The organism is Kitasatospora sp. MAA19, from assembly GCF_029894125.1.
Classification (GTDB): domain Bacteria; phylum Actinomycetota; class Actinomycetes; order Streptomycetales; family Streptomycetaceae; genus Kitasatospora.
In genome coordinates this window covers 226,223-282,829 of record NZ_JARXYZ010000007.1, presented here as the reverse complement: position 1 = coordinate 282,829, position 56,607 = coordinate 226,223, and the positions used below count along the sequence as shown (strand labels likewise).

52 protein-coding genes (2 of these 52 only partly in view) are annotated in these 56,607 nt (G+C 73.1%); 20 read left to right on the top strand and 32 right to left on the bottom strand.

The genetic code is table 11. The features are described from left to right. A protein-coding gene (locus tag P3T27_RS14650) for an FHA domain-containing protein (protein ID WP_280678289.1) crosses the window boundary here: on the bottom strand, positions 1-2,444 show its 5' portion. 136 nt of this gene lie to the left of the window's left edge; only the first 2,444 of its 2,580 coding nucleotides appear in the window; the start codon lies at positions 2,442-2,444; its stop codon lies off the left edge, out of view. 214 nt (positions 2,445-2,658) lie between these two features. Here P3T27_RS14650 and serB point away from each other — a divergent pair, with 214 nt between their 5' ends. Continuing rightward, the gene (serB, locus tag P3T27_RS14645; RefSeq protein ID WP_280678287.1) at positions 2,659-3,915 is read left to right on the top strand and encodes a phosphoserine phosphatase SerB; all 1,257 of its coding nucleotides are present in this window, start codon (positions 2,659-2,661) and stop codon (positions 3,913-3,915) included. A 71-nt stretch (positions 3,916-3,986) separates the two neighbouring features. On the opposite strand, the gene P3T27_RS14640 is transcribed toward serB, so the two are convergent. The 3 genes from P3T27_RS14640 to P3T27_RS14630 form a co-directional block, all read right to left on the bottom strand. Continuing rightward, positions 3,987-4,514, bottom strand: a complete 528-nt coding sequence (locus P3T27_RS14640; RefSeq protein ID WP_280678285.1) for a histidine phosphatase family protein — start codon at positions 4,512-4,514, stop codon at positions 3,987-3,989. Between the two features lie 139 nt (positions 4,515-4,653). Then, complete coding sequence (locus tag P3T27_RS14635) at positions 4,654-4,776, bottom strand: SGM_5486 family transporter-associated protein (RefSeq protein WP_279634939.1); 123 nt, start codon at positions 4,774-4,776, stop codon at positions 4,654-4,656. Positions 4,777-4,843: 67 nt separating this feature from the next. Then, positions 4,844-6,130, bottom strand: a complete 1,287-nt coding sequence (locus P3T27_RS14630; protein WP_280678282.1) for an MFS transporter — start codon at positions 6,128-6,130, stop codon at positions 4,844-4,846. 128 nt (positions 6,131-6,258) lie between these two features. Here P3T27_RS14630 and P3T27_RS14625 point away from each other — a divergent pair, with 128 nt between their 5' ends. Next, the gene (locus P3T27_RS14625) at positions 6,259-6,933 is read left to right on the top strand and encodes a FadR/GntR family transcriptional regulator (protein ID WP_280678280.1); all 675 of its coding nucleotides are present in this window, start codon (positions 6,259-6,261) and stop codon (positions 6,931-6,933) included. A 67-nt stretch (positions 6,934-7,000) separates the two neighbouring features. Here the strand turns inward: P3T27_RS14625 and fabI are convergent, their stop codons facing one another. Beyond that, positions 7,001-7,768 (bottom strand): enoyl-ACP reductase FabI, encoded by a 768-nt coding sequence (gene fabI, locus P3T27_RS14620; RefSeq protein WP_280678278.1) that lies wholly within the window; start codon positions 7,766-7,768, stop codon positions 7,001-7,003. A 2-nt stretch (positions 7,769-7,770) separates the two neighbouring features. Then, entirely contained in the window at positions 7,771-8,490 is a 720-nt protein-coding gene (gene fabG, locus P3T27_RS14615; RefSeq protein ID WP_280678276.1) for a 3-oxoacyl-[acyl-carrier-protein] reductase, read from the bottom strand. A gap of 348 nt (positions 8,491-8,838) precedes the next feature. Between fabG and P3T27_RS14610 the strand changes: the two genes are divergently transcribed. From P3T27_RS14610 to P3T27_RS14585, 6 genes are all read left to right on the top strand, one after another. Next, positions 8,839-9,984 (top strand): MBL fold metallo-hydrolase, encoded by a 1,146-nt coding sequence (locus P3T27_RS14610; protein ID WP_280678275.1) that lies wholly within the window; start codon positions 8,839-8,841, stop codon positions 9,982-9,984. A 186-nt stretch (positions 9,985-10,170) separates the two neighbouring features. Beyond that, a complete protein-coding gene (locus tag P3T27_RS14605) occupies positions 10,171-11,673 on the top strand; it encodes a TldD/PmbA family protein (protein ID WP_280678348.1) in 1,503 nt (500 codons plus the stop codon). Next, positions 11,673-13,088: a metallopeptidase TldD-related protein gene (locus tag P3T27_RS14600; protein WP_280678273.1), complete on the top strand. Its 1,416-nt coding sequence runs from the start codon at positions 11,673-11,675 to the stop codon at positions 13,086-13,088. The genes P3T27_RS14605 and P3T27_RS14600 overlap by 1 nt, the downstream gene beginning before the upstream one ends. A 32-nt stretch (positions 13,089-13,120) precedes the next feature. Next, positions 13,121-13,669, top strand: a complete 549-nt coding sequence (locus P3T27_RS14595) for an RNA 2'-phosphotransferase (protein ID WP_280678346.1) — start codon at positions 13,121-13,123, stop codon at positions 13,667-13,669. Between the two features lie 157 nt (positions 13,670-13,826). Continuing rightward, a complete protein-coding gene (locus P3T27_RS14590) occupies positions 13,827-14,210 on the top strand; it encodes a DUF3099 domain-containing protein (protein ID WP_280678271.1) in 384 nt (127 codons plus the stop codon). A gap of 277 nt (positions 14,211-14,487) precedes the next feature. Beyond that, complete coding sequence (locus tag P3T27_RS14585; protein ID WP_280678269.1) at positions 14,488-14,715, top strand: hypothetical protein; 228 nt, start codon at positions 14,488-14,490, stop codon at positions 14,713-14,715. A gap of 81 nt (positions 14,716-14,796) precedes the next feature. Here P3T27_RS14585 and moaA read toward each other — a convergent pair whose 3' ends face one another. From moaA to P3T27_RS14565, 4 genes are all read right to left on the bottom strand, one after another. Beyond that, positions 14,797-15,786, bottom strand: a complete 990-nt coding sequence (gene moaA, locus P3T27_RS14580; protein WP_280678344.1) for a GTP 3',8-cyclase MoaA — start codon at positions 15,784-15,786, stop codon at positions 14,797-14,799. 76 nt (positions 15,787-15,862) lie between these two features. Then, positions 15,863-17,473 (bottom strand): cation acetate symporter, encoded by a 1,611-nt coding sequence (locus tag P3T27_RS14575; RefSeq protein WP_280678267.1) that lies wholly within the window; start codon positions 17,471-17,473, stop codon positions 15,863-15,865. Then, positions 17,470-17,826 carry a DUF485 domain-containing protein gene (locus tag P3T27_RS14570; protein WP_280678265.1) on the bottom strand — a complete coding sequence of 119 codons (357 nt, stop codon included), beginning with the start codon at positions 17,824-17,826 and terminating at the stop codon, positions 17,470-17,472. Before P3T27_RS14570 ends, P3T27_RS14575 begins: the two co-directional genes overlap by 4 nt. A gap of 261 nt (positions 17,827-18,087) precedes the next feature. After that, positions 18,088-19,131 carry a zinc-dependent alcohol dehydrogenase family protein gene (locus tag P3T27_RS14565; RefSeq protein WP_280678264.1) on the bottom strand — a complete coding sequence of 348 codons (1,044 nt, stop codon included), beginning with the start codon at positions 19,129-19,131 and terminating at the stop codon, positions 18,088-18,090. Between the two features lie 157 nt (positions 19,132-19,288). On the opposite strand from P3T27_RS14565, the gene P3T27_RS14560 reads away from it, so the two are divergent. Both P3T27_RS14560 and P3T27_RS14555 read left to right on the top strand, forming a co-directional pair. Beyond that, on the top strand, positions 19,289-20,284 hold the full coding sequence (locus P3T27_RS14560) for a DEDDh family exonuclease (protein WP_280678262.1): 996 nt from the start codon (positions 19,289-19,291) through the stop codon (positions 20,282-20,284). A 31-nt stretch (positions 20,285-20,315) separates the two neighbouring features. Beyond that, positions 20,316-21,116 (top strand): SURF1 family protein, encoded by an 801-nt coding sequence (locus tag P3T27_RS14555; RefSeq protein WP_280678260.1) that lies wholly within the window; start codon positions 20,316-20,318, stop codon positions 21,114-21,116. Positions 21,117-21,138: 22 nt separating this feature from the next. Here the strand turns inward: P3T27_RS14555 and trxA are convergent, their stop codons facing one another. After that, entirely contained in the window at positions 21,139-21,471 is a 333-nt protein-coding gene (gene trxA / locus P3T27_RS14550) for a thioredoxin (protein WP_280678258.1), read from the bottom strand. A 3-nt stretch (positions 21,472-21,474) separates the two neighbouring features. Beyond that, positions 21,475-21,900 (bottom strand): MerR family transcriptional regulator, encoded by a 426-nt coding sequence (locus P3T27_RS14545; protein ID WP_280678257.1) that lies wholly within the window; start codon positions 21,898-21,900, stop codon positions 21,475-21,477. Between the two features lie 129 nt (positions 21,901-22,029). Here P3T27_RS14545 and P3T27_RS14540 point away from each other — a divergent pair, with 129 nt between their 5' ends. Further along, entirely contained in the window at positions 22,030-22,800 is a 771-nt protein-coding gene (locus tag P3T27_RS14540) for an SDR family oxidoreductase (protein WP_280678255.1), read from the top strand. Between the two features lie 53 nt (positions 22,801-22,853). Here P3T27_RS14540 and P3T27_RS14535 read toward each other — a convergent pair whose 3' ends face one another. From P3T27_RS14535 to P3T27_RS14495, 9 genes are all read right to left on the bottom strand, one after another. Next, positions 22,854-23,498 (bottom strand): alkaline shock response membrane anchor protein AmaP, encoded by a 645-nt coding sequence (locus P3T27_RS14535; RefSeq protein WP_280678253.1) that lies wholly within the window; start codon positions 23,496-23,498, stop codon positions 22,854-22,856. After that, on the bottom strand, positions 23,495-24,151 hold the full coding sequence (locus P3T27_RS14530; RefSeq protein WP_280678251.1) for a DUF6286 domain-containing protein: 657 nt from the start codon (positions 24,149-24,151) through the stop codon (positions 23,495-23,497). Before P3T27_RS14530 ends, P3T27_RS14535 begins: the two co-directional genes overlap by 4 nt. Continuing rightward, the gene (locus P3T27_RS14525; RefSeq protein WP_280678249.1) at positions 24,148-24,492 is read right to left on the bottom strand and encodes an Asp23/Gls24 family envelope stress response protein; all 345 of its coding nucleotides are present in this window, start codon (positions 24,490-24,492) and stop codon (positions 24,148-24,150) included. The genes P3T27_RS14530 and P3T27_RS14525 overlap by 4 nt, the downstream gene beginning before the upstream one ends. Beyond that, a complete protein-coding gene (locus tag P3T27_RS14520) occupies positions 24,492-24,683 on the bottom strand; it encodes a hypothetical protein (RefSeq protein ID WP_196951007.1) in 192 nt (63 codons plus the stop codon). Before P3T27_RS14520 ends, P3T27_RS14525 begins: the two co-directional genes overlap by 1 nt. Positions 24,684-24,740: 57 nt before the next feature. Next, positions 24,741-25,283, bottom strand: coding sequence for an Asp23/Gls24 family envelope stress response protein (locus P3T27_RS14515; RefSeq protein ID WP_280678245.1), 543 nt, complete (start codon positions 25,281-25,283; stop codon positions 24,741-24,743). A 180-nt stretch (positions 25,284-25,463) separates the two neighbouring features. Beyond that, positions 25,464-26,270 (bottom strand): enoyl-CoA hydratase/isomerase family protein, encoded by an 807-nt coding sequence (locus P3T27_RS14510; protein WP_280678243.1) that lies wholly within the window; start codon positions 26,268-26,270, stop codon positions 25,464-25,466. Between the two features lie 231 nt (positions 26,271-26,501). Beyond that, entirely contained in the window at positions 26,502-26,735 is a 234-nt protein-coding gene (locus P3T27_RS14505) for a helix-turn-helix domain-containing protein (RefSeq protein WP_030059940.1), read from the bottom strand. Between the two features lie 327 nt (positions 26,736-27,062). Beyond that, a complete protein-coding gene (locus P3T27_RS14500) occupies positions 27,063-28,661 on the bottom strand; it encodes an ABC-F family ATP-binding cassette domain-containing protein (protein ID WP_280678239.1) in 1,599 nt (532 codons plus the stop codon). 205 nt (positions 28,662-28,866) lie between these two features. Next, positions 28,867-29,874 (bottom strand): hypothetical protein, encoded by a 1,008-nt coding sequence (locus P3T27_RS14495; RefSeq protein ID WP_280678237.1) that lies wholly within the window; start codon positions 29,872-29,874, stop codon positions 28,867-28,869. Between the two features lie 360 nt (positions 29,875-30,234). Here P3T27_RS14495 and P3T27_RS14490 point away from each other — a divergent pair, with 360 nt between their 5' ends. Then, complete coding sequence (locus tag P3T27_RS14490; RefSeq protein WP_280678235.1) at positions 30,235-31,443, top strand: glycosyl hydrolase; 1,209 nt, start codon at positions 30,235-30,237, stop codon at positions 31,441-31,443. A 17-nt stretch (positions 31,444-31,460) separates the two neighbouring features. Here P3T27_RS14490 and P3T27_RS14485 read toward each other — a convergent pair whose 3' ends face one another. The 9 genes from P3T27_RS14485 to P3T27_RS14445 form a co-directional block, all read right to left on the bottom strand. Next, positions 31,461-32,621 carry a GNAT family N-acetyltransferase gene (locus P3T27_RS14485; protein WP_280678233.1) on the bottom strand — a complete coding sequence of 387 codons (1,161 nt, stop codon included), beginning with the start codon at positions 32,619-32,621 and terminating at the stop codon, positions 31,461-31,463. Next, a complete protein-coding gene (locus P3T27_RS14480; protein ID WP_280678231.1) occupies positions 32,618-33,412 on the bottom strand; it encodes a Wzz/FepE/Etk N-terminal domain-containing protein in 795 nt (264 codons plus the stop codon). Before P3T27_RS14480 ends, P3T27_RS14485 begins: the two co-directional genes overlap by 4 nt. A gap of 49 nt (positions 33,413-33,461) precedes the next feature. Beyond that, positions 33,462-34,577, bottom strand: a complete 1,116-nt coding sequence (locus tag P3T27_RS14475; RefSeq protein ID WP_280678229.1) for a glycosyltransferase — start codon at positions 34,575-34,577, stop codon at positions 33,462-33,464. Next, positions 34,574-35,488: a polysaccharide deacetylase family protein gene (locus tag P3T27_RS14470; protein ID WP_280678227.1), complete on the bottom strand. Its 915-nt coding sequence runs from the start codon at positions 35,486-35,488 to the stop codon at positions 34,574-34,576. Before P3T27_RS14470 ends, P3T27_RS14475 begins: the two co-directional genes overlap by 4 nt. Beyond that, positions 35,478-37,199 carry a lipid II flippase MurJ gene (locus tag P3T27_RS14465; RefSeq protein ID WP_280678225.1) on the bottom strand — a complete coding sequence of 574 codons (1,722 nt, stop codon included), beginning with the start codon at positions 37,197-37,199 and terminating at the stop codon, positions 35,478-35,480. Before P3T27_RS14465 ends, P3T27_RS14470 begins: the two co-directional genes overlap by 11 nt. Continuing rightward, positions 37,196-38,509 (bottom strand): O-antigen ligase family protein, encoded by a 1,314-nt coding sequence (locus tag P3T27_RS14460; RefSeq protein ID WP_280678223.1) that lies wholly within the window; start codon positions 38,507-38,509, stop codon positions 37,196-37,198. Before P3T27_RS14460 ends, P3T27_RS14465 begins: the two co-directional genes overlap by 4 nt. A 5-nt stretch (positions 38,510-38,514) precedes the next feature. After that, positions 38,515-40,038, bottom strand: coding sequence for an exopolysaccharide biosynthesis polyprenyl glycosylphosphotransferase (locus P3T27_RS14455; protein WP_280678221.1), 1,524 nt, complete (start codon positions 40,036-40,038; stop codon positions 38,515-38,517). 408 nt (positions 40,039-40,446) lie between these two features. Next, entirely contained in the window at positions 40,447-41,601 is a 1,155-nt protein-coding gene (locus P3T27_RS14450) for a glycosyltransferase (protein WP_280678219.1), read from the bottom strand. Between the two features lie 201 nt (positions 41,602-41,802). Continuing rightward, positions 41,803-42,243, bottom strand: coding sequence for an SRPBCC family protein (locus P3T27_RS14445; RefSeq protein ID WP_280678217.1), 441 nt, complete (start codon positions 42,241-42,243; stop codon positions 41,803-41,805). A 138-nt stretch (positions 42,244-42,381) separates the two neighbouring features. Between P3T27_RS14445 and P3T27_RS14440 the strand changes: the two genes are divergently transcribed. Further along, positions 42,382-43,275, top strand: a complete 894-nt coding sequence (locus P3T27_RS14440; protein WP_280678342.1) for a HipA family kinase — start codon at positions 42,382-42,384, stop codon at positions 43,273-43,275. 90 nt (positions 43,276-43,365) lie between these two features. On the opposite strand, the gene P3T27_RS14435 is transcribed toward P3T27_RS14440, so the two are convergent. Continuing rightward, a complete protein-coding gene (locus P3T27_RS14435; protein WP_280678215.1) occupies positions 43,366-44,856 on the bottom strand; it encodes a S8 family serine peptidase in 1,491 nt (496 codons plus the stop codon). Between the two features lie 319 nt (positions 44,857-45,175). Continuing rightward, entirely contained in the window at positions 45,176-46,630 is a 1,455-nt protein-coding gene (locus P3T27_RS14430) for a glutamine synthetase family protein (protein WP_280678213.1), read from the bottom strand. A 525-nt stretch (positions 46,631-47,155) separates the two neighbouring features. Between P3T27_RS14430 and P3T27_RS14425 the strand changes: the two genes are divergently transcribed. The 7 genes from P3T27_RS14425 to P3T27_RS14395 all read left to right on the top strand — a co-directional run. After that, on the top strand, positions 47,156-48,931 hold the full coding sequence (locus P3T27_RS14425; RefSeq protein WP_280678211.1) for a 3-hydroxybutyryl-CoA dehydrogenase: 1,776 nt from the start codon (positions 47,156-47,158) through the stop codon (positions 48,929-48,931). A gap of 191 nt (positions 48,932-49,122) precedes the next feature. After that, entirely contained in the window at positions 49,123-50,043 is a 921-nt protein-coding gene (locus P3T27_RS14420; protein ID WP_280678209.1) for a TetR family transcriptional regulator, read from the top strand. Between the two features lie 362 nt (positions 50,044-50,405). Continuing rightward, on the top strand, positions 50,406-51,743 hold the full coding sequence (gene ccrA, locus P3T27_RS14415; RefSeq protein ID WP_280678207.1) for a crotonyl-CoA carboxylase/reductase: 1,338 nt from the start codon (positions 50,406-50,408) through the stop codon (positions 51,741-51,743). A gap of 10 nt (positions 51,744-51,753) precedes the next feature. After that, entirely contained in the window at positions 51,754-53,802 is a 2,049-nt protein-coding gene (locus P3T27_RS14410; RefSeq protein WP_280678205.1) for a protein meaA, read from the top strand. A gap of 36 nt (positions 53,803-53,838) precedes the next feature. Next, positions 53,839-54,792 (top strand): CoA ester lyase, encoded by a 954-nt coding sequence (locus P3T27_RS14405; RefSeq protein ID WP_280678340.1) that lies wholly within the window; start codon positions 53,839-53,841, stop codon positions 54,790-54,792. 11 nt (positions 54,793-54,803) lie between these two features. Next, positions 54,804-55,307 carry a MaoC family dehydratase gene (locus tag P3T27_RS14400; protein WP_280678203.1) on the top strand — a complete coding sequence of 168 codons (504 nt, stop codon included), beginning with the start codon at positions 54,804-54,806 and terminating at the stop codon, positions 55,305-55,307. A 148-nt stretch (positions 55,308-55,455) separates the two neighbouring features. Then, positions 55,456-56,607 carry the 5' portion of an acyl-CoA dehydrogenase family protein gene (locus tag P3T27_RS14395; protein WP_280678201.1) on the top strand. 51 nt of this gene lie beyond the right edge of the window, so 1,152 of the gene's 1,203 nt are visible here — the first part of the coding sequence; it begins with the start codon at positions 55,456-55,458; its stop codon lies off the right edge, out of view.

Below are 56,607 nucleotides of genomic sequence, written 5' to 3'. Positions count from 1 at the left end.
TACTTGGGGTTCTGGAAGTCCTTGTTCCAGGGGCCCATGAGCTTCGACAGGTCGAGCGTGGTGGCCACGATGCCGGTGCCCCAGCGGGCCGGCATCAGCCAGGCGCCCTGCTCCAGGCCGGGCTTGCTGAAGATCTGGAACAGGCAGCCGGTGAAGACGACCTGGATGATCGCGAACATGACCAGCAGCGGCATGGTCTTCTCGGAGGTCTTCACCAGGGCCGAGATCATCAGGCCGAACATCATCGCGGTGAAGCTGAGCAGGATCATGCCGATGGTCATCTCGATGATCGGCAGGTTCTTGACGATCAGGCCGTGCTCGGGGAGCTTGCGCGGCAGGAAGCCGACGGCGGAGACGATGGCGCCCTGGATCACGCTGAAGAAGCCCAGCACGATGATCTTGGACATCATGTACGCGGAGCGGGAGAGCCCGGTGGCCCGTTCTCGCTCGTAGATCGCCCGCTCCTTGATCAACTCGCGGACCGAGTTGGCCGCCCCGGAGAAGCAGGCGCCGATCGCCAGGATCATGAGGATCGTCGCCGCGCCGCTGTTGAGGTGGAGCTGCGTCTTCGGGTTGGGCGCCAGGCCCGCCTCATTGGGCACCAGCACGCTGACCGCGCCGATGACGGCGGGCAGCAGCACCGACAGGGCCAGGAAGCCGCGGTCCGAGGCGAGCACCGACAGGTAGCGGCGGATCAGCGTCCACAGCTGCGAGCCCCAGCTCTGCGGCTTGGGCGGGCGGACCGCCTCCTGCGCGACCCGGACGTGCTGCACCTCGCCCGCGTCCACGTCGGGGGCGGAGTACTGCTGGTAGTGCACCGAACCGCGGTAGCGGCCGGCCCAGTCGTGGTCCGGGTAGTTCTCGAAGGCCTGGAAGACGTCCGCCCAGGTCTCGTACCCGAAGAAGTGCAGCGCCTCGTCCGGCGGGCCGAAGTAGGCCACCGATCCGCCCGGCGCCATCACCAGCAGCCGGTCGCAGAGCGCGAGTTCGGCCACCGAGTGGGTCACGACCAGGATGGTGCGGCCGTCGTCGGCGAGGCCGCGCAGCATCTGCATGACCTCGCGGTCCATGCCCGGGTCGAGGCCCGAGGTGGGCTCGTCCAGGAAGATCAGCGACGGCTTGGTGAGCAGCTCCAGGGCGACCGAGACGCGCTTCTGCTGGCCGCCGGAGAGCGCGGTGATGCGGTTGTCGGCGCGCTTGTCCAGGCGCAGCTCGTACAGCACCTCGTCGATCCGGGCCTCGCGCTCGCGCGCCTCGGTGTCACCGGGGAAGCGCAGCCGGGCCGCGTACTTGAGCCCGGTGCGGACGGTGAGTTCCTTGTGCAGGATCTCGGACTGCGGCACCAGGCCGATGCGCGAGCGGAGTTCGGCGAACTGCTTGTAGAGGTTGCGGCCGTCGTACAGCACCTCGCCGCGGTCGGCCGGGCGGTAGCCGGTGAGGGCGCGCAGCAGGGTCGACTTGCCGGAGCCGGACGGGCCGATGACGGCGACCAGGGACTTCTCCGGGACACCGAAGCTGACGTCGTTGAGCAGGACCTTCTTGGCACCCTTGTGCTCGACCTCGACGGTCAGGTGGCGGGCCGAGAAGGAGACCGCGCCGGTGTCGACGAACTCCTGCAGCTGGTCGCCGACCAGGACGAAGCTGGAGTGCCCGACGGTCAGCCGGTCCTGCGGGCCCATCAGCTGGCGCTGCACCCGCTCGCCGTTGAGGAAGATCCCGTTGTGGCTGCCGAGGTCGACGATCTCGTAGCGGCCGTCCTGGAGTTGACGCAGTTCGGCGTGGTGGCGGGAGACCTGGAGGTCGGAGACCACGATGTCGTTGTCGAGCGCGCGGCCGATCCGGACGGTGCGCATCGCGGCCGTCAGGTTGCGGATGATCGTCGGCTGCGGGCCGCCGGCGTCCTGGGCGGCGGGCGGGAAGGACTGCTGCTGCGGGAAGCCGCCCTGCTGGGCCGGGAAGGCCTGCTGCTGCGGGAACGGCTGCGGCTGTCCCGCCCAGGCCTGCTCGGGCTGCGGCGGGAAGGGGGCCGGCGGCGGCGCCCAGCCCTGCTGCGGGCCCGGCGGCTGGGGCGTCGGCACGGCGCCGCGGCTGGTGGCGGCCTCGTGCCAGGCCGGAGCCTGGGGGGCGGCGGCGTGCGGGGCGGCGGCGTGGGCGGGCGCGGAGAAGCCGAGCCGGGGGCCGTTCTCGGGGTTGCCGAGGTTGACGACGGCGCCGGGGAACAGCTGGGCCTGCATGGTACGGGCGCCGGCCACGTAGGTGCCGTTGGTGCTGCCGTGGTCGTCCAGCTGCCAGCTGCTACCGGTGAAGCTGATGGTCCCGTGGTGCCAGGAGACCCTGGCATCGTCGAACGGGAAGTCCGACTGCGGGTTACGCCCGATGGTGTAGGACCGCCCGGGCTCAAGAGTCCGCTGCTGTCCGTTGATATCAATGACGAGTTGCGGCACTGCTCGCCTGCCCCGCTCTCTCGGTTCCCCCGAATTGTGGCCCCCGACCAGGGGTGCGATGTTTCTGAAACTGACGGGGGGAATCATTCCAGCCTGCCGACCGCCGATAGAAGTCACCCCGGGTGACTGTGACCAGCCTGCTACCCGGGCACCCGTCCGCGACGTGGGACGGGTGCCCTGGGCCCGCCGGTCGGCGGGTAGCGTGGGAGGCACCATGAACGCATCGCCCCTGGCCGCTGAGCCCCTCCCCGCCGCCCAGCCCCGGACCGCGGACGAGCGCACCCTGCTCGTCAAGGTGTTCGGCAAGGACCGCCCCGGCATCACCGCCGGCCTCTTCGCCACCCTCGCCGGCTTCGCCGTCGACGTGATCGACATCGAGCAGGTCGTGACCCGTGGCCGCATCACGCTCTGCGCACTGGTCACCCCGCCCACCGCCCCCGGCGCCGAGGGCGGCCTGCGGGCCACCGTGCACCGCTGGGCGGAGGAGCAGAAGCTCCAGGCCGAGATCCTCTCCGGCATCGGCGACAACCGGCCGCGCCGCGAGGGCCGTTCGCACGTCACCGTGCTCGGCCACCCGCTGACCTCCGCCGCGGTCTCCGCGCTCACCTCCCGGATCACCGCGGCGGGCGGCAACATCGACCGCGTCTTCCGGCTCGCCAAGTACCCGGTGACGGCGGTCGAGCTGGCCGTGTCCGGTGTGGCCACCGACGAGCTGCGGGCCGAGCTGGCCCAGGAGGCGTCCACCCAGCGGGTGGATGTCGCGGTGGTCGCGGCCGGGCTGGAGCGCCGGGCCAAGCGCCTGGTGGTGATGGACGTCGACTCCACGCTCATCCAGGACGAGGTGATCGAGCTGTTCGCGGCCCACGCGGGCTGCGAGGAGGAGGTCGCCGAGGTGACGGCGGCGGCGATGCGCGGCGAGCTGGACTTCGCCGAGTCGCTGCGGGCCCGGGTGGCACTGCTGGCCGGGCTGGACGCCTCGGTGACCGAGAAGGTGCGCGCGGAGGTCCGCTTCACGCCGGGCGCGCGCACCCTGATCCGCACCCTGCAGCGCCTGGGCTTCCAGGTCGCGGTGGTCTCGGGCGGGTTCACCCAGGTCACCGACCACCTGGTCGAGCAGCTGGGGCTGGACTTCGCGGCCGCCAACACCCTGGAGGTGGTGGACGGCCGGTTCACCGGCCGGGTGATCGGCGAGATCGTGGACCGGGCGGGCAAGGCGCGTTGGCTGGCCAGGTTCGCCGAGCAGGCGAAGGTGCCGCTGGAGCAGACGGTGGCGATCGGCGACGGCGCCAACGACCTGGACATGCTGAACGCGGCCGGGCTGGGGGTGGCGTTCAACGCCAAGCCGGTGGTGCGCGAGGCCGCCGACACCGCGGTCAACGTGCCGTTCCTGGACACCGTGCTGTACCTGCTGGGCATCACCCGCGAGGAGGTCGAGGCGGCCGACGCGCTCGACGGCAGCGTGACCGAGTAGGGGCCTGAGGACGTAGGAGGGGGGCGCGCGGACCTGTCCGCGCGCCCCTCCTCGTCAGGGATCCCGGGGGATCAGTCCTGCGGCGTGTAGTACGACACCAGCTCGGCCATGCCCGGCTCGACGCCCTTCCAGGAGCCGCCGAAACTGAGCACCGCGATCGCCGCCGTCGGGAAGCCCCCGAGCCGCAGCCGCTCCAGCGCGTCCCGGTCGCCCGCGTCCCCGGCCAGCACCTGGGTCAGGCCCAGCACGCCGGGGTTGTGGCCGACCAGTACGACATCCGAGTACTCCTCCGGGGTCTCCTGGAGGACGGCGATGATCTCACCGGGGCTGGCCTCGTAGATCCGGTCCTCGTACACCGTCTTGCTGGCCCGCTTGGGCAGCTCGTGCGCCGCCAGCTTCCAGGTCTCGCGGGCGCGCAGCGCGGTGGAGCAGAGCACGTAGTCGGGGTTGATGCCGGAGTCGACCAGCCAGCGGCCGGCCTCCGGGGCCTGGTGGCGGCCCCGGTCGGCCAGCGGCCGCTCGTGGTCGTCCACGCCGTTGGGCCAGTCGGCCTTGGCGTGGCGGAGAACGATGATCCTGCGGGGCGTGTCGGCGCTCATACCCAGCAAGCTTGGCAGAAAAGCCGCTCCGGGGCGCGACGCTCCCGGCTGCCGCCACCCGCAGGGGTGGCGAGTGCCATCACGCGCCGTTCGCCCGGGCGTCACCGGGGGTACGGCGCCGGCGGGTCACGGGCGGGAGTCAGCCGATGGCGGCGGCGACGGAGGCGATGATCGCCACCAGCACCACGATGCCGGCGATCGCCAGGGCGATCTGGCCGAGCTGCTTGCGGCCGTCGGTCGGGTTGGGATCGAGAACGGGCATGTCCGGGATTCTTCCACCCCGAACACGCCCGTCGGTCACCGACCCCTCGGCGTTGGCCAGCCCTTGGTCAGGCCTTGACCTGCGCTGCGGGGTGGACCGCCTCGTCCTCGATGTGCCGGGCCAGCGCGGCCCGCAGGCCGAACAGCATCTGGGGCACCAGCAGCAGTGCCAGGAAGCCCAGCGGCCCGTACCACTCGCCGGTCATCTGGTAGATCCGGCCGATCAGGATCGGGCCGGGGATGGAGATCAGGTAGCCGACGCCCTGGGCGAAGGCGGAGAGCTGGGCGACCCCGCCTGCGGTCCGGGCGCGCAGCCCGATCATCGTCAGCACCAGCGGGAAGGCGCAGTTGGACAGGCCCACCAGGACCGACCAGACCCAGGGCGCACCGGCCGGGGCCAGCGCCAGCCCGGCGTACCCGGCGATGCCGCAGGCGGCGAGCACGACGACGAACAGCCGCTGGTCGCCGCGGCGGGCGGCCAGGTTGGGCAGCACGAAGGAGACCGGCACACCGATCACCATGGTCACCGCGAGCAGCACCCCGGAGGTGCCCTTGTCGACGCCGGCGTCCTGGAAGATCTTCGGCAGCCAGCCCATCACCACGTAGGCACCGGTGGCCTGGAGGCCGAAGAAGCAGGCCATCGCCCAGGCCGTCCGGCTGCGGGTGATCGGCAGCTTGGCGGGGACCGAGCCGTCGGCGCGGTCGCCCCGCTCGCGCTTGGTCAGCAGCACCGGCAGCCAGAGCAGCAGGGCCAGCGCGCCGAGGCCGGCCCAGACGCCCAGGCCGTAGCGCCAGTCGCCGCCGAGCGCACTGGTCAGCGGCACGGTGACGGCGGCGGCCAGCGCGGTGCCGGCCGACAGCGACATCGAGTAGAGGCCGATCATCGGACCGACCTTGTCCGGGAAGTAGCGCTTGATCACCACCGGGATCAGCACGTTGGAGACCGCCACGCCGCCCAGCGCGAGCGCCGTCAGCAGCAGGAACACCGCGGTGCCGCCGGCGAAGGAGCGGGCCAGCACGCCCGCGGTGATCGCGCCCAGGCCGGCGGTGATCACCGCGATCGGGCCGATCCGCCGGGCCATCGAGGGCGCGGCGAAGCCGAACAGCCCGAAGCAGAGCGACGGGACGGCGGTGAGCAGCCCGGCGAGCGTCGGGTTCATCCCGAGGTCGGTGCGGACCTGGTCGAGCAGCGGCCCGAGGCTGGTGACCACGGGGCGCAGGTTGAAGGCGGCGGCGGCGATCGCGACGGCGAACAGCCAGCCGAGGTACTTGGCGGAGGGGGTGGTGGAGGGCCGCTCGGTCTGCGGCCGGGCCTCGGTTCGTCGGGAGGCGGTGGTGTCTGCTGCGGGAGGCATGGACGCCATCATAGAATGATGGGATGAATTGATGCACCTTCGAATTGGCATGATGTGCCGACCCGCTCCCCACCGGGGCCTTCCACCCACTGGCCCCGTCCACCCACCCGTAGTCGCAAGGAGTCCCCGTGGCGCTGTCCTCGCCGAGGCGCACCCCGCTGTCCGACCAGGTGATCGCGCAGCTGCGCGCCCAGATCACCTCCGGGGAGTGGCCCGTCGGCTCGCGCATCCCCACCGAGGCCGCACTCGTCGAACAGCTCGGCGTCGCCCGCAACACCGTCCGCGAGGCCGTCCGCGCCCTCGCCCACAACGGGCTGCTCGACATCCGCCAGGGCTCCGGCACCTACGTGCTGGCCACCAGCGAACTGGCCGGGGTGATGCACCGCCGCTTCGCCGACGCCGACCAGGCGCAGGTCGCCGAGCTGCGGGCCGCCCTGGAGACCTGCGCGGCCGGGCTCGCCGCCGTCCGCCGCACCGACCGCGACCTCGGCCTGCTGGACGCCGCGATCAGCCGCCGCGAGGCCGCCTGGCACTCCGGCGACGCCGAGGACTTCGTCCAGGCCGACGCCTCGTTCCACCAGGCCGTCGTCGCCGCCGCCCACAACGACGTGCTCGCCGCCGTCTACGCCGACCTCGGCGAGGTCACCCGCGCCCACCTGCGGCACGACGTCGGTCCCGAGCTGATCGCCGAGCGCTACATCGGCCACGACACCATCCTCGACGCCATCCGGGCCGGCGACGCCCAGCGCGCGTCCGTCGAGGCCGGCCGCGCCATCGGTGCCTGCGCCCCCGCCGACGCCTGAGACCTCGTGGAACGCCGCTGCCCGGCACCCCCACGAGGGTGCCGGGCAGCGGTGTACGGCGAAGCTGTCAGGCGCCGATGGCGTGCAGGCCGCCGTCGACGTGGATGATCTCGCCGGTGGTCTTCGGGAACCAGTCCGACAGCAGCGCGACGATGCCGCGGCCGGCCGGCTCCGGGTCGTTCAGGTCCCACTTGAGCGGGGAGCGGTGGTTCCAGGTGTCGGCCAGGTCGCCGAAGCCCGGGATGGACTTGGCGGCCATCGAGCCGAGCGGGCCGGCCGAGATCAGGTTGCAGCGGATGTCCCGCTCGCCCAGGTAGCGGGCCATGTACCGGTTGGTGGCCTCCAGGGCGGCCTTGGCCGGGCCCATCCAGTCGTACTGCGGCCAGGCGAGCTGCGCGTCGAAGGTCAGGCCGACCACCGAGCCGCCGTCCTGCATCAGCGGCATCAGCGCCATGGTGAGCGACTTCAGCGAGAACGCCGAGACGTGCATGGCGGTCGCCACGGACTCCCACGGGGTGTCCAGGAAGTTGCCGCCCAGGGCGTCCTGCGGGGCGAAGCCGATCGAGTGGACGATGCCGTCCAGGGTCGGCAGGTGCTCGCGGACCTGGTCGGCGATACCCGCCAGGTCCTCCTCGCTGGAGACGTCCAGCGACAGCACGGTGACCGGCTTCGGCAGCTTCTTGGCGATCCGCTCGGTCAGGCTCGGGCGCGGGAACGCGGTGAGGATGATCTCCGCGCCCTGCTCCTGGGCGAGCTTGGCGGCGTGGAAGGCGATGGAGGACTCCATCAGCACGCCGGTGATCAGGATCCGCTTGCCCTCAAGGATTCCACTCATGCTCAGTGACCCATGCCCAATCCGCCGTCAACGGGAATGACGGCTCCGGTGATGTACGCGGCCTCGTCCGAACCGAGGAACCGCACGGTGGAGGCGACCTCGGCGGGCGACGCGTAGCGGCCCAGCGGCACGCCCGAGACGATCTCCGCGCGGCGCTCGTCGCTGAGCACGGCGGTCATGTCGGTGTCCACGAAGCCGGGGGCGACCACGTTGACGGTGATGTTGCGCGGGCCCAGCTCGCGCGCCAGCGACCGGGCGAAGCCGACCAGGCCCGCCTTGGACGCGGCGTAGTTCGCCTGGCCCGGCGAACCGGAGAGGCCCACCACGGACGAGATCAGCACCACGCGGCCCTTGCGGGCGCGCATCATCAGCTTGGAGGCGCGCTTGACCACCCGGAAGGCACCGGTCAGGTTGGTGTCCAGGACGGAGGTGAAGTCCTCCTCGGACATGCGCAGCAGGAGGGTGTCCTTGGTGATGCCCGCGTTGGCGACCAGCACCTCGACCGCGCCGTGCTTCTCCTCGATCTCGGAGAAGGCGGCGTCGACCTGCGCGGCGTCCGTGATGTCACAGCGCACCGCGAGGACGTCGTACTTCTCCAGGGCCTCGGGCACCTCACCCGAACGGCTGGTGATGGCGACCTTGTCGCCAGCCTCGGCGAAGGCCTGGGCGATCGCGAGGCCGATGCCCCGGTTTCCTCCGGTGACGAGAACCGAGCGGCTCAACGATCCACCTCTCTCCGTGTGTGAGCACGTACGTCGGAACGCGTACGCAGTGTGACGCTATCGGGCGGTCGGCGGTGGCGGCGCATCGGGCTCCCACAGCGCCGCACCAGCGGAACTGTCGCAATCCGACAATCCGTACCCGCAGCGCCCCGTGCCTGCTCACCTGCCCTGATCGGACCGCGTCCGGAGCGGCGCCCGGGCCGGGCCGGGGTCGATTCCGGGCCGAGCCGAGGCCACGGTACGGGAACAACACGGCCCGGCACACCCGTTGCCCCCGTGGTGTGGGCCGACCCGGGACCGGCCGTACCGATCCCCCAAGGATCCCGGCGAGGAACGAAGGCAGGGCGCATGACCAAGGCACGGCCCCGGAGCACCCACCGACGCGGACGACTGCTGGCCCTGACCGCCCTGGCGGCCGGACTGGGAGCGGCCGCCTGGTCGCTGCGCGACCTGCCGGCGGCGTTCGGGCGACGGCCGGACGGCGAGCACGAGGAGCGGGTGCGCGACTCGCCGCAGTACCGCGACGGCGTCTTCCACAACGCCCCCTCCACCCTGGCCCGGGCCACCACCGCACCGGACATCGACCGCGGCACCATCCGCCGGATGCTGTTCGAGCGCGAGGGCCGCGTCCCCGCCCACCCCGTGCCGACCGTCCGCCCGGCCCCCGGACCGGGCCCGGCCGCCGAGGGCGTCACGATCACCTGGTACGGGCACGCCTCCGCGCTGGTGGAGATCGAGGGCTCCCGGGTGCTGCTCGACCCGATCTGGAGCGAGCGCTGCTCCCCCGCCGCGCACGTCGGCCCCAAGCGGCTGCACCCGGTGCCGGTGGAGCTGGAGGAGCTGCCGCAGGTCGACGCCGTACTGATCTCGCACGACCACTACGACCACCTGGACATGGCCACGGTCAAGCGCCTGGTGCGCAGCCAGTCCGCGCCGTTCGCGGTGCCCCTGGGCATCGGCGGCCACCTGCGCCGCTGGGGCGTCCCGGAGCACCGCATCATCGAGCTGGACTGGGACGAGACCTGCACCCTCGGCGAACTGGTGCTCACCCTCACCTCGGCGCACCACTTCTCCGGCCGCGGCCTGACCCGCAACACCACCCTGTGGGGCTCCTGGGTGATCGCCGGCCCGAACCGCAAGGTCTTCTACACCGGCGACTCCGGCTACTTCGAGGGCTACGCCCGGATCGGCGAGCAGCACGGCCCCTTCGACGCCGCGCTGGTGCAGATCGGCGCCTACGACGCGGCCTGGGCGGACATCCACATGACCCCCGAGGACGCCGTGCTCGCCCACCGCGACCTCCGGGCCGGCCTGCTGGTGCCGGTGCACTGGTGCACCTTCAACCTGGGCCTGCACCCGTGGGCCGAGCCCGTCGAGCGACTGCTGGCCGAGGCCAAGACGCAGGCCGTCCCGCTGGCCGTGCCGCGCCCCGGTGAGCGGGTCGACGTGGACAACCCCCCGGAGCTCGACGGCTGGTGGGAAACCGTCGGCTGAGGACCGACCAGAACGGCGGCGCACCGGCCGGAATGCGCTGGCCGAAACCCCGTGGACGGGAAATGATGCGGTGCGGGCGCCCCTGTGCGGCGCCGCACCGCCACCCTCCGCGACCAGGGAGCCCGCTTGCCTCCGATCCCTCCGGCCGACAGCGCCGGCGCCCCGCACGGGCGCGCCGTCGACCCGCTGTTCCTCGCCTTCCCGCTGCGCACCCTCGCCGACGCCGCCCTCAGCCGGGCCCGTGAACTCGGCGCCTCCCACGCCGACTTCCGTCTGGAGCGGGTCCGCAGCGCCGCCTGGCGGCTGCGCGACGCCCGCCCGGCCGGCACCTCCGACAGCGTGCAGCTCGGCTTCGCCGTCCGGGTGCTGCTGGACGGCGCCTGGGGCTTCGCCGCCGGGGTGGACCTCACCACCGACGCCGCGGCGCGGGTCGCCGAGCAGGCCGTCGCGGTGGCGCGGCTCTCCGGCGGGATCAGCCGGGCCGCCGGCTCCGCCGAGCGGGTCGAGCTGGCCGACGAGCCGGTGTACCGGGACGCCACCTGGGTCTCCTCGTACCAGGTGAACCCCTTCGAGGTGCCGGACGCGGAGAAGACCGCGCTGCTCGCCGAGTGGAGTTCGCGGCTGCTGGCCGCCGAGGGCGTCTCGCACGTCCAGGCGAGCCTGCTGACCGTCCAGGAGAACAAGTTCTACGCGGACACCGCGGGCACCGTCACCACCCAGCAGCGGATCCGGGTGCACCCGGCTCTGGAGGCCACCTCGGTGGACGAGCGCACCGGGGCCTTCGACTCGATGTGCACGCTGGCCCCGCCGGTCGGGCGCGGTTACGAGTACCTGCGGGGAACGGGCTGGGACTGGGACGCCGAACTCGCCGAACTGCCCGCCCTGCTGGCCGAGAAGATGAAGGCGCCGAGCGTCCGGGCCGGCCGCTACGACCTGGTCATCGACCCGTCCAACCTCTGGCTGACCATCCACGAGTCGATCGGCCACGCCACCGAGCTGGACCGCGCGCTCGGCTACGAGGCCGCCTACGCCGGCACCTCCTTCGCCACCTTCGACCAGCTCGGCTCGCTCAGGTACGGCTCCGAGCTGATGCACGTGACCGGCGACCGCACCGCCGAGCACGGCCTGTCCACCATCGGCTACGACGACGAGGGCGTCGCCACCCAGTCCTGGGACCTGGTTCGGGACGGCACCCTGGTCGGATACCAACTCGACCGCAGCATGGCCCGGTTGAAGGGCTTCGAGCGCTCCAACGGCTGCGCCTTCGCGGACTCCCCCGCGCACGTGCCGGTGCAGCGGATGGCCAACGTCTCGCTCCAGCCCGCCGCCGACGGCCCGGACACCGAGGGCCTGTTCGCCGGGGTGGAGAACGGCCTGTACATCGTCGGCGACCGCTCCTGGTCGATCGACATGCAGCGCTACAACTTCCAGTTCACCGGCCAGCGCGCCTACGCCATCAAGAACGGCGAACTCGCCGGCCAGGTCAAGGACTTCGCCTACCAGGCGACCACCACCGACTTCTGGGGCTCGATGGCGGCGGTCGGCGGCCCGCAGACCTACGTCCTCGGCGGCGCCTTCAACTGCGGCAAGGCGCAGCCCGGCCAGACCGCGGCGGTCAGCCACGGCTGCCCGTCGGCGCTGTTCCGCAACGTCAACGTGCTCAACACCCAGCAGGAGGCGGGTCACTGATGGCCGCGATGCAGCCCCACGAAATCGTCGAGCTGGCACTCGGCCTCTCCCGCGCCGACGGCTGCGTGGTGATCGCCGACGAGGAGTCCACCGCCAACCTGCGCTGGGCCGCCCCTGGGAACAAACCGGGGGGCTCGCTCACCACCAACGGCGTCACCCGGGGCCGCCGGCTCACCGTGATCGCCACGGTCGACGGCGCCGAGGGCACCGCCTCCGGCGTGGTCTCCCGCGAGGCCGTCGTCCCGGCAGAGGTGGAGGACCTGGTCCGCGCCGCCGAGGCGGCCGCCCGCGCGGCCGGCCCGGCCGAGGACGCCCAGCCGCTGGTGGCCGAGCGGCCGTCCTCGCCGGACTTCACCGAGGCGCCCGCCGAGACCTCGATCACCGTGTTCGACGCCTTCGGCGAGGCCCTCGGCGAGGCCTTCGCCCGGGCCGCCGCACAGGGTGAGCTGCTGTACGGCTTCGCCCGGCACGAGATCGTCTCCAGCTACCTGGGCACCTCCGCCGGCCTGCGGCTGCGCCACGACCAGCCGACCGGCATGGTCGAGATCAACGCCAAGACCGCCGACCTGTCCGGCTCGGCCTGGGTCGGCGCGCCCACCCGGGACTTCTCCGACGTGGACGTCACCGCCCTGCACGCCGAGCTGACCAAGCGCCTCGGCTGGGGCACCCGCACGGTGGACCTGCCGGCCGGCCGCTACGAGACGCTGCTGCCGCCCTCGGCCGTCGCCGACCTGATGGTCTACCTCAACTGGTCCGCCGGCGGCCGCGACGCCCACGAGGGCCGGACGGTCTTCTCCACGCCCGGCGGCGGCACCCGGGTCGGCGACAAGCTCAGCGCCCTGCCGCTGACACTGCGCTCCGACCCGCGCGAACCCGGCCTGGAGGCCGCGCCGTTCGTCCTCGCGCACTCGACCTACGGGAACGTCTCGGTCTTCGACAACGGCCTGCCGATCACCGCCACCGAGTGGATCCGCGAGGGCGTGCTGGCCGACCTGGTCACCAGCCGCCACTCCGCCGACCTGACCGGCCTGCCGCTGCGCCCGGCCGTCGACAACCTGGTGCTGGAGACGGCCGACCAGGACAGCGCGCCGACCCTGGACGAGATGATCGCCCGCACCGGGCGCGGCCTGCTGCTCACCTGCCTCTGGTACATCCGCGAGGTGGACCCGGCGACGCTGCTGCTCACCGGCCTGACCCGGGACGGCGTCTACCTGATCGAGAACGGCGAAGTCGTCGGCGCGGTCAACAACTTCCGGTTCAACGAGTCCCCGGTGGACCTGCTCGGCCGGATCACCGAGGCGGGCCGCACCGAGCGCTGCCTGCCCCGCGAGTGGAGCGACGACTTCACCCGCGCCGCGATGCCACCCGTGCGTATCGCGGACTTCAACATGAGTTCGGTCAGCCCGGCCTCATAGCCACTGACCAACGGGGGGATACGAGAGACATGATGGACGAGAAGCGGCTGGTCAAGACGAGCAAGATGCTGTCGCGCATCCTGCGGCACGAGCCGGAGCGGGTGGGCGTCACGCTGGACGAGGCCGGCTGGGTCCGGGTCGACGTACTCCTCGCCGCCCTCGCGGCGAAGGGGAACGGGCTGACCAGGGCCGATCTGGACCACGTGGTGGCGGCCAACAACAAGCGCCGCTTCGGCTACTCCGCGGACGGTCTCTCGATCCGTGCCAACCAGGGCCACACGGTGGTGGTCGACCTCGGTCTGGCCGCCACCGTGCCACCGCCGGTGCTCTACCACGGCACCGCCGACCGCCACCTGGCCTCGATCTTCCGGGAGGGCCTGCGCCCGATGGCCCGGCAGGACGTCCACCTGTCCGCGGACACCGAGACCGCGGTCCGGGTCGGCGCCCGGCACGGCCGCCCGGTGGTGCTCACCGTGAACGCGGCCGCGATGGCGGCGGCCGGGCACGAGTTCCGGATCAGCGACAACGGCGTCTGGCTCACCGACGCCGTCCCCCCGCAGTACCTCTCCCGGCGGTCCTGACGCCGCCACCGGCCTGCCCGGGATACGCCGGACAGGCCAGTGGCGCCCCCGACCGGGTGGCCCCGGCCCACCCGGTCTCGTCGCCGCCGCCGACCGGGCGTACCGTGAGGAGGCCGCGCGGCGAGGCGCGCGGGCGCGCGGACGAGGGCGGTAGGACATGGGCAAGAGCGCCGAGGGCGGGCAGGTCTTCCGGATCACGGGGGCGCGGAGCAGCCTCACCGACGACGTCCGCGGACGCCAGCGCCGCTACGTGGTCTCGATGCTGCTCCGGACGGTCTGCGTGCTGCTCGCGGTGGTGCTGTGGGACGTCCAGCGGTGGCTGGCGTTCGCGGCGCTGGCGGGCGGCGTGCTGCTGCCGTACTTCGCCGTCCTGATCGCCAACGCGGGCCGGGAGCGGGCGCCGGGCCTGCCGAGCACCTTCGACATCCCGCTCGACACCCCGCTGATGCTGGGCCCCGGCGGGACGGGTGGGGCGGGTGCGGCCACTGGTGCAGGTGGGGCAAAGGCAGCTGCCACCGATCATTCACAGGGCCCGAGCTGACCGTCCGTTTCACGGTGTTTCGAGTGAATTCGACTCGAAGAAAGCTCAGAAGAAGCTCAGATTAATCATGCAAGACCTCCCCATCCGAGGCCCTTGGCGTGACATACTGCGTACGCGCTCCGCATCCCCCGTCGGAGCGACGGACCGACGCCGGGCGGCTCCCCCCGTGGCTGCCCGGCGTCGCCATGTCCGGATCCGGACGGGCCCGCTCCGGGCCGTGCGGGACGCGTGAAACACTGGCGGTGCAGACCACCCGCCTATCGCTGAGGACGGCCCGATGGACACCCCGCAGACGCCGACCTGCTCCGCCAAGGGCTGCCGGGCGGACGCCCGTTGGGTGCTGGTGTGGAACAACCCCAAGCTGCACACCCCGGACCGCCGCAAGACCTGGCTCGCCTGCGACGAGCACCGCGAGCACCTGTCCCAGTTCCTCGGCGTGCGCGGCTTCCTCAAGGAGGTCGTCGCCTTCGCCGACTGGACCCCCGAATCGGCCGAGACCGCCTGACCGGCGCCCGACCGCCCCGACCGCCCGACCGGCGCCCGACCGCCCCGACCGCCCGACCGGCGCCCGACCGCCCCGACCGCCTTACCCGCCGATCGCCGACATCGGCCGCTCGGGCTGGTGGAACTCCGGGTCGTCGATCCCGGCCCCGGCCTTCTTGCCCCACATCGCCGCCCGCCACAGCGCGCCGAGCTCGACGTCGTCCGCACCCGAGCGCAGGGCGGTGCGCAGGTCCGTCTCCCCGGTCGCGAACAGGCAGTTCCGCACCTGCCCGTCGGCGGTCAGCCGGGTCCGGTCGCAGGCCCGGCAGAACGGGCGGGTGACGGAGGCGATCACGCCCACCCCGGCCGGGCCGCCGTCCACCAGCCAGCGCTCGGCGGGCGCCGCGCCCCGGCGCGCGGACGGCTCCGGGGTGAGCGTGAAACGCGTGCCGAGCAGGCCCAGGATCTCCTCGGCGGTGACCATCGCGGAGCGGTCCCAGCCGTGCTGGGCGTCCAGCGGCATCTGCTCGATGAAGCGCAGCTCGTAGCCGTGCGCCAGGCACCAGGCGAGCAGGTCGGGCGCCTCGCGGTCGTTGACCCCGCGCATCAGCACCGCGTTCAGCTTGACCGGCGCCAGCCCGGCCGCCTCGGCCGCGGCCAGCCCGTCCAGCACGTCCTGGTGGCGGTGGCGGCGGGTGAGGGAGTGGAACACCTCGGGGTCGAGGGTGTCCAGCGAGACGTTGACGCGGTCGAGCCCGGCCTCGCGCAGCGCCGTCGCGGTCCGGGCCAGCCCGATGCCGTTGGTGGTGAGGGACAGCTCGGGGCGCGGGTCCAGGTCCGAGCAGGCCGCGACGATGGCGACCAGTCCGGGGCGCAGCAGCGGCTCGCCGCCGGTGAAGCGGACCTCCCGCACGCCCAGGTCACGCACCGCGACGGTGATCAGCCGGACGATCTCCTCGTCGGTCAGCAGGTCGGGCTTGGCCAGCCACTGCAGGCCCTCCTCGGGCATGCAGTAGGTGCAGCGCAGATTGCACCGGTCGGTGAGGGAGACCCGCAGGTCGACGGCCTGTCGTCCGAAGGTGTCGAGCAGCACGTGCGTCCCTTCCCGAAATGCGGCCGGCCCGGCCACCGTCACGGCGGGCCGGGCCAGCTTAGTCATCGCAGCGTGATCAGTGGGCGCCCAGCCCGGTCAGTGCGCGGACCTCCAGTTCAGCGTACTTCGCCGGATCGGGTCGGTCCTTGGACAGCAGGGTGGCGATCCACCCGGCCAGGAAGCCGATCGGGATCGAGACCAGGCCGGGGTTCTCCAGCGGGAACCAGTGGAAGTCGGCGTCCGGGAAGAGCGAGGTCTTCGCGCCGGAGACCACCGGGGAGAAGACCACCAGCACCACCGAGCTGATCAGACCGGCGTAGACCGAGCTGACCGCGCCGGAGGTGGTGAAGCGCTTCCAGAACAGCGAGTAGAGCAGGGTGGGCAGGTTCGCCGAGGCGGCCACCGCGAAGGCCAGCGCGACCAGGGCGGCGGTGTTGAGCTTGCCCGCGAAGAGGCTGAGCACGATGGCCACCGCGCCGATCGCCACGGCGGCCCACTTCGCCGAGCGCACCTCCTCCTTCTCGGTGGCCTTGCCCCGCCGGATCACGTTGGCGTACAGGTCGTGTGCGAAGGAGGCGGAGGAGGCCAGGGTGAGGCCGGCGACCACGGCCAGGATGGTCGCGAAGGCGACCGCGGAGATCACCGCGAGCAGGATCGCGCCGCCGGTGGTGCCGGCGCCGCCGCCGAGCACCTCGGCGAGCTGCGGGGCCGCCGTGTTGCCGGCGGCGTTGGCCGCCTTGATCGCCTTGGGGCCGACCAGGGCCGCCGCGCCGAAGCCGAGCGCCAGGGTCATCAGGTAGAAGACGCCGATGATGCCGATCGCCCAGAGCACCGACTTCCGGGCCGCCTTGGCGGTGGGCACGGTGTAGAAGCGGACCAGGATGTGCGGCAGACCGGCGGTGCCGAGCACCAGCGCGATCCCGAGGCTGATGAAGTCGAGTTTGCTGGTGTCGCTGGCCCCGTACTTCAGTCCCGGTTCGAGGAAGGCCGCGCCCTTGCCGCTCGCGCTGGCCGCGGCGCCGAGCAGCTCCGAGGGGTTGAAGTGGTACTTGGCCAGCACCAGGACGGTCATCAGCGCGGTGCCGGCGATCAGCAGCACGGCCTTGACGATCTGCACCCAGGTGGTGCCCTTCATCCCCCCTATCACCACGTAGACGACCATCAGGGCGCCGACCGCGACGATGGTCCAGCGCTTGGCGGCGTCCCCGTTGACCCCCAGCAACAGCGCCACCAGCGTCCCGGCGCCGACCATCTGGGCCAGCAGGTAGAAGATCGACACCACGATGGTGGAGACGCCCGCCGCGGTGCGCACCGGGCGCTGGCGCATCCGGAACGCGAGCACGTCCGCCATCGTGAAGCGGCCGGAGTTGCGCAGTGGTTCGGCGATCAGCAGCAGCGCGACCAGCCAGGCGACCAGGAAGCCGATCGAGTAGAGGAAGCCGTCGTAGCCGGAGAGCGCGATGGCGCCGGCGATGCCGAGGAAGGACGCGGCGGACATGTAGTCGCCGGAGATGGCCAGACCGTTCTGGAAGCCGGTGAAGCCGCGGCCGCCGGCGTAGAAGTCGGCGGCATCCTTGGTCTGCCGCCCGGCCCAGACGGTGATCCCGAGGGTGGCCAGCACGAAGAGCCCGAACAGGGTCATCGTGATGCCGCGGTGCTCCGTGGCGGAGCTGGCGAGCAGGGTCATTCGGCGGACTCCCGGGGAGCGTGGACGACGGCGCCGTGGGCCTCGCGGATCGCGGCGGCGGGCGGGTCGATCCGCCGGTCGGCGTAGCGGGCGTACCAGGCGGCGATGGCGAAGGTGGTCACGAACTGCAGGAGCCCCAGCACCAGGGCCACGTTGATGTGGCCGACGACCTTGGCACCCATCAGGCCGGGGGCGTAGCAGGAGAGCAGCACGTAGAGCAGGTACCAGAGCACGAAGCCGATGGTGACCGGGAAGGCGAAGCTCCGGAACGAGCGCCGCAGGGTACGGAACTCCTCGCTGTCGTCGATGAGTTGGACTTCCGTAGGGGCAGTGGTGATCGGCGGCGAATCCACTCTGTCTCTCCTCACTCCTTCGGCGTAGCGGTCGCACAGGGGGAACGATCGGACGTGAGGGGCGTCACAATCCGTGTGCGCGCCGCGCAATGCTAGGAGCGTCGTGCCCACCCCGAAAGGGGTTGACCGCGATCAGCCAGTCGTTCACCCCCTCGTACTACCCAATTGGCCGAAAACCACCACTCGTGTCACTTCGGAACACCGCCGCCACATACGGAAGGGGCGGCACCGTCCAACGGTGCCGCCCCTTCTGACGATCCGTCAGAAAGTGATCCGGACCTTCAGCGCCGAGCGGTCGTCCATCGCCCGGTAGCCGTCCGGCACGCCGTCCAGGCCCACCGTGCGGTCGAACACCAGACCCGGCTCGATGGCCCCGGAGAGGACGTCGGGCAGCAGCTCGGGGATGTACGCGCGGGCCGGGGCGACGCCGCCGTTGAGCGAAACGTTTCGGCCGAACATCTGACCGATGTCGACGCCCGCACTGCCGCCGTGCGGGACACCGACGTAACCCACCGCGCCACCGTCCCGGGCGATCGAGACGGCCGTGCGCATCGACTCCTCGGTCCCGACCGCCTCCAGGACCGCGTGCGCGCCCTGGCCGTCGGTCAGCTCCTTCACCGCCTCGATCGCGGCCTCGCCACGCTCGGCCACCACGTCCGTCGCGCCGAAGCGGCGAGCCAGGTCGGTGCGGGCGGTGTGGCGGCCCAGCGCGATGATGCGGCCGGCGCCCAGCCGGCGCGCGGCCAGCACGCCGCACAGGCCCACCGCGCCGTCGCCGACCACCGCGACCGTCACGCCCGGGCGCACCCCGGCCGACACGGCCGCGTGGTGCCCGGTGGCCATCACGTCGGACAGCGCCAGCAGGCCCGGCAGCAGCTTCTCGTCGCCCGCGGCCTCCTTCGGCAGCTTCACCAGCGTCCCGTCCGCGAACGGCACCCGGACCGCCTCGCCCTGGCCGCCGTCGGAGCCGACCTCGCCCCAGAACCCGCCGTGCGGGCAGGAGGTCTGCAAGCCCTCCCTGCAGAAGTCGCAGCTGCCGTCCGACCAGACGAACGGCGCCACCACCAGGTCGCCCGGCGCGAAGTCGCGCACCTCGGCGCCCGCCTCCTCGACCACGCCCAGGAACTCGTGGCCGATCCGCTGCCCGGCCACCCGCTCCGCCACCCCGCGGTACGCCCAGAGGTCGCTGCCGCAGATGCAGGCGTTCAGCACCCGGACCACCACGTCCGTCGGGTGCTGGATCACCGGGTCCGGGACCTCTTCGATCCGGATGTCATTGGGGCCGTGGATCACGGTGGCACGCATGGGATTTCGTCCTTACGAAGACGGCTGTCAGGGGGTGTCGACGGCCGGGCAAAGTATCGATCGCTTGTACGACGTCGATACGGACCACTCTATTCCGGCTGGTCCGCCGGAACATTTCGACCGGGTACGACCCCCGCGGCGCTTATCCTGTTGGACCATGCAACCGATCCAGCCCGAGACGTACGGCGCGCCGCGGACCGCCCCGGTCCCCGCCCAGCGCTCCGCCGCCCCCGCCGAGGGCTTCGCGGTGGTCGACGTCGAGACCACCGGCCTCGGCCGCACGGACCGCGTCATCTCGGCGGGCGTCTACCAGCTGGACCCGGACGGCGAGGTCACCGACCACTGGTACACCCTGGTCAACCCCGAGCGGGACCCGGGCCCGGTCTGGATCCACGGCCTCACCGCGGAGCTGCTCTCCGGCGCCCCGACCTTCCCGCAGATCGCCGCCGAGTTCGCCGACCGGCTGAGCGGCCGGGTCCTGGTCGCCCACAACGCGCTCTTCGACTGGAACATGATCTCGCGCGAGTTCTCCCGGGCCGGCCTGCACGCCCCGGTCGAACAGCGGATCTGCACCATGGTCCTCTCCCGCGACCTGCGGCTGCCGCTGCCCAACGGCAAGCTGTCCTCGCTCGCCGCCCACTTCGGCGTCCGGCAGCAGCACGCGCACAACGCCCTGGACGACGCCCGGGTGCTGGCCGAGGCCTTCCGCCCCAGCCTGCACCTGGCCCGCCTGGGCGGGGTTCCGCTGCCGCTGCAGAACTGCGTGGCCGTCACCGACCTCGGCGAGGACGAGCCCGCTGCCCCCGGCCGGTCCTCCTGGACCGGTGCCGCCTACCGCCAGGCCAAGAAGCGCCCGCCCTGCCCGTACCCCAACCCAGGGCGCTGGGAGGACGGCAAGCCACTGGTGCAGGGCATGCGGGTGGCCTTCACCGGCGACACCGCCACCGACCGCGAGCTGCTGGAGGACCGCGCCGCCGAGGCCGGCCTGCACATCGCCACCTCGGTGAGCCGGCTCACCAGCCTGCTGGTCACCAACGAGCCGAACAGCTGGAGCGGCAAGGCCCGCCGGGCCCGCGAGGTCGGCACCCCGGTGGTCGGCGAGGACGCCTTCCTCCAACTGCTGCGCGAGGTCGCCCCGCACCCCGGTGCGTGAGCCGGTTGTGAGGTCGGCGTACCGTGCCCATGTGTACCGTTTTCTGCTGACTCGCCAGTGGCTGATCACCATGCTGATCGCGCTGCTGCTGATCCCCGCGACGATCAAGCTGGGCTTCTGGCAGCTGCACCGCCACGAGGCGCGGGTGGCCCGGAACGAGCTGATCGGCAAGGCCCTCACCGCCGGCCCGGTGCCGTTCGACACGCTGTCGGCGGCCCCCGGCTTCGCGGTGCCCAAGGACCTCACCTGGCGCACGGTGACGGCTGCCGGGCAGTACGACCCGGCGCACGAGTTCGTCGTCCGCAAGCGGACCGACTCCAGCGGGGACACGATCGGCTATTTCGTCATCACCCCGCTGAAGCTCGCCGACGGCAAGGGCAGCATCCTGGTCAACCGCGGCTGGGTGGCCTCCGGCAACGGCGCCACCGAGTACCCGGCGGTCCCGGCCGCCCCGACCGGCGAGGTCTCCCTCACCGGCCGGATGCGCGCCGACGAGACCAGCGGCAGCGGCATCAAGGACCGCGCCGGCCTGCCCGACCGGCAGTTCAACCTGATCAACACCGAGCAGCAGGCCAAGGAGACCGGCGCCACCCTGCTCGGCGGCTACCTGGAGCTCACCGCCACCACCCCGGCCCCCGCCGACCAGCCCGAGCTGATCCCCGAGCCCAACCACTCCGACATCGGCCCGCACATGGCGTACGCGATCCAGTGGTGGCTGTTCACGGCGATGATCCCGGTCGGGGTCTGGGTGCTGGCCCGCCGCGAGGCCAAGGACCGGGCCAAGCAGGCCGCCGAGGCCGAGGTGGCGGTGGAGGCCGTGCCGGCGGCCTGAACCGCCCGGGGCCCTGCCGTGGCTAGATCACGTCCTCCAGCTCGCGCAGCAGCCGCGCCTTGGCCCGGGCGCCGACCACCGAGCGCACCGGCTCACCCCCGCGGAACACCATCAGCGTCGGCATCGACAGCACCCCGTACGCCGCCTGGGTGCGCGGATTGCGGTCCACATCCAGGCTGACCACCCGCAGCCGGTGCGCCTCCTCGCGGGCGACGTCCGCCAGCACCGGCGCCATCATCCGGCACGGCGGGCACCAGTCCGCCGTGAAGTCCACCAGCACCGGCCCGTCGGCCGCCAGCACCTCCGTGGCGAACGTGTCGTCCGTCACCGCCGGCACCCCTGGGATCTGCACCATCGTCTACTCCTTCGCCCGTTCGTTCGCCAGTTCACAGTGCGGCGCCTGTCCGGAGGGCTCGGCCGCCAGCCCGTCCCGGGCCCGTACCGCCCGGTCGAACTGCCCGGCCACCTGGGCCCGGACGTCCTGCAGCCGGGTGATGCACTCGTCCAGCTCGGCCAGCTTGCGCCGGTACACCTCCAGCGAGGCCGGGCACGAGTCCCCCTCGGGGTGGCCCGCCTGCAGGCACTCGACGAACGGACGGGTCTCCTCCAGGCCGAACCCGAAGTCCTGCAGCGTACGGATCTGCCGTAGCAGCCGCAGGTCCTCCTCGTCGTACGCCCGGTAGCCGTTGCCCGCCCGCCGGGCCGGCAGCAGGCCGAGCTGCTCGTAGTACCGCAGCGTCCGGGTGGTCGTCCCCGCCCGATCCGCCAGCTCCCCGATCCGCATCCGTGCACCCGCTCTCCCGGCCCGCCTCCGCACGCCGCCGAGACCGACGGTAGACCTTGACGCCGACGTCAACGCCAGCCCCGCCGCCCCCTGCTATCCCGGGCGACCACCACCCGGCAGGATGGGCCCATGGATCTTGGACTGAAGGACAAGGTGTACGTGGTCACCGGCGCCACCCGGGGCCTCGGCTTCGCCGCCGCCCGGGAACTGGCCGCCGACGGCGCCCGGGTGCTGATCAGCGGGCGCGGCCAGGAGGCCGTGGACGCCGCCGTCGCCGAACTGGACGCCGCCGGCGGCGCCGGGACCGCCCACGGCGTGGTCGCCGACAACGCCGACCCGGCGACCGCCGAGCGGCTGATCGCGGAGGCGACCGGGCACTTCGGCCGGCTCGACGGCGTGCTGATCAGCGTCGGCGGCCCGCCGGCCGGCCCGGTGGCCACCGCCTCCGACGAGGCCTGGCGGGGCGCGTTCGAGTCGGTCTTCCTCGGCGCGCTGCGGATCGCCCGCGCCGCCGCCGAGGCCCTCGGCGAGGGCGGCGTGATCGGCTTCGTGCTCTCCGCCTCGGTGCGCCAGCCGATCCCCGGCCTGGGCATCTCCAACGGTCTGCGCCCGGGCCTGGCAATGGCCGCCAAGTCGCTCGCCGACGAGCTCGGCCCGCGCGGCATCCGGGTGCTGGGCCTGCTGCCGGCTCGGATCGACACCGACCGGGTGCGTGAGCTGGACGCCCTGGGCGGCGACCCGGACGGCGCCCGTGCCCAGGCCGTGGCGACCATCCCGCTCGGCCGGTACGGCACCGCGGAGGAGTTCGGCAAGGTCGCGGCCTTCCTGCTCTCCCCCGCCGCCTCCTACCTGACCGGTGTGATGATCCCCGTCGACGGCGGCGCGCTGCGTACCCTCTGAGCGCCGACGAGCTCCGAACGGGGGCGGGCACCCGATTCCGGCCCGCCCCCGGTTCACTCCACCCGCGGGTGCCTGCGCCGGCGCCCCCGGTGCCGCCGGGACTCGGCCGGGGCCGCCTGCAGGACCCGGATCCGCAGGTCGGCGGGGAGTTCCGGCCAGCCCAGGCTCGTCCGGGCATCCGCTCGCGGCCCGGTGTCGAAGTGCTCCACCAGGGCCGCCGGATCGCCGCCGGGGGTGAGCCGAACGGCGCCCCGCAGTCGCGGGTGCCCGGGTGCGCGCACCAGGCGCACGCCGGCGCGCTCGACCTCGGGGAGCGTGGCCGTCCCGGTCTCCAGTGCCTCTTCCAGTGCCCGGGTGCGGACGCGCAACCTGAGACCGCCGGCACCGGGCGTCGGCACCGCGATGCTGGCCGAGCCGCTGCGCCGCAGTTGCGCCGCCAGCCACCAGGCCGTGCCCACGACCAGCACGGCCAGCCCGCCGATGACGGTGGGCCACCACCAGGTCGAGTCCACCCAGCGGGTGCGTGAGCGGGCGCTGACCACCGGCTGGTCCGGGGAGGTGAGCGGCCACCAGCTCGGCGGATCGGCGCCGAGCCACCGGTACAGGTCGAGCCCGCCGGCCAGCACCAGCACACCGGCGGCCAGCAGTACCAGCCCGACCACCCCGAGCAGCACCCGGTTGACGGTCGTCCGCGTCATCCCGCCACCCCAGCCTCACGGTTCGCCGCGGGCGTCGCCCCGGGCACCGTCCGGACGTCGAGCCGCAACGGCCGGGCCAGCGTCACCCGCGCCAGTTCGTCGCGCAGTTGGCGCTGGAGCGACACCGGATCCGCCGTCCCGGTCAGGGCGACCCGGACGCGCCGGCGGCTGATCCGGATCCGCAGGTCGTCGATGCCCGGGAGCCCGGCGGCGCGGTCGGCCAGCAGGTGCCCGATGCCGGCCCGGTCGATGGCGGCGCCGGTGTCGCCGTGCGGGCGCAGCGGGAGCCAGCGGCCGAGACCGGGGGCGACGGCCAGCCAGAGCAGCCACCCGCCGAGCAGGACGGCGGCGCCGGCACCCACCAGTACCCACAGGTCGTCGAGGTGGCGGGTGGCCAGTTCGTCGGCGATCCGGGCGCGCCACCGGCGGGTCGGGTACCCGGCCCGGACGGAGATCACGTCGTACAGCAGCGCGCCCGCACCCACCAGCAGCACGGTGGCGACGAGCACCGCGACGGTGGTCCGCGGCGCCCGCAGCCGCCGCACCTGCTCCGACGAGGGCTCGGCCTCCGGCGCCGTCACCTCGCCACCGGCCTCCACCTCGCCCCCCGCCCCCACCTCGCTCCCGGGTGCCGCTTCGCCCCCGGTGCTCACGACACTCCCCCGGTCACCAGCCGCTCGACGACGACGACCACCTCGGACACCCTGGTCCCGGTGAAGCCGGCGACCTGCGCGGCGACGCGCTCGCGGACGGCCCGGGCGAGCGCCACGAGGTCGGCGGGGAAGGGCAGTTCGACGGCGACCCGGACGGTCACGGTGCTGCCGGGCACCGCCACCGAGACGGCCGGCGGCGCGCCCTTGGCGGTGCGACCGGCCCAGGCGTCGGCGAGGGCCTCGCGGGCGGCCCGGGCGGCGATTCGGGCGTAGGCGCGGTCGGCGACCCGGAGTCGGCCCCGGGTGGCGGGTTCGCGGCGGGTGGTGGTGAGGGCCTCCATCAGCGGCGCCGGTCGCGACCGCGGAGCAGGTCACCGAGGTCGCCCAGCTCGATGTCACCCTCCAGCAGGCGTCCGACCACGAAACCGACCAGCCCGAGCGCGGCCACCAGCAGGAACGCCGCGAAGCCGCCGAAGTACCCGGCGAAGCCGAGGGCCATGCCCACCACGAGGCCGACGATGGCCAGGTTCATCCGCTACTCCTCGTCTTCCGCTGCCGCCGCGCGCCCGGTGGGCGCTCGGTGGGCGCGCTACTTGAGCTTGGGCCGCTGCCCCTGGACGATCGTCTCCTCTTCCTCCTCCTCGACGTCCGGCTCGTCGGGGAGGTGGACGTCGTTGACCGCGATGTTGACCTCGACGACTTCCAGGCCGGTCATCCGCTCGACCGCGTCGATGATGTTCTCCCGTACCTGGCGGGCGAGTTCGGGGATGACCACGCCGTACTCGACGACCAGGGCGATGTCGATGGCGGTCTGCTTCTCGCCGACCTCGGCCTTGATGCCGCGCCCGATGCTGGACTTCCCGCCGGGCACCCGGTCGCGCATCGCACCGAAGGTCCGGGTCAGGCCGGAGCCGAGCGCGTGGATGCCGTTGATCTCACGGGCGGCCATACCGGCGATCTTCTCGACCACGCCGACGGCCAGCGCCGTGCGGCCGCGTTCGCTGACCGGCTTGCCGCTGTCGGTCGCGGCGGACGGGCCGTGGGTGGCGGACGGGCCGTGGGCGGCGGGGCCGGCGGCCGGGGCGTTGCCGAGGTGCTTGTGCAGGGTGGCGGGCGTCGGAGTGTCAGGCATGAGGGGCACATCTCCCGTCGTACGGCTCCAGCTATATCGCAAATCCCCCCAACTCTGGCATTTCGCCACGATTCGCGCCCGCCGGAAGCACCCCCGGGCACCGCCGGCCGGACCCCCGGAACGCCGAGGGCCCGGCCGGGGCGCTCCCCCGGGCCGGGCCCTGCCACGCGAGGCGTGCGGTCAGTCGCCGATCCCGGCGAGGTCCCGCAGGCGGCGGGCCTGTGCCGCCCGTTCGGCGGAGCGCTGCTCGTCGAAGGTGCGCCCGGAGGCGCCCTGGAGCAGGGCCTTGGTCTCGATCACGGCGTTGCGCGGCGCGGCCAGCAGGGCGGCGGCGAGGTCGCGGGCGGCGGCGTCCAGCTCCACGCCGGGGACGGCCAGGTTGGCCAGCCCGATGGCGGCGGCCTCCTCGGCGCCGACCCAGCGGCCGGTGGCGCAGATCTCCAGCGCCCGGGCGTAGCCGACGAGTTCGGTGAGCGGCTTGGTGCCGGCCAGGTCGGGGACGAGGCCGAGCGAGGTCTCCTTCATGGCGAACTGGACGTCGTCGGCGACGACCCGCAGGTCGCAGCCGAGGGCGAGCTGGAAGCCGGCGCCGACGGCGTGGCCCTGGACGGCGGCGATGGAGACCAGGTCGGGGCGGCGCCACCAGGTGAAGGCCTGCTGGTAGAAGGCGATAGTGTCGTCGAGCTCCTGGTCGGCCGCGCCGGCGAGCTGGAGGAAGGTGGGCTCACCGGGGATGCCCTCAGCGGTGAACATGGCCCGGTCCAGGCCCGCCGAGAAGGAGACGCCCTCCGCGCGCAGCAGGACGACCCGGACGGCGCCAGGCAGGTCACGGCCGGCGGCGGCGAGGGCGCGCCACAGCGCGGGCGACTGGGCGTTGCGCCGCTTGGGCTGACACAGGGTGACGACGGCGAGCTCGCCGTCGATCTCCAGACGGACGCCGTCCTGCTCCCAGCTCGGGGCCTGCGGGTCGGTGACGGGCGCGGTCATGCGGGGACCTCCGGTGGCGAGGGGCTTGGCTACCGGAGAGTAACAAACCTGGACGCGCGGCGGCAGACCACCGGCCCGGAAAGATCCACGGGCCCCGAACGCCGGGGGCGGACGACACCCCGGACATGACGATCGGCGGCCGGTCCACTCGACCCGAGGGCGGACGATCGATGGTCGTCTCCTCGGTCGACACCCTGCCGCCGCGTCATCCAGCCATGAGCTGATGGACCGTCAGGAACCGGCCCCGGCGGTTGCCTTGTTCTTGCCCCGCGTGGCACCACCGCGGCCCCGGAGAATGACTCCGGACTCGCTCAGCATCCGGTGCACGAAGCCGTACGAACGACCGGTCTCCTCCGCGAGAGCGCGAATGCTCGCCCCGGAGTCGTACTTCTTCTTGAGATCGGCCGCGAGCTTCTCACGCGCGGCACCGGTCACCCGGCTGCCCTTTTTCAGAGTCTCGGCCACCCGTGCCTCCTCGTAGCGTTGCTCGGTCAGATTCCCATGATCACCCATCCACCGCGTCCTGGCCACCCATTCGACGAGGTCGATGTCGGGAATGCGCGGTCCTGCGGTGGTGATCCGAGCGCATCAGGGCGCTTACGTAGAGTGCACGCCCCCGGGCGGATTACGCCGTCCGCCGCGAAAGAGCTGATCAGCAGCGTCGGCCCGACCACGATCGAGTGGCGGGCCGACGGGAAGTCCTTAAACGGAATCCGGGCTTTCTTCATTCCCGGACACGCCGTAAGTACTAGTTTTTCTGGTCCGAAAAACGGAGGTCGCGTCTACGTCCGGTTAGGCCAGCGAGACCAGATCGGCGTACGCCGGGCTCCAGAGGTCCTCGACCCCGTCCGGCAGCAGGATGATCCGCTCCGGCTGGAGCGCGTCCACGGCGCCCTCGTCGTGGGTGACCAGCACGACCGCGCCGGCGAACTCGCGCAGCGCGCCCAGGATCTCCTCACGGCTGGCCGGGTCGAGGTTGTTGGTGGGCTCGTCGAGCAGCAGCACGTTGGCGGAGGAGACCACCAGGGTGGCCAGCGCCAGGCGGGTCTTCTCACCGCCGGAGAGCACCCCGGCCGGCTTCTCGACGTCGTCGCCGGAGAACAGGAAGGAGCCGAGGATCTTGCGGATCTGCACCAGGTCGGTGTCCGGCGCGGCCGAGCGCATGTTCTCCAGCACCGAGCGCTCCGGGTCCAGCGTCTCGTGCTCCTGGGCGTAGTAGCCGATCTTCAGCCCGTGGCCCGGGACGACCTCGCCGGTGTCCGGCTTCTCCACCCCGGCCAGCATCCGCAGCAGGGTGGTCTTGCCGGCGCCGTTGAAGCCCAGCACGACGACCCGGGAACCCCGGTCGATCGCCAGGTCGACGTCGGTGAAGATCTCCAGCGAGCCGTAGGACTTGGACAGGCCGCTGGCGGTCAGCGGGGTCTTGCCACAGGGGGCCGGGTCGGGGAAGCGCAGCTTGGCGACCTTGTCGTTCATCCGGACCTGCTCCAGACCGGAGAGCAGCTTGTCGGCGCGGCGGGCCATGTTCTGCGCGGCGACCGTCTTGGTGGCCTTGGCGCGCATCTTGTCGGCCTGCGCGTTCAGCGTCGCGGCCTTCTTCTCGGCGTTGGCCCGCTCGCGCTTGCGGCGCTTCTCGTCGTCCTCGCGCTGCTGCTGGTACTGCTTCCAGCCCATGTTGTAGACGTCGATGCAGGAGCGGTTGGCGTCCAGGTAGAAGACCTTGTTGACGACCGTCTCGACCAGCTCGACATCGTGCGAGATGACGATGAAGCCGCCCTTGTAGGTCTTCAGGAAGTCCCGCAGCCAGACGATCGAGTCGGCGTCCAGGTGGTTGGTGGGCTCGTCGAGCAGCAGCACGTCGGAGTCCGAGAAGAGGATCCGGGCGAGCTCGACGCGGCGGCGCTGACCACCGGAGAGGGTGTGCAGCGGCTGGCCGAGGATGCGGTCCGGCAGGCCCAGCGCGGCGGCGATGGTGGCGGCCTCGGCCTCGGCGGCGTACCCGCCCTTGGTGAGGAACTCGGTCTCCAGCCGGGCGTACTTCTTCATCGCGTTGTCCCGGGTGGCGCCCTTGCCGTTGGCCATCCGGTCCTCGTTCTCGCGCATCTTCTTGAGCACGGTGTCGAGGCCGCGGGCGGAGAGGATGCGGTCCTTGGCGAGGACGTCGAGGTCGCCGGTGCGCGGGTCCTGCGGGAGGTAGCCGACCTCGCCCGAGCGCGTCACCGTGCCGGCAGCGGGCAGGCCCTCGCCGGCCAGCACCTTGGTCAGCGTGGTCTTGCCGGCGCCGTTGCGCCCGACCAGGCCGATCCGGTCGCCGGCGGCGACCTTGAAGTTCGCGGACTCGATCAGGACCCGGGCACCGGCGCGCAGCTCAAGGGCGTTGGCGGAAATCATGGCGGGAACTACTCCTGGGACGTGGGCGGGCGGCCGGGCGGGGCCCGGGGCCGGACAGCGGGAAGGGGCGTCGTCGGTGGTCGGCACAGCGCACGGGGCGGTGCCGCGCGCCCGCTATTGCCCGGAGAAGTCAGCCATGACGGCAAGTCTACCGGGCCGCACGGGAACCCCCGGGGCTACCTCCCCGGGGTACCGGCGGCCGGCGCTACTGCTGGGGCTGCGTGGACGGCTGGTCGCCCGCGGGGGCGTCCTGACCGGCCAGGGCGTCCGGCACCGGGTTGTCCGCGGCCGGGCTCGCCGCCGGGTCGGTGCAGCCGCCCTGCGGACGGACCGCGGCGAACGGCACCGTCGGGCTGCCGCAGGCCGCCTCGGGCGCGGCCGCCTTGGTGTCGAACACCCGGGCCGGGACGATCGGACCGTCCGTGATCAGCACCCGGCTGCCGTCCAGCGCCTTGATCGACGCGGCCGGGCCGGTGTTCAACTGCCAGCCGCTGCTGTCCAGCCGGTAGCCGCTGATGCCGCCGGAGACGGCCAGCCCGGCACTGTTGGTGCAGCTGCGCGGAACGAGCACGGCGTACTCGGTGCCGACCGTGCGCAGCGGGTCGTAGACGCAGTTGCCGGGCGGCTTGGAGTTGTAACGCAGGTCGCCGTCGGCGTCGCGCAGGCCCATGGTCAGGTTCGGGGTGACCACGGCCACCCAGGCGGAGGCGCCCCGCGGGACGGTGTGCAGGGCCGCCGCGGCCCGCTCCCGGGCCAGCTCCTTGCGCTGCTCCTCGGTGCGCTTGTCGGCGCCGGGCTCGCCGTCGCCGCGCAGCCAGTCCGCCAGGCCGGGCACCGCCCGGTGCCAGCGCACCTCGTGGTCGCCCGGGCGCACCGAGGTGATCAGGCCGTCGTCCCAGACCACGATGGCGTTCTCCCCCGCCATCGACAGGTACAGCGCGGTGGCGCCCTCGCGGCGGTAGGACCAAGCCTGCTCGCCGCTCTGCCGGTGGAAGGCCTCCAGCCCCGGGCCGACCTTCAGGTCCAGGTCGGCCGCGCTCAGCGACTGCGAGTTGACCGGCGTGGCCTCCGCGTCGCCCGGCCCCGCCACCCGGTCGCCGAACGGCACCGGCTTGTTGGCGTGCGCCGCCGCACCGGCCGCAAGGACCAGCATCACCGCCAGGGCAGGCAGGATCGAGCGGGGGGTCAGTACACGCAGCGGCTTCGGGGACACGGCCGGAGCGTACCTTTCGGCGGGCACGGGAGTCAGCCCGGAATCGCCGCCGGTCCGGACCGCGGACCGCACGCCCGGACACGTGCGCCCTCCCCGCGCACCCACCCGCCCACCTGCGCCGTCGGGGCCGCGGCCGGACCGCCGCCCGTTCCGGGGCCGACCGCCCGGGCCCGACCGGACCGTTACAGAGCTGATACACGGAGCGCTCCGCCGGCGGCCGTTGCGGCAGACGGCGTTCGAATATCGCCCACTTTAGGGTGACATTCGGCTTTTCCGACGCGCGCCGGGCCTACTGTCGGCGAGCGGAGCGCCACGGTCCGTCCAGTGCGCCCCCGCCCCGAGACGCCCGGAGGAGAGACCATGCGATACGGCCGCCTGACGCTGGCCGCCGCCGCCCTGCTGCTGACGGCCACGGCCAGCGTCCCGGCCGGGACGCCGCTCAGCCAGACCGAACGGCACGCCCTCGCCTCGGACGCCTTCGAGCCGCGCGGCGCCGCCCCCCGCCCGCCCGTCCAGCGGCCCACGCACGAGCCGCCGTTCGGCGCCTTCGTCGGCTCCTGGGACAACTACATCCCGCAGGTCGGCCGGTACGCGAGGTGGCTGGGCGACGCCAACCTCCAGGTCGGCCACACCTATCTGGCGGGCAACGGCTGGGCCGACGTCGAGGGCGAACCGGTGGTGCTCGGCATGTGGTCGCAGTGGCGGCTGGCCGACCCGTCCCGGCTGCTCGTCCTCGGCGTGCCGATGCTGGTGCCCAACGAGGCGAACGTGCCGGACGGCGAGGTCGCCAAGCTGCTCGCCCAGGGCGCGCGCGGGGACTTCGACCGGCACTTCCTGCAGCTCGCCCACCGACTGGTCGCCCTCGGCGGCACCGACACCGTGCTCACCCTCGGCTGGGAGATGAACGGCGTCACCTACACGCACCGCTGCAAGCCCGACCCGTCCGCGTGGAAGGTCTACTGGCGGCGGATCGTCGGCGTGATGCGCTCGGTGCCCGGGCAGCGGTTCCGCTTCGACTTCGCCCCGACCCGGGGCCTGGACGCCATCCCGTGGACCAAGTGCTACCCCGGCGACGACGTGGTCGACATCATCGGCATGGACAGCTACGACCAGCCCGCCGGGGCCACCTTCGACGACTACGTGCGCGAGCCGTACGGGCTGCAGGACCAGGTGGAGTTCGCCGCCAAGCACGGCAAGCCGGTCTCGTACCCGGAGTGGGGACTGTTCCGCAACGGCGACAATCCCGAGTTCGTGCAGCGGATGGTCGAGTGGATGCGCACCCACGACACCGCCTACCAGACCGTCACCGACTACTGCCCGCACGGCTTCTTCCAGTGCGACCGCAACCCGCGCTCGGCCGCCCGGTTCAAGCAGCTGATGTCCAGCTCGAAGGGGGCGCCGGCGGTCGTGCCGACGGCGCCCCAGGTGCCCACCGCGCCGATCGCCCCGCCGGTGGCGCCGAGCCCGCCCAAGCCGCCGAGCCTGCCCGGGGCGGCGAGCCCGGCGCCGAGCGCCTCGCCGAGCCCGGCTGCGAGCCCGGCCGGGGCCGGGACGCCCGCCCGGCGCTGAGCCCGGGCGGGCTCCGGTCAGCTGCGGCGCCGGGCCAGCAGGGCCTCCTTGAGGCGCGGGAAGCGCGTGCGCAGCACGTGCACCGCCTGCTGCCGGGCGCGCACCGCACCGGCCTGGACGGCGACCGCCGGCGCCGCCCCGGCTGGACCGAACAGCAGGCGCTGGTTGGGCAGTTGGTCCGGCCGCCAGCGCTGCTTGTACGGCTCCTGGCCGCGCAGCAGGCCGAGTACCGGAACGCCTGCGCCGACCGTCTCGTCCAGGGCCGCGCCGAACAGCAGCCCGGCGATGTCCAACCGCTCGCGCAGCACCGGGTGCGCGCCGTACATGTACAGGCCCCCGAAGGACGGGCAGAGCAGCAGCAGGTTCACCGCGACCAGTTCGCCGTCCAGCCGGAACCGGTGGACGGCGGCCTTGCCGGTGGCGACCAGGCCGGTGGTGGACTCGGTCAGGTGGCGGGCGAAGCGCTCGGTACGGTGCTCCGCGGTGACACCGCGCTCCTGCCACTGCAGGAAGTGCAGCCGCAGCAGGTTCTCCACCGCCTCCGGCACCTCGGCCACCGGTGTCGGGCTGACCTGCACCCCGACCTCGGCGATCTTGCGCAGCTTCACCCGGCTGCGCTGGGCGGTCTTGCCGGGCACCCGCTTGAGCAGCCGGTCCATCGGGACGGCCGGCAGGTACTGGCAGAGCGAGTCCTGGTAGCGGCGGCGCCGGCCGTGCCAGTGCTCGTACACCCGCTGCACCGCCGCCTCGGGGTGCACCTCGCGCAGTTCCAGCGAGTGCCACGGGCGGGTGAGCGGGAGGGCGGCCGCGAACTCGGCGGCGGCCCGGTCGGCGCAGTCGTCGTCGAGCAGGACGTCGGAGTAGTCGACCAGCCCGGCGCCCAGGGCGGTCAGCCCGCCGAGCAGGCCGCCACGGCGCATGAAGGCGCCCGCGCCGACCAGGAGGCCGTCCCGGCGGACGAGCACCACCAGCAGGCCGCCCGGGCTGCCGTAGTGGCGCCACCAGGAGCGCTGCCAGGCGGCGGCCTGGAAGAAGGTGGCGGTCCGGCAGCGGCCGGCCAGGGCGTCCCACTCCTCGGCGAGGGTGTCCAGGGCGTCGTCCTCGCGGCGCAGCTCGGTCGTCCAGCCCGACGCCGCCGACCGGGCCGGGAGGCCGGTGCGCCGGGTCTCGGTGCTCATCGTCCGCTCCCGGTGGCGGCCTTCTCCTTGGCCGGGGGCTCCTCCGCGGCCCCGGGCTTCCCCACCTTCTCCGCCTTGGTCCCCTTCTCCGCCTTGGCCGTCTGCGCCGTCTGCTCGGCCCGCTCGGCGGCGGGCGGCTCCTCGGTCCGCGGCCGCGGGGCGGTCGGCGTCGCCGCGACCGCCGGGGTCTCCGCGGACTCCGGCGCCTCCCGGGCCGCGGTCGGGGCGGCGGCCTCGACCCGGCGGCGGGTCATCATCACCAGGGCCCCCACCAGCAGCCCGGCCGCGCCGCCCACTGCGACGTCCAGCTTGGCGGACGGCGTGGTCGGCCGGTCCGGCTCGGCGGCCGGCGCCAGCGTCACCAGCCGGACGTCGGTGTCCTTGCTGCTGGCGTTGGCGAAGGAGACCAGCGAGCGGGCCACCGCGTCGGCGGTCTGCGCGGCCTCCTGGGGGCGCGTCCCGGTGCCGGTGATCTCGATCATCGGGGCGTCCGGGGAGGTGGTCCCGTGCACCAGGGACTCCAGCCGGGCCCGGGTGTGGCCGGTCTCGGCGGCCGCCACCGTGAGCACCTGCGGCTGGCCGGCCAACCGCCCGTACGCCTGGGCGAAGTTGGTCGCGATGGCGGCCTCCCCCGGGTTCTGCGGCACCACGAGGACGTAGGCGCTGGCCGCGTACGAGGGGTGCGAGACGACGGCGTACCCGGCGCCGGCCGCGGCGCCCAGCGGCACCGCGAGCGCCACCGGCCACCAGCGGCGGACCAGACGGCGGGCGCTTCGGCGCGGTGTGGTCATGGGTGTGACTCCTTGGGTATGGAAGGGCGGATCCGGCGGCGGCGGCCGGTCAAGCGCGGGCCAGCCGGTCGTAGAGGGCGCCCAGGTCGGCGGCGACCCGGGCGATGTCGTAGTGGCCGACCGCCGGGGGGTGCGGCAGCGGGTCGGCGCTGTGGTCGTTCAGGTGCCGCAGGTCGCGCAGCGCGGCGACGTACGCGGCGGCCTCGGACGGGATCCGGCGGGCCTGCGGGGCGGCGCTGGGCGGCAGTTCGTCGAGCGCCGGGCAGGAGCTGTGCCGCACCGGCAGACCGGCTGCGAGGCCCTCCAGGACGCCGAGGCCGAAGGTTTCCTCGGTGGAGGGGGAGGCCAGCACGTCCAGGGCGGTCAGCAGGTCGGGCACGTCGTCGCGCTCGCCGGTGAGCACCAGCCTTTCCCGGACGCCGAGTTCGGCGGCCCGGTGCTCCAGCGCGGCGCGCTCCGGGCCCGTGCCGACCAGCACCAGCCGGGTGGCCGGGTCGAGTTCGGCGAGGGCCTCCAGCAGCACCTCGAAGCGCTTGCCAGGGACCAGCCGACCGACCCCGCCGACCACCCAACTCCCCTCCGGCAGGCCGAGTTCGGCCCGCAGGCGACGGCGGGCGGCCGCCCGGTCGGCGGCCGGGCGGCGGTAGCGCGCGGTGTCGATGCCGTTGGGGATCAGCTCGACCCGGCTCGGCGGGACGCCCCAGGAATACAGGGTCTGGGCGACCTGGCGGGAGACCGCGACGGTCGTGCTGCCGAGCCGCTCGGCCGCCAGGTAGAGGCCCTTGACGCCGCGGGTGACCGGGCGGCCCTCGATCGCCCCGGCGTGCAGCGAGTGCTCGGTGGAGACCACCGCGCGCACCCCGGCGAGCCGGGCCGCCAGCCGGCCGTACAGCTGCGCCCGGTACAGGTGGGTGTGCACCAGGTCGTAGCGGCCGGAGCGGACCAGCCGGACCAGCCGTGGCAACGCGCCCAGGTCCCGGTTGCCGCGCATGCCGAGGTGGTGGACGGTCACCCCGTCGGCGCGCAACGCGGCGGTGACCGTGCCGGGGTTGGTCAGCGCGACCACCTCGCACTGCTGGTGCGCGGGCAAGTGCCGCAGCAGCAGGTGGAGTTGACGCTCGGCACCACCCGAGGCGAGACCGGTGACGATGTGCAGGACCCTCATGGCCGGTTCCCCCGCCGGAACACCGGGCGGCTTCGGCGCAGCTCGGTGACGGTGTCGCGGAGCCGGTGCCGGCCGCGCTTGGCGCGCAGCCGCCAGGCGCCGTCGCGGTCGCCGACGTAGCAGCGGGGCAGCGCGAAGAGGCCGGTGAGCGGGGAGTGCCCGATCGCACAGGCGTAGTCGTAGCCGGCGTCGCGGACGGCCTGGGTGGCGGGCAGGTCGACGGCGCCGTACGGGTAGCAGAAGCCGGCGACCGGGCCGCCGACCACGTCCTCCAGGAGGCGCCGGCTCTCCCGGGTCTGCACCGTCAGGACGTCGATCGGCAGGCCCGGCAGCGCCTGGTGGCCGAGGCCGTGCGAGCCGATCTCCCAACCGGCGGCGGCGAGTTCGGCGACCTCCTGGACGGTGAGCAGCTGCTTGCGCGGCCCCTTGGCGTCCCAGTCGTTGTGCCGGCCGAGCAGGTCGGCGACCACGTACGCGGTGGCGGTGAAGCCGTACGCCTGCAGGATCGGTACGGCGTACCGGGCGAAGTCCGCGTAGCCGTCGTCGAAGGTCAGGCCGACCAGTTTGTCGTCCCGGCCGGCGGTGCGGGCCCGCATCAGCTCGCGGACGGAGACGCCGCGCCGACCGCGCCGGTGCAGCCAGGCGATCTGCTCGGCGAACCGCTCGGGGCTGACGGTCAGCCGGTACGGGTCCTCCTTCTCGACCGCCACCGAGTGGTACATCAGGATCCACGGCGAGGAGGCGCCGGGGCCGGGCGGTTCGCCGACCGGGTGACGGCTCCTGGGCAATCGCGCCTTCGGCCCAACGGGGTCGGCGAGCGGGATGTCGCCGCGTGGTGCGGCGGCGACCGGCACGGCCTGGCGGCGGACCCCCGCCTGGGTCGAACGGACGGTTCCCCGTTCATTGTCCATGGGGAAGCTTCCCTTCATCGGCGACGGTTGGCGGGTTCAGGGCCCGGGCCGCGGCGAGGACCGGACCGCGCACCTCACGCGCACCGAGACCGGTGCCGAGGGCGGCGAAGGCCAGCGCAACGGTGAGGCCCCCGAGCAGGGTCGAGAGCAGGGGGTCGGCGGCCAGGCCGGCGGCGGCGGCGCCGAGCACGGTGGCCCCGGCGGCGGCGGCCGCCAGCCGGCCGTGTCCGCCGAGCACCCGGCGCAGCCGCAGCGGGATGCCGCGCAGCAGCAGGCCGTGCAGCAGCAGCGCGGCGGCGGCGGTGATGCCGGCCGCGTTCCCGGCGGCGAGCCCGAGGGCGCCGAAGCGGGGGGTGGCGAGCAGGCCGACCGTGACGGTGACGCCGAGTCCGAGCAGCATCGCGGCGACCGGGTACCAGTCCAGCAGCCGGCGGCCGCCGTCCTCGGTGCCCGGGTCGTCGGCCCGGCGGACCACCGGGCGCAGCGAGAAGTACGGACGGACTATCACGCCGATCAGGGCCTGAGCGGGCAGGCCGAAGCTGTAGACCCGGATGACGGCGGCGGTGGCGGCGGTGTCCTGCGGGCCGAAGGCGCCGCGCTGGAACAGCAGCGAGACCACCGAGGGGGCGCAGGCCATCAGGAAGGCGGTGCCGAACAGGACGACCGCCGCGGCCTGGCCGAGGTCCTTCTCGACCCGGTCCCGGGCGGCGGTGAGGTCCCCGGCCGCCAGCGCCCGGGCGACCAGCGGGAAGGTGACGGTGCAGATCAGGATGCCCGCCGTCATGGCCAGTTGGGAGACCTTGGCGGCGTAGTTGAGGTGCGAGATGGTGCCGGGCGGCAGCGCCGAGCCGAGGTAGCGCTCGACGAAGACCTGCGACTGGCGGGTCAGGGTGAACGCGGCCACCGGCAGCAGCGCGAGCGGCATCAGCACCAGGGCCTTGCGGGAGCGCCGGGCCCGGCCCGCGGTCGCGCCCCGGCGCAGCCGGCGCAGGAACGGGCCGACCAGCAGACCGGCCATCAGCAGGCTGCCGAGCGCGACGCCGAGGGCGGCGGAGCGCACGCCCAGGAAGGACTGGCAGCCGAGCAGCACGGCGAGGATGCCGAGGTTGTAGGCGACGTAGATGCCGGCCGGCGCGGTGAAGCAGTGGTGGGCGCGCAGCGCGGCGGCGAGGTAGCCGGCCACGCCGAACGGCAGCACGGTGATCGCGGTGATCCGGGTGCAGGCGACGGCGAGGCCGGGGTCGGCCAGGCCGGGGGCGAGCAGGTCGACCAGCTCCGGGGCGCCCAGGGCGACGGCCAGCGCGAGCCCGCTGAGCGCGAGCAACAGCCAGGGCAGGGTGGCGCGGACCAGCTGGCGGACCGGGTCGGGGGCGTCCGGGTGCTCCTCCCGCAGCACCAGGGCGAGGGCGAAGGCGGGCACCATGAGGAAGGACATGGCGTCCTCGATCAGCAGCGGCGCGGCCGTCTCCGGTACGGTCCAGGCGACCAGGAAGGCGTCGGTGCCCTGGTTGGCGCCGAAGTAGCGGGCCAGCAGCAGGTCGCGCAGCAGGCCCAGGCCGGAGCCGGCGGCGCTGAGGACGGCGGTGATGCCGAAGGCCTTGGCGAGGAAGCCGCGCCGGGGGGCCGGGCCGGGCCCGGGTCCGGCGTCGCCGGCGGGGGCGCTGCGCGGGGCGGGCACCGCGGAGGTGAGGGCCGGCTGGTCGGTGGTCATCGCGGGTCGGCCTCCGCAACGCAGGCCCGGGCGGCGAGGCCGAGGACGACGGAGGTCAGCACGGTGGTGGTGCCGCCGATGTCCGCGTACAGGAAGTCGATCAGCACCCAGGTGAGCAGGGCCAGCGCGGCCAGGGCCGAACCCCGGGAGTGGCGCAGGCAGCCGAGCAGCAGGCCGAGGAAGAGCGCGGCGTAGGCGACGATGCCGATCAGTCCCTGCTCGCTGAGCACCAGGAAGTACATGTTGTGCGGGGAGAGCAGAGGTTCGCGCTGGAAGCCGATGGTGGAGTCGGCGGCGTCGCTGCCGGAGGAGAGCCGCAACGGGGCGTGGCTGTCGCGCAGTTGCTGGAAGGCCTTGGGGCCCGCGCCGTGGACGGGGTGGTCCTGCCAGATCCGCCCGGCGGTGGCCCACAGGTCGTAGCGGTCGGAGACGGACTGGTCGGGGGCGGCGGAGACGGAGCCGATCGAGCTGAACCGCTCGGTGACACCGGAGGCGCCGAGGCCGAGGCCGCCGACCAGGACGACCGCGGCGGCCAGGCCGAGGACGGCGCCGCGGACGGCGAGCCGGGCGTCGGCGCGCAGCAGCAGCACGATGGCGGCGGCGCCGGTGGCGATCCAGCTGCCGCGGCTGAACGAGACGGCCAGCGGGAAGGCCAGGAAGGCGGCGGAGGCGAACATCGCGCGACGCAGCCGGGCGTCGCCGCCGGGGCGGCGCTCGGCCAGGGCCAGGGCCAGGGCGGCGAGCAGCCCGTAGCTGACGACCGTGGACATCGCCATGATGTCGAGGGCGCCGAAGGTGCCGACGGCCCGGATCGGCTGGCCGGCGTAGGAGGCGCCGGTCCGGGTGAGGTACTGGTTCGCACCGACCAGGCCCTGGATCAGTGCGGCGAGCACGAAGGAGCCGAGGACCAGCCGCTGGTCGACGCGGTCGCGCAGCGAGCAGAGCACCCCGGCCGGCACCAGGACGAAGACCTGGGTGAGCCGGACGAAGCCGGTCAGACTGGTGGCCGGGTCGATCGAGCCGACGGTGGCGACGGCGGCCGCGACCACGATCCCGCCGAACAGCACGCAGGTGGCGCGGCTGACGGCGGGCAGCCGCCCGCGCAGCAGGTTGAGCGCGGTGACGGCGACCAGGGCCAGCGAGGCCACGTCGGCGGCGGTGACGTGGACGGCGGCGGTGACGTCCTTCTCGCCGGTGGGCACGCAGACCAGCAGGACGGTCGCGGCGGCGAGCAGGCTGGTCCGGTCGGCCAGGACCGCACCCGCCTTCCGTAAGGCCGGCCGCGGGAAGGCGGGGAGGGTGAGGGCCACGCGGGTCAGCTCCCGTCCGGGTGGAGCATCAGGGCCGCGGTGCGGCACAGGATCTTGACGTCCTGCCAGAAGCTCCAGCTCTCGATGTAGCGGTTGTCGAACCGGGCCCGGTCCTCGATCGAGGTGTCCCCGCGCAGGCCGTTGACCTGGGCGAGGCCGGTGAGGCCCACCGGGACGCGGTGGCGGTCGGCGTACTCGGGGTGGGCCTGGCCGAACCGCATGACGAAGTAGGGGCGTTCGGGGCGCGGGCCGACCAGGCTCATGTCGCCGCGCAGGATGTTCCACAGCTGCGGCAGCTCGTCCAGCGAGCTGCGGCGCAGCAGTCGGCCGACGGCGCCCATCCGGTGGTCCTGGGAGATGTTCCAGCGGGTCGCCGACTCGTGCTCGTTGCTCGGGCGCAGGGTGCGGAACTTGAGGACGGTGAAGATCCGGCCGTCCAGCCCGGTGCGCTGCTGGCGGAAGAGCACGCCGGGGCCGGTGTCGAAGCGGACGGCCAGCGCGCAGAGCACCAGGACGGGGGCGAGCAGCAGCAGGCCGAGCCCGGCGGCGGTGACGTCCAGGGCGCGCTTGGCGACCCAGCCGGGACGGCGCATCGCCGGGCGGCCGACCCGCAGGCAGGGGAAGCCCCACAGGTGGTCGCCGCCGGTCACCCGGCTGGTGGGCAGCGAGCCGTACTCGCGCAGCGCGGGCACCAGCCAGACCTGGCAGCCGAGCCGGACGGCGTCGCGCAGGGCCGCGGCGGTCTCGGCCTCGTCGGCGGCGCCGGCGGTGGCGACCACGTGGTGGATCCGGCGCCTGCGGACCTCGCGCTCCAGCACCTCGCGGCCGCCGAGGACGGGCAGGTCGGTGTCGCCGGCGAGCAGCGGCGGGTCGGCGTCGAGGAAGCCCACCGGGCGCATCCCGTACTCGCCGCGCTCGCTGAGGGCGGCGGCGACCCGGCGGCCGAGCCGCCCGGCGCCGAGCACCAGGACGGGGCTGGGGCGGCTGCGGCGGATCCGCCGGACCAGGTGGTAGAGCACGACGCGGCCCAGGGCGGCGATCAGCAGCTGGACGCCGAGCAGGATGGTGAGCCGGGCCGGGGTGGCCGGGCCGCAGTCGGGCCAGCGGCCCTCCAGGCAGCCGGCCAGGGTGACGGCGAAGGTGGTGGCGACCACGGCCCGGACGGCCAGCGCGGGCAGTTCGTCCAGGACGGACAGGGTGAGCCGGGTGCGGTAGAGGCCGCCGGTCAGGTTGAGGGCGAGCAGCACGGGCAGGACGGCGGCGACGCCGAGCAGCGGCGTGAGCGGGACGGTCGGGTCGACGGCCCGGTTGGCGAGGCCGGTGGCGGTGCAGAGTGCGATCGCGTCGACCTGGACCAGTGCGAGCGGCAGCGCGATTCGGGAGCGGACCGCCCGGGGGGGCCGGCGGGGCGCTGGCACCGCCCGGGTCTGGGCGGATCCGGCCGGTCGGTCGAGCAGCCCGGTGCCGGGCCGCCGCGGGCCGGACAGGGGGCGACCGGATCGCGGCACGCTGTCGTGGTCAATGGTCATCAGCGCACGAACTCCCCTGCTGTGTGCCCGGGGTGACGGCGCCCCGGCACCGGTTGGCGCGGAGCGGCCGTCCCGGCCCGGTGGGCGCGGTCCTGACAGCACCTGCTGCCGCTGGCGGCTCTCGGTTCTCTCGCGCAGGGCCCGGCCGCGAAGGACTCGGTCACGACGGATCCGGTCGCGAAGGATCCGGTCGCGAAGGGCTCAGCCGCGAATTTCCGGTGTGAATTGAAAACGAAGCAGGCAAAATCCGACAATACAGAACCGGGACACACGGGCTGGAAGGTGACTTGCCATTTCATTCCAGCCGCCCATTAATAGGTATTTCGGATTTTACGCCTCTTCCTCATCCGGTTGAGGGTGCGAATACGACAGCGCCGGATCGGCGGGCATTCACGGCATGTGAAACGATCAGATCCGCTCTGGGACACGGGCCCGGCGCCGTCCGGCCGCCGGTCCGGCGCCGAGCAGATGGCGGTACAGCGCGTCCACCTGTTCGACCACCGTGCGGACGTCATGCCGGGCGACCACGTGATCACGCAGTCGTGCACCGCGCCGCTCGCACTCGATCGGATCGGACAGCGCTTCCGCCATTCGGGTGGCGAGCGCGGCCGCGTCCTCGGGCGGCACGACCGCCTGCCCCCGCTCGGCCTGGGGCAGGCACTCCCGGGCGCCCGGCACGTCGGTCAGCAGCACCGGGCGGGCCGCCGCCATCGCCTCCAGCGGGGCCAGCGCCATGCCCTCCCAGCGGGAGGGCAGCACCACCAGGTCGGCCGCCGCCAGCCACGGGCGTGGGTCCGGCACGTCCCCGACCAGCCGGACCCGGGACGGCTCGGCCGACTCCCGGACCAGGTCCGCCACCCGCCGCTCCTCCGGCCCGCCGCCGATCAGCGCCAGCCGGGCCTGCGGCACCGTCCGCAGCACCTCCGGCCAGGCCGCGAGCAGCACGTCCTGGCCCTTCTGCCGGCACAGTCGGCCCACACAGACCGCGAGCGGGGCGTGCAGGTCCAGACCCAGCGCGATCCGGGCGGCCCGGCGGTCGGCGGGCGCGTAGTGGCGGACGTCCACGCCGTTGGGCACCACCGCCCAGTCCGCGCTCACCCCGGCGGCCACGCCGTCGGCCCGCTCCTGGACGCTGACGCAGAGCAGGCGGTGCGCCCAGCGGCTGGCGAAGCGCTCCCAGTGCAAGGTGGCGGCGGCCAGCGGGCCCTCGACGGCGGCGAAGGACCAGGCGTGCGGCTGGAAGACGGTCGGCACCGCGCCGCGCACGGCCAGCCGGCCGGCCAGCCCGGCCTTGGCGCTGTGCAGGTGGACCACGTCGGGCGCGGCCGCCCGGACGATCCGGCGCAGCCGCCAGGCCTCGGTGACGGTGCCCGCGCCGGGCGAGCGCTCGGCGGGCCAGTCCTGGACCAGTGCGCCCACGGCGGTGGCCTCCTCGGCCAGCCGGCCACCGCGCGGACAGGCCACCAGCACCCGGTGGCCCGCCTCGCGCTGCCCCCGGACCAGATCGACGACGACGCGGGCGACTCCGCCGTCCACCGGCTGTGAAATGTGAAGGATCGTCATATGCACGGCGGCGAGCCTAGGGTGGCTCCCCCATGCCGGGCGGCCCCCGTCACCCGGAGGTGGCGGGCCGTCCACCCGTACGGCTTTCCGCTCGCATGGGTGGACGGGCTGCTCGAATTCCCGGGCGAATTACCGGGGGGAAATGCGGGGCCCGCCGGATCTCCACGGATCCCGGCGGGCCTCGACGGGTCCCGGAGGAGGTCAGCGGACCTCGGCGGCCAGGTTCGCCAGCACCTGGTCGTGGATCCGGTTCAGGCCCTTCGGGGCGAAGGTGCGCTCGAAGAAGCCGCCGATGCCGCTCGCGCCCTGCCAGGTGGCCGAGACGGTGACCTTCGACCGGCCCTCACCGGCCGCCGAGACGGTCCAGGTGATCACCATGCTGGAGTTGGCGTCCTTCTCCACCAGCTGGTCGGGCTTGGGCGCCGAGACGGTGAACAGGCAGTCCCGCACGCGCTTCTCGGTGGCCTGCAGCTTCCAGTGCACCTGGGTGCCGGCGCCGGTGCCGCCGACCCGGACCTCGTACTCGCTGTACTGCGCGGGCAGCAGCTTCGGGCGGGTCACCTGGTAGTCGGCGAGCGCCTCGTAGACCCGCTCGGGGGCGGCGTCGTAGTCCCGCTCGGTGGTGGCCTGCACCTGTCCCATGACCTTGCTCTCCTCGTCTGGTGGTCTTCCGGTCTCACCGGCAAGCCAATCACAGCGCCGGAGCCACAACCCTCCGGGGCTCGCAGCCGGCCGGACGGCCCGCCGGGGCGGAGGGAACGGAGGGATAGGGTGGCCGATGTGCTCGATCTGGTGACAGCAGTGCGCTACGTCGACCCGCTGCGCTCCGGTGGCTCCGTCCCCGGCGTGGTGGAGACCGACGACCTGGGAACGTACGTGGTCAAGTTCACCGGCGCCGCGCAGGGCCGCAAGGCACTGGTCGCCGAGGTGATCGTCGGCGAGCTGGCCCGGCGGCTCGGCCTGCGCGTCCCGGAACTGCGGCTGGTGGACTTCGATCCGGCGGTCGCCGCGGACGAACCGGACGCCGAGATCCAGGACATGCTGAAGGCCAGCGACGGGCTCAACCTCGGGATGGACCTGCTGCCCGGCGCGCGGGACTTCCGGCCCGGGCTGATCCCGGTGGACTCCGCCGAGGCCGGCCGGGTGGTCTGGCTGGACGCGCTCACCGGCAACGTCGACCGCACCGTCCACAACCCCAACCTGGTGGTCTGGCACGGGCGGCTCTGGCTGATCGACAACGGCGCCGCGCTGATCTTCCACCACCGCTGGGCCACCGCCGAGGCGGCGGTCGGCAAGCGGTACGACCTCAGCGCGCACGCCCTCGGCGGCTCGGCCCCGGACGTCCGGCTGGCCGACGAGGAGCTCGGACCGCTGGTCACCGTCGGCCTGCTGGAGGAGGTGCTGGCGCTCGTCCCGGACGCGTGGCTGGCGGACGAGCCCGGCTTCGACTCGGTGGACGCCGTCCGGCACGCCTACGTCACCCACCTGGCCGCCCGCGTGGTGCTCTCCGGGCAGTGGCTCCCGGACGGCTTCGCCACCCCCGAGCAGCTGCGCGAGGCCGAACGGCGCCGGGAGGCCCGGATGCGGGCAGGCCGGCCCGCCTGGCTCCAGGAGGTCCCGGACCTGCACGGCAAGCCCTCGGTGGAGACGGTCTGGGACCGCCACGTCGAGTGAGCGCCGGGCCCGACCCCGGGAAACGACCGGGGAGCGGACCCCAAGGCCCGCTCCCCGGCTCAGTGTTCAGGTGTCGCCGTGGTCAGCGCGTCAGCGCCACCACTGGACCGCCTTCTCGGCGTTGATGATGCCGGCGCCGTAGAAGCCGTTGTCGTCCGCGCCGCCCTCGCAGGTGGCCTTGTACTGCCCGGTGCCGCCCGGGTTGTACTCGCCGGTCGGGCACGGGTGCGACTCGGCCTGGTTGGTGAGCAGCTCGGTCAGCTCGTCCGGGCTGGCCCACGGGAAGGTGCTGGCGAGCAGGGCGACCACGCCGGTGACGTGCGGGGTGGCCATCGAGGTGCCCTGCATGTAGCCGTACTTGTTGCCCGGGATGGTGGACAGGATCCGGCCGTTCTTGTCCGGGGTGTCCGGGATCTGGTAGCGGGCGTCGCCACCCGGCGCGGCGACGGTCACGACGCCCTTGCCGTAGCTGGAGTAGTACGACTTCTCGCCCTTGACGCCGACCGCGGAGACGGCGACGACGCCGGGCAGCTCGGTCGGCAGCGACAGGCAGTCGTTGGTGACCGGGCGGGTGCCGGGGGTGGTGTCGTCCGGGCTGGAGACGTCAGTGGTCTTGTGCGCCAGGTCGATGTTCTCGTTGCCCGCCGCGGCGACGTTGAGGACGCCCTTGCGCTGCGAGAACGACACCGCCTTGCGGACGGCGGCGGTGATCGCGGCCTGGTCCTTGTCGTTCGGGCAGTTGAACATCCACGGGTCGACGTAGTAGCTGTTGTTGGTCACCTTGAAGCCGTGCTCACCGGCCCACACGAAGCCGCAGATCGCGTACTCGGGGTAGATGAACCCGCCGTCGTCGACGACCTTGACCGCGGCCAGCTTCACGTTCGGGGCGATGCCGACGACGCCCTTGCCGTTCTTGGCGGCGCCGATCGTGCCGGCCACGTGGGTGCCGTGGTCGCTGGTGGTGGGCTGCCAGGACTTCCAGTCGGTGTTCGGCTTGCCGCCGTCGATGCAGGAGACCGACTGCGAGGCGTCCACGTTGGCCGCCAGGTCCTCGTGCGTCGCGTCGATGCCGGAGTCCAGCACACCGACGGTGACGTTGCGGCTGCCGAGCGAGAGCTTGTGCGCCTTGTCGACACCGATCTGGCGCATGTCCCACTGGTTGGCCTCGTACGGCTCCTGACCGTCCGCGGGGGCGGCGGCGGGCGCGGGCGCGACGTCGGCCTTCGTCTGGTCGGCGGCGGTGATGCCCTTGGTGCGGCTGGCACCGACGGAGTCGACGCCCTTGGTCTGGCGCAGCTTCGCGGCGAACGCGGTGTCGTTCGAGCGGGCGATGACGACGCCGATCTGCTCGTACGAGTACACCACCGAGCCGCCCAGGGCGGTGATCGCCTTCTCGACCTTCTGCACCTGACCGTGGTTGGCCTTGGTGTTGACGACGTAGCTGAGCAGCGGACCGGTCGTCGAGCCCGCCGAGGGGGCGGCCGCGACGGCGGTGCCGGCCGGCAGCGCGAGGGCGCCGGCGGTGGCGAGCACGAGGCCCACCGCCGCGAACCGGGTCCGGCTGATCCGAGGAACTCTCATAGGGGTTGGCCCTCCCGAGTCGTCATGCGGCAGCTGCGGTGTGGCAGGTGCGCTGGAATGATCGGGACGCTAATGAATATTCGCTGATATGCGCAAGAGGTAGTCATCTAATCGTCACATCTTGGCCAACAGCGGAGGGCAGGAGTCCACAGTTCAACCGTGGAAACAGAGTGAAGAGTGTTAAAAAGTGATGGTTCGCCGACGGAGCTGGTCGGCGAACCATCGGATACAGTGCGGGCAGCCCGGACCCGTCGGCGGCGCACAAGAGCCTGCCGAGCGGTGTCGGTTCGAGCGCCTCGCCCGCGGGCCGGGGTGTCGGTCAGTAGCGCCAGCGGGTGGCGGCGACCAGTTGCTCGGGGGTGGCGGCGGCGTACTGCTCGTCCTCGGCCCGGCGCACCGCCAGCACCGCCTCGTACAGCGGCCCGCCGAGCGCCTCGCGCAGCACCGTCGAGCGCTCGTACGCGGCCAGCGCCTGCGCCGGTCCGGCCGGCAGCCGGGGCACCGTGCCGGGCTCGGCGGCGGCCGGGTCGCCGGTGAACTCCGGCGGCAGCGAACGGTGTTGGTCGAGACCGGCGAGGCCGGCGGCGAGCACCGCGCCGACCGCCAGGTACGGGTTGGCGCTGGCGTCGAAGCACTTGACCTCGGCGTTCGCGGCGGCCGCCCGCTCCCCCGTGGAGCCCGTCACCAGGCGCAGCGCGGCCTCGCGGTTCTCCAGGCCCCAGCACTGGTAGGCGCCGGCCCAGTGCGAGGGCACCAGCCGCAGGTACCCGGCCGGGCTGGAGCAGCCCAGCACCAGCAGTTCGGGCAGCGCGTCCAGCACGCCGGCGAGGAAGCCCTCGGCCTCGGCGGTCAGGCCGTGCGGGCCGGAGCCGCCGTGGCCGAGGTTGCGGCCGTCCCGCCAGAGGCTGAGGTGCAGGTGCCCGCCGTTGCCGACCGTGTCGGGCTCGACCACGGGGGCGAAGGAGACTCGCAGGCCGTGCCGGGCGGAGACGGCCCGGACGGTGTGCCGGACCAGGACGGAGGTGTCGGCGGCGCAGACCGGGCCCTCGGGGGCCACCGAGACCTCGAACTGGCCCGGGGAGTACTCGGGGTGGATCTGCAGGACGGTCAGCCCCTGCTCGCCGAGGGCGCGCAGGACCTCCCGCAGGTAGTCGGAGAGGTCGGTGAGCCGGTGCATCCCGTAGGCGGGGCCGTGCGTCGGGTACTGCGGCTCGTCCTGCGGCCCGCCGGCCAGGGCGACCACCCACTCGACCTCGATGCCGGCCTTCAGGGTCAGCCCGCGCTCGGCGGCCGCCGCCTCCATCCGGCGGGCGAACAGCCGCTGGCAGCCGGGGTGCGGGGAGCCGTCCTGGGTGTACCGGTCGCCCGGGGTCCAGGCCCAGCCGGGCTGGGCGGCCAGCGGGACGACCCGGGTGAGGTCGGGGTAGAGCCTGAGGTCCCCGATCGGGCCGCCGACGCCCGGGCCGGTGGCGAAGCCGTCGTCGGCGAGGATCGCGTCGAAGCAGGGCGCGGCGCCGACGCCCCACTGCGCCGCGTGCACCAGGCCGCCCAGCGGGACGGCCTTGACCCGGGTGATGCCCGCGTTGTCCACCCAGGTGACGGCCACCGCCTCGACGGCGGCCGTGCGCAGCCGGCCGGCGGCCGCCTCGGCCTGTTCGACCCGCACGGAGCGCGGGGGCAGCGCGACGGCGGCCGACTGCCCGTCGAGGCCGGCGTCCTGCCCGGTGGGGCCGGAGGGGGACGCGGTGGGGCCGGCGGCGGTTCCGAGGGTCATGCGGTCCATGCTGCCCGGCCCGCCGGGGCCGGGTAATACCCCGATCGGGTGGTCCGGCCGGACGCCCGTCCACCCGTTCACCCGTTCGGGTCGGCGCAGGCGGGCCCGCCCTCGTCGACGTTTCCGCTCGCACCCCCTTCCTACTCGCGAGTAGCTTCGCTACAGTGGCCGCACGCATCACCGCCGGGCTTCGGGAGCCGCACCGGCGGGGGCCTGCGGTCGCCGTGTCTGCGGCGGGCGCGCGGTGCGTCTTTCACCGGCCGGTGCCGCGAACCGCGGCGGGCCGGGTTCCCTTCCTCGTATCAGAGCCGCTTCCTCGTCACCCCTGAGCGCCTGAGCACCACGGCACACCCGCAGTTCGGCCGGAGCGGACCGGCCGCCGCGCCGGTGTGCCGGAACCCGTCATCTCCCCACCCCCGCGCGCGGACCCTCCTCCGGCGACGGCCGCCCCCGCACGGACCCGCGGGCGCGGCGGCCCGCCCGCCGGAGCACGCGCGGGCCCCTCATGACTAGGAGTCAGGACAGATGAAGCGTCCCTTTTCCACGGTCGCCGTCGTCGGCCTCGGCACGATGGGTGCCGGTGTCGCGGTGGCCGTCGCCAGGAGCGGCCGCCGGGTGATCGGCATCGAGGCCACCGAGGACTCGGCCGCCCGGGCGCTGGCCCGGATCGAGGAGGCGACCGCGCACGCGGTCGACCGGGAGCGGATCACCGCCGGGGAGCGCACCGCGCTGCTGGCGCTGATCTCGGTCGGCCACGAGCTGTCGGCCGCCGCCGAGGCGGACCTGGTGATCGAGGAGGTGCCCGAGCAGCTGGAGCTGAAGCGGGAGCTCTTCGCCGAGCTGGACCGGATCTGCCCGGAGGCGACGGTGCTGGCCACCGGCACCACCGCGCTCTCGGTGACCCGGATCGCCGCCGCGACGGCCCGCCCGGAGCGGGTGCTGGGCCTGCACTTCTTCAACCCGGTGCACACCATGAAGCTGGTCGAGGTGGTCCGCACGGTGCTGACCTCGCCGCAGACCGCCGAGGACGCCGCCGCGTTCGCCCGGGACCTCGGCAAGGAGCCGGTGGCGGCCGGCGACCGGGCCGGCTTCGTGGTGAACGGCCTGCTGTTCGCCTACCTGAACCAGGCCGCCGCGATGTACGAGTCCAAGTACGCCTCCCGGGAGGACATCGACGCCGCGATGCGGCTCGGCTGCGGCCTGCCGATGGGCCCGCTGGCGCTGCTCGACCTGATCGGCGTGGACACCGCGCGGACCGTCCTGGAGGCGATGTACGAGCAGTCCCGGGACCGCCTGCACGCGCCCGCCCCGATCCTCGGCCAGCTGGTCGCGGCCGGGCTGCTGGGCCGCAAGTCCGGCCGCGGCTTCTACACCTACGAGGCGCCCGGCTCGTCCCGGGCCGTGGACGCGGCGACCGGACCGGCGAGGCCCGGGGTGGCGGGTCGGGAGGTCCGTACGGTCGGCGTCTGCGGCTCGGGCACCATGGCGACCGGCATCGCCGAGGTGTTCGCCAAGGCCGGCCACCCGGTGCTGCTGGCCGCCCGCAGCCAGGACAAGGCCGACCGGGCCAAGGCGCAGCTGGCGAAGTCGCTGGCCCGCTCGGTCGACCGGGGCCGGCTGAGCGCTGAGCAGCGGGACGCCGCACTCGCGCTGGTCACGCCGGTCGGTCAGTACACCCAACTGGCCGAGGCGGACCTGGTGATCGAGGCGGTGGCCGAGGACCTGACGGTCAAGCGCGAGCTGTTCGCCACCCTGGACAAGATCGTCAGGCCGGGCGCGGTGCTCGCCACCACCACCTCCTCGCTGCCGGTGATCAGCTGCGCGACCGCGACCTCGCGGCCGCAGGACGTGATCGGCATGCACTTCTTCAACCCGGCGCCGGCCATGAAGCTGGTCGAGGTGGTCTCCACCGTGCTCACCGCGCCGGACGTCACCGCGACCGTGCTGGAGCTGACCGCCAAGGTCCGCAAGCACCCGGTGGAGTGCGGCGACCGGGCCGGCTTCATCGTCAACGCGCTGCTCTTCCCCTACCTGAACGACGCGGTGCGGATGCTCCAGGAGCACTACGCGACGGTGGACGACATCGACACCGCGATGAAGCTGGGCTGCGGCTACCCGATGGGCCCGTTCGAGCTGCTGGACGTGGTCGGGCTGGACGTCTCGCTGGCCATCGAGCAGGTGCTGCACCAGGAGTTCCGCGAGCCGGGCCTGGCCGCCGCGCCGCTGCTGGAACACCTGGTCGCGGCGGGCTGCCTGGGCCGCAAGACCGGCCGCGGCTTCCGCGACCACGCGCGCCGGTGACCACGCCACCGGCCGGGGGCGCCGCGCGCGGGGCGGCGCCGCCCGGGACATCTCCCGACCAGGCCCGGCCGGGCTGGAGCCCTGGGGCGGTGTCCGCGCGCTGGCCCAGACCGGCCGTGACCGGCCCGGTCGCGCCGGTCCTGCGGGGAAGGGCCGCAGCCGTGCCGTCGGGGCCGTGTAGCGTTCCGGACATGGATCGGGTTCAGTCAGCCACCCCGCAGCACTCCGCCGGACCTCGCGGCGCCGACCGGCCGGCCCCCTCGACCGGGGGCACCGGGCCGGAAGGCGGGCCGGGCAGCCGCCGGGCGGCGGCGCAGCGCCAGCAGATGCGTCAGGACCTGGCCACCGCCGCGATGGAGCTGTTCTCCTCGCAGGGCTACGAGGAGACCACGGTCGATCAGATCGCGGCCGCCGCCGGGGTGGCCCGGCGGACCTTCTTCCGGTACTTCCGGTCGAAGGAGGAGGCGATCTTCCCCGACCACGACGACACCCTCGTCCGGGTGGCCGACCTGCTGGCCAGCGCCGAGCCGGAGGAGCACCCGCTGGACGTGGTCTGCCGCGGCATCAAGGAGGTGCTGCGGATGTACGCCTCGACGCCGGGGGTGTCGGTCGCGCGGTACCAGCTGATCCGTCAGGTGCCGGCGCTGCGCGAGCGGGAGATCGCCGTGGTGGCCCGGTACGAGCGGCTGTTCACCCGGTACCTGCTGGGCCGTTTCGACACCGGCGAGTCCATCCCCTCGGGGTGGCAGCGCGGCGGCGAGGACGACTCGATGCTGGCCGAGGTGTCGGCGGCGGCGGTCGTCGCGGCGCACAACCACGTGCTGCGGCGCTGGCTGCGGGCCGGCGGGCGCGGGGACGTGGAGGCGCAGCTGGACCACTCCTTCGAGGTGATCCGGCGGACCTTCTGGGCCTCCAGCGCGCCGGGTGCCAGGCGCCGGGGCTCATTGGTGGCACCGGGTGCCAGTGGGGCGCCCGGGGATGTCCTGGCCGAGAGCGCACTGAGTGCCAGCCCTGGAGGTGAGGTCCTCATCACAGTCGCCCGGACGGACGCTCCGCTGGACGTGGTGGTGGACAGCATCCGGGCCGCACTGAGTGGCACCCGGGAGTCCTAGGAGCAGCGTTTACACAGGTCAGAGCAGTATCGAGGGCCCGCGCCGAACAGTCGGCGCGGGCCCTTCGCATGCCCGCCCGAATGCCGCCACCGGCCGTTCCAGCGCGCCGGAATTCGTGACACCCGGTGTCTTTACGAGTGGCACAGGGTGCCACTACCTTGTTACCCACCAGTCGCGGCGCCGCGGCTCCCCACCTCGGCGCGCCGTCGTCCGGCGTTCCCACACCCCGGGAGCAGCGTCCCGCCCGGTCCACCCGGGCGCCCAGCCTGACCGACCACCACCCACCTCAGCGAAGCCGGTGTCCGCTCCCGGCTACCCCAGACGCCCTGTGCCCTCACACAGGTACGCCTTCGGAGGCAGCCATGCAGGAAATCCTCGACGCGATCCTCAGCAACGACGCCACGTCGGAGGACTTCGCCGCCGTCAAGCTGCCCGAGTCCTACCGAGCGGTGACGCTCCACAAGGACGAGGAGCAGATGTTCGCGGGCCTCGACAGCCGCGACAAGGACCCCCGCAAGTCCCTTCACCTCGACGAGGTCGCCCTGCCGGAGCTCGGCCCCGGCGAGGCCCTGGTCGCCGTCATGGCCAGCGCGGTGAACTACAACACCGTCTGGAGCTCGATCTTCGAGCCGGTCTCCACCTTCTCCTTCCTGGAGCGCTACGGCCGGCTGTCGCCGCTCACCAAGCGCCACGACCTGCCGTACCACGTCGTCGGCTCCGACCTCGCGGGCGTGGTGCTGCGCACCGGCGCCGGCGTCAACGCCTGGAAGCCGGGCGACGAGGTGGTCGCGCACTGCCTCTCGGTGGAGCTGGAGTCCCCGGACGGCCACGACGACACGATGATGGACCCGGAGCAGCGCATCTGGGGCTTCGAGACCAACTTCGGCGGTCTGGCCCAGCTCGCCCTGGTGAAGACCAACCAGCTGCTGCCCAAGCCGAAGCACCTCACCTGGGAGGAGGCCGCCTCCCCCGGACTGGTCAACTCCACCGCCTACCGCCAGCTGGTCTCGCGCAACGGCGCCGGCATGAAGCAAGGCGACAACGTGCTGATCTGGGGCGCCAGCGGCGGCCTCGGCTCGTACGCCACCCAGTACGCGCTCGCCGGCGGCGCCACCCCGATCTGTGTGGTCTCCAACGACCAGAAGGCCGAGATCTGCCGCGCCATGGGCGCCGAGGCGATCATCGACCGCTCCGCCGAGGGCTACCGGTTCTGGAAGGACGAGCACACCCAGGACCCGCGCGAGTGGAAGCGCCTGGGCGCGAAGATCCGCGAGTTCACCGGCGGCGAGGACGTCGACATCGTCTTCGAGCACCCGGGCCGGGAGACCTTCGGTGCCTCGGTGTACGTCACCCGCAAGGGCGGCACCATCGTCACCTGCGCCTCCACCTCCGGCTTCATGCACCAGTACGACAACCGCTACCTGTGGATGTCGCTCAAGCGCATCGTCGGCTCGCACTTCGCCAACTACCGCGAGGCCTTCGAGGCCAACCGCCTGATCGCCAAGGGCAGGATCCACCCGACCCTGTCCAAGGTCTACTCCCTGGAGGAGACCGGCCAGGCCGCCCTCGACGTGCACCACAACAAGCACCAGGGCAAGGTCGGCGTGCTCTGCCTGGCCCCCGAGGAGGGCCTGGGCGTGCGCGACGCGGAGTTCCGGGCCCGGCACCTCGACGCCATCAACCGCTTCCGTAACGTCTGAGGCCGATCCGATGACCGACCAACGTGTCCAGCGCGACCGCCCCTGGCTGATGCGCACCTACGCCGGGCACTCCACCGCGAGCGACTCCAACGCGCTCTACCGGCGGAACCTGGCGAAGGGCCAGACCGGCCTCTCCGTCGCCTTCGACCTGCCCACCCAGACCGGCTACGACTCCGACCACATCCTCGCCCGCGGCGAGGTGGGCCGGGTCGGCGTCCCGGTCGGCCACGTCGGCGACATGCGCACCCTGTTCGACGGCATCCCGCTCGAACAGACCAACACCTCCATGACGATCAACGCCACCGCGATGTGGCTGCTGGCGCTCTACCAGGTGGTCGCCGAGGAGCAGGGCGCCGACATCGCCAAGCTCACCGGCACCACCCAGAACGACATCGTCAAGGAGTACCTGTCGCGCGGGACGCACGTCTTCCCGCCCGGCCCCTCGGTGCGCCTGATCACCGACATGATCGCCTACACCGTCGGCCACATCCCCAAGTGGAACCCGATCAACATCTGCAGCTACCACCTGCAGGAGGCCGGGGCCACACCCGTCCAGGAGATCGCCTACGCGATGTGCACCGCCATCTCGGTGCTCGACGCCGTCCGCGACTCCGGCCAGGTGCCGGCCGAGCGGATGGGCGAGGTGGTCGCCCGGATCTCCTTCTTCGTGAACGCCGGCGTGCGCTTCGTCGAGGAGATGTGCAAGATGCGCGCCTTCGCCCAGCTGTGGGAGAAGGTCACGCTGGAGCGCTACGGCGTCCAGGACCCGAAGCAGCGCCGCTTCCGCTACGGCGTCCAGGTCAACTCCCTCGGCCTGACCGAGGCCCAGCCGGAGAACAACGTCCAGCGGATCGTCCTGGAGATGCTGGCCGTCACCCTCTCCAAGGACGCCCGCGCCCGCGCCGTCCAACTGCCCGCCTGGAACGAGGCGCTGGGCCTGCCCCGGCCCTGGGACCAGCAGTGGTCGCTGCGGATCCAGCAGGTGCTGGCCTACGAGTCGGACCTGCTGGAGTACGGCGACCTCTTCAACGGCTCCGAGGTGGTCGAGGCCAAGACCGCCGACCTGCTCGCCGGCGCCGAGGCGGAGATCGCCAAGGTGCTGGAGATGGGTGCCAAAGCAGGCAATCGAGGCATCATCCCCGCCGTCGAGTCCGGCTACCTGAAGTCCAACCTGGTCGCCTCGCACGCCGCCCGCCGGGCCCGGATCGAGTCCGGTGAGGACCGGATCGTCGGCGTCAACTGCTTCGACACCACCGAGGAGAGCCCGCTCACGGCCGACCTCGACACCGCGATCATGGTCGTCGACCCGGCCTCCGAACAGTCCGTGCTCGCCGCCCTGGAGGCCTGGCGCGGACAGCGCGACGAGGCCGCCGCCCAGACCTCGCTGGCCGAACTCAAGGCCGCCGCGGCCACCGAGGCCAACCTGATGCCGGCCACGCTCGCCTGCGCCCGGGCCGGCGTCACCACCGGCGAGTGGTCCTTCGCCCTGCGCGAGGTCTTCGGCGAGTACCGCGCGCCCACCGGCGTCGGCGGCGCACCCGTCGCGGTGGCCGCCGAGCCCGGCGGGGAGCTGGCCGCGGTGCGCGCCGCCGTCGCCGCCACCGCCGAGGAGCTGGGCGCCGGCAAGCTGCGCCTGCTGGTCGGCAAGCCCGGCCTGGACGGGCACTCCAACGGCGCCGAGCAGATCGCCGTCCGGGCCCGCGACGCCGGGTTCGAAGTGGTCTACCAGGGCATCCGGCTGACGCCGGAGCAGATCGTCTCCGCCGCCGTCGCGGAGGACGTGCACTGCGTGGGTCTGTCGATCCTCTCCGGCGCCCACTCCGAACTGGTACCCGACGTTCTGCTGCGGCTGCGCCGGGCCGGGGTGCAGGATGTCCCGGTGATCGTGGGTGGCATCATCCCGGCAGCGGACGGCGAGGCCCTCAAGGCCGCCGGCGTCGCCGCCGTGTTCACCCCGAAGGACTTCGGCATCACGACCATCATCGGCCGGATCGTGGACGAGATCCGGCTCGCCAACAAGCTCCAGCCCTGGACGCCCGCACCCGCGCCCACCAGCTGACCACTGGGAAGGAACCGAAAAACCCTCATGAGCACCATGAACCGCCTGCGCCCGCGCCGCTCCTGCCTCGCCGTACCCGGCAGCAACCCGCGCTTCCTGGAGAAGGCCCAGGGCCTCCCCGCCGACCAGGTCTTCCTCGACCTGGAGGACGCCTGCGCCCCGCTGGTCAAGGAGAGCGCCCGCCACCTCGTCGTCGACGCGCTCAACAACGGCGACTGGGGCGGCAAGACCCGCGCCGTCCGGGTCAACGACTGGACCACGCACTGGACCTACCGCGACGTGATCACCGTCGTCGAGGGCGCCGGCCCCAACCTCGACTGCATCATGCTGCCCAAGGTCCAGGACGCCGAGCAGGTCAAGGCGCTCGACCTGCTGCTCACCCAGATCGAGAAGACCATGGGCTTCGAGGTCGGCAAGATCGGCATCGAGGCGCAGATCGAGAACGCCAAGGGCCTGGTCAACGTCGACGCCATCGCCGAGGCCTCGCCCCGGCTGGAGACCATCATCTTCGGCCCCGCCGACTTCATGGCCTCGATCAACATGAAGTCCCTGGTGGTCGGCGAGCAGCCGCCCGGTTACCCGGCCGACGCCTACCACTACATCCTGATGCGGATCCTGATGGCCGCCCGCGCCAACGACCTGCAGGCGATCGACGGCCCGTACCTGCAGATCCGCAACCAGGAGGGCTACCGCGAGGTGGCCGGCCGCTCGGCCGCCCTCGGCTTCGACGGCAAGTGGGTGCTCCACCCCGACCAGGTCGCCGCCGCGAACGAGATCTTCTCGCCCTCGCAGGAGGACTACGACCACGCCGAGCTGATCCTCGACGCCTACGACTGGTGCACCTCCGAGGCGGGCGGCGCCAAGGGCTCCGCGATGCTCGGCGACGAGATGATCGACGAGGCCAGCCGCAAGATGGCCCTGGTCGTCGCCGGCAAGGGCCGGGCCGCGGGCATGGAGCGCACCACCAAGTTCGAGATCCCGGAAAGCTGAGGACCGAAGCCATGCAGTTCGGACGCACCTACGAGGAGTTCGAGGTCGGCGCGGTCTACAAGCACTGGCCCGGCAAGACCGTCACCGAGTACGACGACCACCTCTTCTGCCTGCTCACCATGAACCACCACCCGCTCCACCTGGACTCCAACTATGCGGAGCGGACGACGGACTTCGGCAGGAACGTCGTGGTGGGCAACTACATCTACTCGCTGCTGCTGGGCATGTCCGTCCCGGACGTCTCCGGCAAGGCCATCGCCAACCTGGAGATCGAGTCGCTGCGGCACATCGCGCCGACCTTCCACGGCGACACGCTCTACGGCGAGACCACCGTCCTCGACAAGTGGCCGTCCAAGTCCAAGGACGACCGCGGCATCGTCCACGTCGAGACCAAGGGGTACAAGCAGGACGGCACGGTCGTCTGCATCTTCCGCCGCAAGGTGATGGTGCCGACCGAGACGTACATCAAGGAGCGCGGCGGCGAGCAGCCCGGCCGCCCCACCCCGCTCTCCTGATCCGCTCCACCCCTCTGTTACCCCGGAGGGGCAGGCCGCCGTCATCGGCCGACCCCCACCCGGAACGGGGGCCCTGCTGCCGCAGCCACGCCGGCAGGGCCCCCGGCAATCCCCCCCCCCGACCCTCAGACTTTTTCGGAGCCGCACGATGGGACGCCTGGCACAGACCGACGGCCTCACCGAGATCCAGCGGGACATCCTCGCCACCGTGCGGGATTTCGTCGACAAGGAGATCATTCCGGTCGCGACCGAGCTGGAGCACAAGGACGAGTACCCGACCGCCATCGTCGAGGGCATGAAGCAGCTCGGCCTCTTCGGGCTCACCATCCCCGAGGAGTACGGCGGCCTCGGCGAATCGCTGCTCACCTACGCCCTGGTGGTCGAGGAGATCGCCCGCGGCTGGATGAGCGTGTCCGGCATCGTGAACACCCACTTCATCGTGGCGCACATGATCAACGCCCACGGCACCCAGGAACAGAAGGACCACTTCCTGCCGAGGATGGCCGCCGGCGAGATCCGCGGCGCCTTCTCGATGTCCGAGCCCGGCCTCGGCTCCGACGTCGCGGCCATCTCCACCAAGGGCGTCAAGGACGGCGATTCCTACGTCCTCAACGGCCAGAAGATGTGGCTCACCAACGGCGGCACCTCCACCCTCGTCGCGGTCCTGTGCAAGACCGACGAGGGCGGCGACAGCCCGTACCGGAACATGACCACCTTCCTGATCGAGAAGACGGCCGGCTTCGGCCCGAACCCGACCGTGCCCGGCCTCACCGTGCCCGGGAAGATCGAGAAGATGGGCTACAAGGGCGTCGACACCACCGAGCTGGTGCTGCAGGACGTCCGGATCCCGGCCGACCGCGTCCTCGGCGGCGTCCCGGGCCGCGGCTTCTACCAGATGATGGACGGCGTCGAGGTCGGCCGCGTCAACGTCGCCGCCCGCGGCTGCGGCGTCGCCCGCCGCGCCTTCGAGCTCGGCATCTCCTACGCCCAGCAGCGCTCCACCTTCGGCAAGAAGATCGCCGAGCACCAGGCCATCCAGTTCAAGCTCGCCGAGATGGCCACCAAGGTCGAGGCCGCCCACCAGATGATGGTCATGGCCGCCCGCAAGAAGGACGGCGGGGAGCGCAACGACCTGGAGGCGGGCATGGCCAAGTACCTCGCCTCCGAGTACTGCAAGGAGGTCGTCGAGGACGCCTTCCGCATCCACGGCGGCTACGGCTTCTCCAAGGAGTACGAGATCGAGCGGCTCTACCGCGAGGCCCCGATGCTGCTCATCGGTGAAGGAACTGCGGAGATCCAG

Coding starts and splice junctions, on each gene's coding strand:
- P3T27_RS14595 (WP_280678346.1), top strand. CDS start 13,121: ATGGACGAGAAGCGGCTGGTCAAGACGAGCAAGATGCTGTCGCGCATC.
- P3T27_RS14610 (WP_280678275.1), top strand. CDS start 8,839: ATGACCAAGGCACGGCCCCGGAGCACCCACCGACGCGGACGACTGCTG.
- P3T27_RS14545 (WP_280678257.1), bottom strand. CDS start 21,900: ATGCGGATCGGGGAGCTGGCGGATCGGGCGGGGACGACCACCCGGACG.
- P3T27_RS14490 (WP_280678235.1), top strand. CDS start 30,235: ATGCGATACGGCCGCCTGACGCTGGCCGCCGCCGCCCTGCTGCTGACG.
- P3T27_RS14510 (WP_280678243.1), bottom strand. CDS start 26,270: ATGACCGCGCCCGTCACCGACCCGCAGGCCCCGAGCTGGGAGCAGGAC.
- P3T27_RS14585 (WP_280678269.1), top strand. CDS start 14,488: ATGGACACCCCGCAGACGCCGACCTGCTCCGCCAAGGGCTGCCGGGCG.
- P3T27_RS14565 (WP_280678264.1), bottom strand. CDS start 19,131: ATGCGTGCCACCGTGATCCACGGCCCCAATGACATCCGGATCGAAGAG.
- P3T27_RS14410 (WP_280678205.1), top strand. CDS start 51,754: ATGACCGACCAACGTGTCCAGCGCGACCGCCCCTGGCTGATGCGCACC.
- P3T27_RS14400 (WP_280678203.1), top strand. CDS start 54,804: ATGCAGTTCGGACGCACCTACGAGGAGTTCGAGGTCGGCGCGGTCTAC.
- P3T27_RS14470 (WP_280678227.1), bottom strand. CDS start 35,488: ATGGACAATGAACGGGGAACCGTCCGTTCGACCCAGGCGGGGGTCCGC.
- P3T27_RS14435 (WP_280678215.1), bottom strand. CDS start 44,856: ATGAGAGTTCCTCGGATCAGCCGGACCCGGTTCGCGGCGGTGGGCCTC.
- P3T27_RS14420 (WP_280678209.1), top strand. CDS start 49,123: ATGGATCGGGTTCAGTCAGCCACCCCGCAGCACTCCGCCGGACCTCGC.
- P3T27_RS14485 (WP_280678233.1), bottom strand. CDS start 32,621: ATGAGCACCGAGACCCGGCGCACCGGCCTCCCGGCCCGGTCGGCGGCG.
- P3T27_RS14590 (WP_280678271.1), top strand. CDS start 13,827: ATGGGCAAGAGCGCCGAGGGCGGGCAGGTCTTCCGGATCACGGGGGCG.
- ccrA (WP_280678207.1), top strand. CDS start 50,406: ATGCAGGAAATCCTCGACGCGATCCTCAGCAACGACGCCACGTCGGAG.
- serB (WP_280678287.1), top strand. CDS start 2,659: ATGAACGCATCGCCCCTGGCCGCTGAGCCCCTCCCCGCCGCCCAGCCC.
- P3T27_RS14515 (WP_280678245.1), bottom strand. CDS start 25,283: ATGCCTGACACTCCGACGCCCGCCACCCTGCACAAGCACCTCGGCAAC.
- P3T27_RS14525 (WP_280678249.1), bottom strand. CDS start 24,492: ATGGAGGCCCTCACCACCACCCGCCGCGAACCCGCCACCCGGGGCCGA.
- P3T27_RS14640 (WP_280678285.1), bottom strand. CDS start 4,514: ATGAGCGCCGACACGCCCCGCAGGATCATCGTTCTCCGCCACGCCAAG.
- P3T27_RS14500 (WP_280678239.1), bottom strand. CDS start 28,661: ATGATTTCCGCCAACGCCCTTGAGCTGCGCGCCGGTGCCCGGGTCCTG.
- P3T27_RS14445 (WP_280678217.1), bottom strand. CDS start 42,243: ATGGGACAGGTGCAGGCCACCACCGAGCGGGACTACGACGCCGCCCCC.
- P3T27_RS14575 (WP_280678267.1), bottom strand. CDS start 17,473: ATGACCCTGCTCGCCAGCTCCGCCACGGAGCACCGCGGCATCACGATG.
- P3T27_RS14535 (WP_280678253.1), bottom strand. CDS start 23,498: ATGACGCGGACGACCGTCAACCGGGTGCTGCTCGGGGTGGTCGGGCTG.
- P3T27_RS14630 (WP_280678282.1), bottom strand. CDS start 6,130: ATGCCTCCCGCAGCAGACACCACCGCCTCCCGACGAACCGAGGCCCGG.
- P3T27_RS14520 (WP_196951007.1), bottom strand. CDS start 24,683: ATGAACCTGGCCATCGTCGGCCTCGTGGTGGGCATGGCCCTCGGCTTC.
- P3T27_RS14475 (WP_280678229.1), bottom strand. CDS start 34,577: ATGAGGGTCCTGCACATCGTCACCGGTCTCGCCTCGGGTGGTGCCGAG.
- fabI (WP_280678278.1), bottom strand. CDS start 7,768: ATGAGTGGAATCCTTGAGGGCAAGCGGATCCTGATCACCGGCGTGCTG.
- P3T27_RS14455 (WP_280678221.1), bottom strand. CDS start 40,038: ATGACCATTGACCACGACAGCGTGCCGCGATCCGGTCGCCCCCTGTCC.
- P3T27_RS14425 (WP_280678211.1), top strand. CDS start 47,156: ATGAAGCGTCCCTTTTCCACGGTCGCCGTCGTCGGCCTCGGCACGATG.
- P3T27_RS14405 (WP_280678340.1), top strand. CDS start 53,839: ATGAACCGCCTGCGCCCGCGCCGCTCCTGCCTCGCCGTACCCGGCAGC.
- P3T27_RS14540 (WP_280678255.1), top strand. CDS start 22,030: ATGGATCTTGGACTGAAGGACAAGGTGTACGTGGTCACCGGCGCCACC.
- P3T27_RS14600 (WP_280678273.1), top strand. CDS start 11,673: ATGGCCGCGATGCAGCCCCACGAAATCGTCGAGCTGGCACTCGGCCTC.
- P3T27_RS14465 (WP_280678225.1), bottom strand. CDS start 37,199: ATGACCACCGACCAGCCGGCCCTCACCTCCGCGGTGCCCGCCCCGCGC.
- P3T27_RS14480 (WP_280678231.1), bottom strand. CDS start 33,412: ATGACCACACCGCGCCGAAGCGCCCGCCGTCTGGTCCGCCGCTGGTGG.
- P3T27_RS14430 (WP_280678213.1), bottom strand. CDS start 46,630: ATGACCCTCGGAACCGCCGCCGGCCCCACCGCGTCCCCCTCCGGCCCC.
- trxA (WP_280678258.1), bottom strand. CDS start 21,471: ATGGTGCAGATCCCAGGGGTGCCGGCGGTGACGGACGACACGTTCGCC.
- P3T27_RS14450 (WP_280678219.1), bottom strand. CDS start 41,601: ATGACGATCCTTCACATTTCACAGCCGGTGGACGGCGGAGTCGCCCGC.
- P3T27_RS14635 (WP_279634939.1), bottom strand. CDS start 4,776: ATGCCCGTTCTCGATCCCAACCCGACCGACGGCCGCAAGCAGCTCGGC.
- P3T27_RS14560 (WP_280678262.1), top strand. CDS start 19,289: ATGCAACCGATCCAGCCCGAGACGTACGGCGCGCCGCGGACCGCCCCG.